Source organism: Paenibacillus cymbidii (assembly GCF_004764705.1).
Lineage (GTDB): Bacteria > Bacillota > Bacilli > Paenibacillales > NBRC-103111 > Paenibacillus_AN > Paenibacillus_AN cymbidii.
Genome location: NZ_SHLX01000006.1, coordinates 115343 through 173013, shown reverse-complemented (window position 1 = coordinate 173013; position 57671 = coordinate 115343). Strand labels below are relative to the sequence as shown.

General features: G+C 60.0%; 44 protein-coding genes (2 of these 44 running past the window's edge). 25 read left to right on the top strand and 19 right to left on the bottom strand.

Annotated elements, in window-relative coordinates; all coding sequences use genetic code 11:
• The 4 genes from EXY20_RS10570 to EXY20_RS10555 form a co-directional block, all read left to right on the top strand.
• Nucleotides 1-345 carry the end of a LacI family DNA-binding transcriptional regulator gene (locus tag EXY20_RS10570; protein ID WP_135550601.1) on the top strand. The gene continues 714 nt to the left of window position 1, outside the view, so the window shows 345 of its 1059 coding nt (coding positions 715-1059); its start codon lies beyond the left edge, outside the window; it ends in the stop codon at nt 343-345.
• Between the two features lie 24 nt (nt 346-369).
• Nucleotides 370-1545 (top strand): iron-containing alcohol dehydrogenase, encoded by a 1176-nt coding sequence (locus EXY20_RS10565; RefSeq protein ID WP_135550599.1) that lies wholly within the window; start codon nt 370-372, stop codon nt 1543-1545.
• Nucleotides 1546-1577: 32 nt separating this feature from the next.
• On the top strand, nt 1578-3029 hold the full coding sequence (locus EXY20_RS10560; protein ID WP_135550849.1) for an aldehyde dehydrogenase family protein: 1452 nt from the start codon (nt 1578-1580) through the stop codon (nt 3027-3029).
• A gap of 262 nt (nt 3030-3291) precedes the next feature.
• Nucleotides 3292-4104: a phosphotransferase family protein gene (locus tag EXY20_RS10555; protein WP_167859151.1), complete on the top strand. Its 813-nt coding sequence runs from the start codon at nt 3292-3294 to the stop codon at nt 4102-4104.
• Here EXY20_RS10555 and EXY20_RS10550 read toward each other — a convergent pair whose 3' ends face one another.
• The 3 genes from EXY20_RS10550 to EXY20_RS10540 are packed head-to-tail and all read right to left on the bottom strand — an operon-like array spanning nt 4105 to nt 8006.
• Nucleotides 4105-5028, bottom strand: a complete 924-nt coding sequence (locus tag EXY20_RS10550) for a polyprenyl synthetase family protein (RefSeq protein ID WP_135550595.1) — start codon at nt 5026-5028, stop codon at nt 4105-4107.
• A 21-nt stretch (nt 5029-5049) separates the two neighbouring features.
• A complete protein-coding gene (locus EXY20_RS10545) occupies nt 5050-5691 on the bottom strand; it encodes a response regulator transcription factor (RefSeq protein ID WP_135550593.1) in 642 nt (213 codons plus the stop codon).
• Nucleotides 5688-8006 (bottom strand): ATP-binding protein, encoded by a 2319-nt coding sequence (locus tag EXY20_RS10540; protein WP_135550591.1) that lies wholly within the window; start codon nt 8004-8006, stop codon nt 5688-5690. The genes EXY20_RS10545 and EXY20_RS10540 overlap by 4 nt, the downstream gene beginning before the upstream one ends.
• Nucleotides 8007-8084: 78 nt before the next feature.
• Here EXY20_RS10540 and EXY20_RS38845 point away from each other — a divergent pair, with 78 nt between their 5' ends.
• Entirely contained in the window at nt 8085-8261 is a 177-nt protein-coding gene (locus EXY20_RS38845; RefSeq protein WP_167859150.1) for a hypothetical protein, read from the top strand.
• Between the two features lie 136 nt (nt 8262-8397).
• Here the strand turns inward: EXY20_RS38845 and EXY20_RS10535 are convergent, their stop codons facing one another.
• From EXY20_RS10535 to EXY20_RS10485, 11 genes are all read right to left on the bottom strand, one after another.
• On the bottom strand, nt 8398-9366 hold the full coding sequence (locus tag EXY20_RS10535) for an aldo/keto reductase (RefSeq protein ID WP_135550589.1): 969 nt from the start codon (nt 9364-9366) through the stop codon (nt 8398-8400).
• Nucleotides 9367-9394: 28 nt separating this feature from the next.
• Nucleotides 9395-10216, bottom strand: coding sequence for a phytanoyl-CoA dioxygenase family protein (locus EXY20_RS10530; RefSeq protein WP_135550587.1), 822 nt, complete (start codon nt 10214-10216; stop codon nt 9395-9397).
• 542 nt (nt 10217-10758) lie between these two features.
• Nucleotides 10759-11538, bottom strand: a complete 780-nt coding sequence (locus EXY20_RS10525) for an SDR family NAD(P)-dependent oxidoreductase (RefSeq protein ID WP_167859149.1) — start codon at nt 11536-11538, stop codon at nt 10759-10761.
• Nucleotides 11539-11541: 3 nt separating this feature from the next.
• Nucleotides 11542-12573: a succinylglutamate desuccinylase/aspartoacylase family protein gene (locus tag EXY20_RS10520; protein WP_135550585.1), complete on the bottom strand. Its 1032-nt coding sequence runs from the start codon at nt 12571-12573 to the stop codon at nt 11542-11544.
• Between the two features lie 37 nt (nt 12574-12610).
• Nucleotides 12611-13342 (bottom strand): MBL fold metallo-hydrolase, encoded by a 732-nt coding sequence (locus EXY20_RS10515; protein ID WP_167859148.1) that lies wholly within the window; start codon nt 13340-13342, stop codon nt 12611-12613.
• Complete coding sequence (locus EXY20_RS10510) at nt 13339-14343, bottom strand: Gfo/Idh/MocA family protein (protein ID WP_135550581.1); 1005 nt, start codon at nt 14341-14343, stop codon at nt 13339-13341. The genes EXY20_RS10515 and EXY20_RS10510 overlap by 4 nt, the downstream gene beginning before the upstream one ends.
• A 67-nt stretch (nt 14344-14410) precedes the next feature.
• Entirely contained in the window at nt 14411-15496 is a 1086-nt protein-coding gene (locus EXY20_RS10505) for a pyridoxal-phosphate dependent enzyme (RefSeq protein WP_135550579.1), read from the bottom strand.
• A gap of 3 nt (nt 15497-15499) precedes the next feature.
• Nucleotides 15500-16408: a dihydrodipicolinate synthase family protein gene (locus tag EXY20_RS10500; RefSeq protein WP_135550577.1), complete on the bottom strand. Its 909-nt coding sequence runs from the start codon at nt 16406-16408 to the stop codon at nt 15500-15502.
• Nucleotides 16409-17057: 649 nt separating this feature from the next.
• Nucleotides 17058-17759: a FadR/GntR family transcriptional regulator gene (locus tag EXY20_RS10495; RefSeq protein WP_135550574.1), complete on the bottom strand. Its 702-nt coding sequence runs from the start codon at nt 17757-17759 to the stop codon at nt 17058-17060.
• Between the two features lie 1142 nt (nt 17760-18901).
• Nucleotides 18902-19663: a FadR/GntR family transcriptional regulator gene (locus EXY20_RS10490; protein ID WP_135550571.1), complete on the bottom strand. Its 762-nt coding sequence runs from the start codon at nt 19661-19663 to the stop codon at nt 18902-18904.
• 93 nt (nt 19664-19756) lie between these two features.
• Nucleotides 19757-20503, bottom strand: coding sequence for an SGNH/GDSL hydrolase family protein (locus EXY20_RS10485; RefSeq protein ID WP_135550568.1), 747 nt, complete (start codon nt 20501-20503; stop codon nt 19757-19759).
• A 166-nt stretch (nt 20504-20669) separates the two neighbouring features.
• On the opposite strand from EXY20_RS10485, the gene EXY20_RS10480 reads away from it, so the two are divergent.
• The 13 genes from EXY20_RS10480 to EXY20_RS10420 all read left to right on the top strand — a co-directional run bounded on the left by EXY20_RS10480 (nt 20670) and on the right by EXY20_RS10420 (nt 35484).
• Entirely contained in the window at nt 20670-21779 is a 1110-nt protein-coding gene (locus tag EXY20_RS10480) for an alanine racemase (protein WP_167859147.1), read from the top strand.
• A 59-nt stretch (nt 21780-21838) separates the two neighbouring features.
• Nucleotides 21839-22231 (top strand): RidA family protein, encoded by a 393-nt coding sequence (locus EXY20_RS10475; protein WP_135550564.1) that lies wholly within the window; start codon nt 21839-21841, stop codon nt 22229-22231.
• Between the two features lie 31 nt (nt 22232-22262).
• Nucleotides 22263-23585: a M20/M25/M40 family metallo-hydrolase gene (locus EXY20_RS10470; RefSeq protein WP_167859146.1), complete on the top strand. Its 1323-nt coding sequence runs from the start codon at nt 22263-22265 to the stop codon at nt 23583-23585.
• 83 nt (nt 23586-23668) lie between these two features.
• A complete protein-coding gene (locus tag EXY20_RS10465; protein ID WP_235885551.1) occupies nt 23669-25171 on the top strand; it encodes a M81 family metallopeptidase in 1503 nt (500 codons plus the stop codon).
• Nucleotides 25168-26475, top strand: coding sequence for an aspartate aminotransferase family protein (locus EXY20_RS10460; protein WP_135550560.1), 1308 nt, complete (start codon nt 25168-25170; stop codon nt 26473-26475). Before EXY20_RS10465 ends, EXY20_RS10460 begins: the two co-directional genes overlap by 4 nt.
• A 63-nt stretch (nt 26476-26538) precedes the next feature.
• Nucleotides 26539-27297, top strand: coding sequence for an SDR family NAD(P)-dependent oxidoreductase (locus tag EXY20_RS10455; protein WP_135550558.1), 759 nt, complete (start codon nt 26539-26541; stop codon nt 27295-27297).
• 17 nt (nt 27298-27314) lie between these two features.
• Complete coding sequence (locus EXY20_RS10450) at nt 27315-28127, top strand: IclR family transcriptional regulator (protein ID WP_135550556.1); 813 nt, start codon at nt 27315-27317, stop codon at nt 28125-28127.
• 119 nt (nt 28128-28246) lie between these two features.
• Nucleotides 28247-29707 carry a hypothetical protein gene (locus tag EXY20_RS10445; RefSeq protein ID WP_135550554.1) on the top strand — a complete coding sequence of 487 codons (1461 nt, stop codon included), beginning with the start codon at nt 28247-28249 and terminating at the stop codon, nt 29705-29707.
• A gap of 601 nt (nt 29708-30308) precedes the next feature.
• Nucleotides 30309-31193 carry an NEAT domain-containing protein gene (locus tag EXY20_RS10440; RefSeq protein ID WP_167859145.1) on the top strand — a complete coding sequence of 295 codons (885 nt, stop codon included), beginning with the start codon at nt 30309-30311 and terminating at the stop codon, nt 31191-31193.
• A gap of 22 nt (nt 31194-31215) precedes the next feature.
• A complete protein-coding gene (locus EXY20_RS10435) occupies nt 31216-32712 on the top strand; it encodes an NEAT domain-containing protein (protein WP_167859144.1) in 1497 nt (498 codons plus the stop codon).
• A 93-nt stretch (nt 32713-32805) separates the two neighbouring features.
• Nucleotides 32806-33735, top strand: coding sequence for a heme ABC transporter substrate-binding protein IsdE (isdE, locus tag EXY20_RS10430; RefSeq protein ID WP_407944907.1), 930 nt, complete (start codon nt 32806-32808; stop codon nt 33733-33735).
• Complete coding sequence (locus tag EXY20_RS10425; protein WP_135550548.1) at nt 33732-34715, top strand: FecCD family ABC transporter permease; 984 nt, start codon at nt 33732-33734, stop codon at nt 34713-34715. The genes isdE and EXY20_RS10425 overlap by 4 nt, the downstream gene beginning before the upstream one ends.
• Nucleotides 34705-35484, top strand: a complete 780-nt coding sequence (locus EXY20_RS10420) for an ABC transporter ATP-binding protein (protein ID WP_135550546.1) — start codon at nt 34705-34707, stop codon at nt 35482-35484. Before EXY20_RS10425 ends, EXY20_RS10420 begins: the two co-directional genes overlap by 11 nt.
• A gap of 91 nt (nt 35485-35575) precedes the next feature.
• Here EXY20_RS10420 and EXY20_RS10415 read toward each other — a convergent pair whose 3' ends face one another.
• Nucleotides 35576-37801 (bottom strand): helix-turn-helix transcriptional regulator, encoded by a 2226-nt coding sequence (locus tag EXY20_RS10415; RefSeq protein ID WP_135550544.1) that lies wholly within the window; start codon nt 37799-37801, stop codon nt 35576-35578.
• 269 nt (nt 37802-38070) lie between these two features.
• On the opposite strand from EXY20_RS10415, the gene EXY20_RS10410 reads away from it, so the two are divergent.
• The 7 genes from EXY20_RS10410 (at nt 38071) to EXY20_RS10385 (ending at nt 51293) form a co-directional block, all read left to right on the top strand.
• Nucleotides 38071-39366, top strand: a complete 1296-nt coding sequence (locus EXY20_RS10410; protein ID WP_135550542.1) for a Gfo/Idh/MocA family protein — start codon at nt 38071-38073, stop codon at nt 39364-39366.
• Nucleotides 39363-42446 (top strand): heparinase II/III domain-containing protein, encoded by a 3084-nt coding sequence (locus EXY20_RS10405; protein ID WP_135550540.1) that lies wholly within the window; start codon nt 39363-39365, stop codon nt 42444-42446. Before EXY20_RS10410 ends, EXY20_RS10405 begins: the two co-directional genes overlap by 4 nt.
• A 175-nt stretch (nt 42447-42621) precedes the next feature.
• Nucleotides 42622-44616: a right-handed parallel beta-helix repeat-containing protein gene (locus EXY20_RS10400; RefSeq protein WP_167859143.1), complete on the top strand. Its 1995-nt coding sequence runs from the start codon at nt 42622-42624 to the stop codon at nt 44614-44616.
• A gap of 63 nt (nt 44617-44679) precedes the next feature.
• Nucleotides 44680-45846, top strand: a complete 1167-nt coding sequence (locus EXY20_RS10395; protein WP_135550536.1) for a Vgb family protein — start codon at nt 44680-44682, stop codon at nt 45844-45846.
• A complete protein-coding gene (locus EXY20_RS38840) occupies nt 45843-48005 on the top strand; it encodes an SGNH/GDSL hydrolase family protein (protein ID WP_167859142.1) in 2163 nt (720 codons plus the stop codon). Before EXY20_RS10395 ends, EXY20_RS38840 begins: the two co-directional genes overlap by 4 nt.
• Nucleotides 48006-48106: 101 nt before the next feature.
• On the top strand, nt 48107-49483 hold the full coding sequence (locus EXY20_RS10390; protein WP_167859141.1) for an ABC transporter substrate-binding protein: 1377 nt from the start codon (nt 48107-48109) through the stop codon (nt 49481-49483).
• 160 nt (nt 49484-49643) lie between these two features.
• Entirely contained in the window at nt 49644-51293 is a 1650-nt protein-coding gene (locus EXY20_RS10385) for an extracellular solute-binding protein (RefSeq protein WP_135550532.1), read from the top strand.
• A gap of 75 nt (nt 51294-51368) precedes the next feature.
• On the opposite strand, the gene EXY20_RS10380 is transcribed toward EXY20_RS10385, so the two are convergent.
• The 4 genes from EXY20_RS10380 to EXY20_RS10365 form a co-directional block, all read right to left on the bottom strand.
• Nucleotides 51369-52346, bottom strand: coding sequence for a carbohydrate ABC transporter permease (locus EXY20_RS10380; protein ID WP_135550530.1), 978 nt, complete (start codon nt 52344-52346; stop codon nt 51369-51371).
• 260 nt (nt 52347-52606) lie between these two features.
• Nucleotides 52607-53470: a carbohydrate ABC transporter permease gene (locus tag EXY20_RS10375; RefSeq protein WP_135550528.1), complete on the bottom strand. Its 864-nt coding sequence runs from the start codon at nt 53468-53470 to the stop codon at nt 52607-52609.
• Entirely contained in the window at nt 53467-55707 is a 2241-nt protein-coding gene (locus EXY20_RS10370; protein ID WP_135550526.1) for a DUF5696 domain-containing protein, read from the bottom strand. The genes EXY20_RS10375 and EXY20_RS10370 overlap by 4 nt, the downstream gene beginning before the upstream one ends.
• Nucleotides 55704-57671, bottom strand: the 3' portion of a protein-coding gene (locus tag EXY20_RS10365) for a YIP1 family protein (protein ID WP_235885643.1). Its footprint extends 156 nt past the window's final position; only the last 1968 of its 2124 coding nucleotides appear in the window; the start codon falls outside the window, past its right edge — the gene reads right to left on this strand; its stop codon occupies nt 55704-55706. The genes EXY20_RS10370 and EXY20_RS10365 overlap by 4 nt, the downstream gene beginning before the upstream one ends.

Sequence of the window (57671 nt, the reverse complement as noted above, 5' to 3'; positions counted from 1 at the left end):
GACCGGCCGACCGCCGTGTTCGCCACGACCGACCAGATGGCGATCGCCGTGCTGGACGCCGCTTCGCGCGCCGGGCTGCGCATTCCGGAAGACTTGTCGGTCATCGGCTACGACAACATCGACTGGGCGGACAATCCGTACATCGGTCTGACGACCATTTCCGCGCAGAAGACGGCCATGGCCCAGCTTGCGCTGCAGCAGCTGCTGCGTGTAATCGAAGCGAAGGACGAAGCCGGCGACGAAAAAAAGAACGTGGTGCTGGAACCGCAACTGGTCATCCGCAAAACGACAGGAGCGTGTCCGGACAGCGTCAAGCCGGGCATTCCCGAACCGAAGATCCCATGATGAAACGACAGAGGAGCGATCACGATGTTCATTCCCGGTCAAGTCAGCGAAATTCGTCTGCCCAAGGTGCTGCGGTTCGGCACGCAAACGCTGCAGACGCTTATTCCGGAGTTGAAGCTTTACCCCGTCAAACGTATCGGCCTGATCAGCGATAAGGGGCTGGAGCGCGCCGGCGTCGTCGAGCAAATTGCCGCGATGCTGCGGGAGGCGGAGTTCGAGGTGACGACGTTCACCGACATCGCCGGCGAACCGACGTTCCCGCTTCTGGCGCGGACGATTCGCTTCATGCAGGAAGCGAAAGCCGAGCTGATCGTCGGTTTGGGCGGCGGCACCGCGATGGATACGGCCAAGGCGACGGCCGCGCTGATGGACAAAGAGGACCCGCAGCCGTACATGGCCGGCACGGCGGTTATTCCGAACCGCACGATTCCGTGCGTCGTGCTGCCGACGACGTCGGGCACCGGCTCCGAGGTGACGTACAACGCGATCTTCGGCGACGAAGCGACCGAAGTGAAGCGCGGCATCGTCAGCCACGCGCTGCTGCCGGACGTGGCGATCGTCGACCCGCTGCTGACGCTGTCGTGCCCGCCGAAAGTGACGGCCGCATCCGGCGTCGACGCCTTTACGCATGCGATCGAATCGTACATCGCCGTCCGCGCGACGCCTCTGACGCGAATGTACGCCGAGCAGGCGATGAAGCTGTTCGCGCCGAACATCGCGAAGGCGGTCCACTTCGGCAGCAACATCGAAGGCCGCGTCGGCATGAGTATGGTCAGCCTGCTTGCCGGCATCGCGCTAGGCAACGCCGGCGTCGGCGCGGTGCATGCGCTGGCGTACCCGCTCGGCGGCAAGTATCACATCGAGCACGGTGTCGCGAATGCGCTGCTGATGCCGTATGTGTTCGACGTGACGGCGGCGACTTGTACGGAAGCGTTCGCGGATGTTGCCGGCTTCCTGCAGCTAGGCGATTATGCGCACCGGCCGCACGAGGCGCCGCAGGCGGTCGTTCAGTATTTGTACGGCCTGCTTCGCACGCTCGACCTGCCGTCGACGCTGCGCGAGCTGGGCGTTGACGAAGCGGCGCTGCCGCTGATGGCGCAGCAAGCGTCGAAGATCGACCGGCTGCTGAACAACACGCCGTATCGGTTGAACGAGCAGAAGATTTTGGGCATTTACCGCAAAGCTTACACGGGGTTCTAAACAGCGCGAGAGAAGGAGAGATTCCGATGACGATGGCAAAAACGACCGACACGGCGCTTCAGAGCGTGCCAACGCAGCTGTTTATCGGCGGCAATTGGGTGGAGGGGGCGCAGCATTATGAGCTGAAAAGCCCGTACGACGGCCATCTTGTTGCGCTTATCCCGCTCGCTCAGCCGGACGATGTCGAAGCGGCGCTGCAGGCGGCTCAGCAAGCGGCGCCGGCGATGCGCCGGCTGACGGCGTACGAGCGCTCGCGCATTCTGGAGCGAGTGTCACAGCTGATCGAGGAGAACATCGAGCTGTGCGCACTGATCGCCGCGCACGAAAACGCAAAGCCGCTGAAGGCGGCGCGGGCGGAGCTGGCGCGCACGGCGGAGACGTACAAGTTCGCGGCCGAAGAAGCGAAACGGCTGCACGGCGAGACAGTACCGCTCGACGCCGCGAAAAGCGGCAAAGGCCGCTTCGGCTTCACGAAGCGCGAACCGCTCGGCGTCGTGGCGGCGATCACGCCGTTCAACTTCCCGTTCAATCTGGTCGCACACAAGCTTGGACCGGCGTTCGCCGCCGGCAACACGGTGGTGCTCAAGCCGGCTTATCAGACGCCGCTCAGCGCGCTGCTGATTGCGAAGTTTTTTGCCGAGGCGGGGCTGCCGGCCGGCGCGCTCAATGTCGTCACCGGACGCGGCGGTGCGATCGGCGATCGGCTCGTCACCGACAGCCGGGTTAAGATGGTCACATTCACCGGAAGCGTGCCGGTCGGCCTCGGCATCAAGGAGAAGGCGGGCCTGAAGCGGGTGACGCTCGAGCTTGGTTCAAACGCCGGCGTGATCGTCGACAGTACGGACGATTTGAACGCCGCGGCGGCGCGATGTGTCGAGGGGGCGTTCAATTTTGCCGGCCAGGTGTGCATTTCGGTGCAGCGCATCTACGTGTTGCGCGAGCTATTCGAGCCGTTCCTTGCCGCGATGAAGGCCAAGGCGGAGGCGTTGGTGCTCGGCGATCCGCAGGACGCCGCAACCGATGTGTCGGCGCTGATCCAGCCGGCGGAGACGGCGCGCATCGCCGGTTGGGTGGCCGACGCGGAGCGGATGGGGGCCCGCATCGTCTGCGGCGGCAAGCAGCGCGGCTCCGTGTTCGAGCCGACGATTCTGACCGGCGCCGGCGACAAGCTGGCCGTTTCGTGCCAGGAGGCGTTCGGCCCGATCGTGGTCGTCGAGCCTTACGACACATGGGACGAGGCGATATCGCGCGTCAACGACTCGGAATACGGCCTGCAGGCCGGCGTGTACACGACATCGATCGCGCGCGCGTTCGACGCGGCGGAGCGGCTGGAGGTCGGCGGCGTCATCATCGGCGATATCCCGTCGTTCCGCGTCGACAACATGCCGTACGGCGGCGTCAAGAACAGCGGCGTCGGCAAAGAAGGCATCCATTACTCCACGGAGGAAATGACCGAATTGAAGTTTGTCTCATTTTTGTTGTAAAAGGAATGCAAAACGCAGGCTGCCGCGGGAAGCGGGCCTGCGTTTTTGCAAAATAGCCTATAAAAATGGCCTATTGGCCTCTTTTTCCGCGCATCGACCAAAATAGCCAGCGAAAACACGGGCTATTTCCTCACGGTCAGCCATTTCAGGCCCAATAGGCCATCAAACATGGCTTATTTCGCGGCGGTGCGGTGTTGCGTCGATGCGGCGGTTCGCAAGGTATCAAGGTATAATGGAGAAAAAGGAGGTTCGTAACCATCGCATGAAACAAATCGCTGCCGGAGCTACGGCCGACATTTTCGAATATGACGTAGCTAACGTTCTGAAGCTGTACCGACACGGGTTCGCCGAGGAGGCGATCCGTTACGAATATGAGCTGACCCGGGCGATTGGCGCGCTCGGCATCCCGGCGCCGGCCGCGTTCGGCATGGTCGGGCACGAACGGCGCACGGGGTTCATCCTTCAGCGCATCGAAGGGACCACGCTGCTGCAGCGATTGCTCCTCGCCCCGCAGGAACTTCCGCAGATCGCGAAGCAGCTGGCAGAAGTTCACGCCCATTTGCACGGGACGACAGTCGATGAACCTACCGCCTCCCGTCTGCCTATCCGCCAGCAGCAAGAGGCGCTCGCTTCCGGCATCCGGCAAGCCGCTTCGCTGACGGAAGCCGAACGGCTCCACGTGGCCGGCCATCTCGCCGGATTGCCGGCGGGGCAGGCCATATGTCATGGCGATTTCCATCCGGACAACGTGATGATCGGCGACCGGGTATGGATCATCGACTGGATGAACGGCAGCCTCGGCCATCCCGCCGGCGATGCCGCGCGGTCGTTGCTGCTGCTTCGCTTCGGCACGTTGCCGGCTGATATTTCCGCCGCGCAGAAGGAAGCGCTTTCGCGGTTGCGGAATCAGCTGGCCGACAGCTACAGCGAGCATTATCGCGCTATCACGAATACACCGGCGGAAGCGATCGAGGCCTGGATGCTGCCTGTGGCGGCGGCCCGCCTGCCGGAGTGCGGCTCCGCCGAAGAAGAAGCGCAGCTGCTTGCTTACATTCGCGAACTCCTGCCGGCGTAGTCAACTGCCGCTCAGGAACGAAGCGAACGTCAACTCCCGGAACGTTTCTTTCCACGGCGAGACGGCCGGCAGCTGTTCGTACAGCCGCTCGGCCTTCTGCAGGCAGACCGACTGCACGACGCGGCAGTATTCCAGACAGCCGGAGTCGTGGATCATCCGGATGATCGCTTTTTTTTGCAGCAGAATGGCGTCCTTCGGGATGGTGCCTTCATAATACTCCTGAAACGGACGAAAGGCCGGATCGTCGATGGAGAGCAAGTATAGGGCCGGGAGCGTGCGTTTCTTGCCGAGCAGGTCGTTCTTCTCGTCCACGCGCACGATATCGCGCATGTCGTTCTGGATTTGGTGGACGAGGCCGATGCAGTCGGCCAGCTCGTGCAGGATGACGATGGCGTCGTCCGATACCTGCGTATCGGCATAACCCATGAAACAGGCAAAACGGAACAAGGAACCCGATTTTTCCTGGGTCATGCGCAAATAATCGTCCACGGTGGCGATCGTATCGGTAACATCGGCCTGCTGGCCGTTGATCGAACGGGCGACGATGCGGCTCGCTTGAACGAGCGCCCGGCCCTGCACCTGCAGTTCCCCGAGCTCGGCAACGACGCCCATCAATAAGGCGAGCAGCGCATTAAGCGCCACAGGTGCCGGGCACCGCATCCACGGCTTGTCGCTTTGATCCTGGTCCTGCAGATCGTCCATCAGATCGAGCGCCAGCAGCACCGTCTCCGTCACCGCAGCCATCCGTTCGATCTGAGGCGAATTTCCGCCCAGCATATAATGCGCGCTGACGGTAATTCGCGCCCACGAGGAACGCTCGCGCTCTTTCTCGGCGACGAACGATTGCAGCAGCCGGGCGAACGCCTCGTCGTATGCGGCATCCTCGATCATGCGAGTCATCAGAAGCTTCGTCTCCGGATGCAATGACCTCGCCTCCTTGGGACATCAGGAATAATAAGGACTCTTGATAAATTTCTCCATTGCTTCCAGACGCGATTTGGCCCCCAGTTTTTCATAAATTTTGCGGAAATAGTTGTCGACCGTCCGTTTGCTCGTATGGATGCGATCGGCGATTTGCTCGTGGGTCGAGCCTTTGACAAGCATGTTCATCATGAGCAGCTCCTCGTCATCCAATGCCAGCTCGTTGCCTGCCCCCCGCGCCAGTTCGCCGCTAAACTGGATTTGCCGGTAGAGGGGGATCGGGAGCATCGTGTAGCCGTCAAGGATGCAATGCACCATGTTTTTGATCGTTTGTTCGCTGGCCTCTTTCGACAACACGCCGCTGATGCCGAGCTGGACTGCCTTGTTATGAATGCCCCTCAGCTCGACCCCGGTAAAAATGACGATATGAATGTCGGGGTATTGCTGCTTCAGGCGGGCGGCAACGTCAAGACCGGATTCGCCGGGCATATGGTAATCGAGAAAAATAAGTCCGGGCCGATGCAGCGCCACTTGTTCCATGCATTCGCCGGCATTGCGCACGACGCCGACCACCTCGATCCCTTCGACGGTAGCCAGCAAATCTCTTGTTGCGTCGGCTACCAGCGGATGATCGTCCACCACCAGCGCTTTCATCGTTTTGGTCATGCTGAGGCCGCCTCCTTGGCAGGGATCGTTACGATCACTTTCGTCCCGCTCCCGGTTTGTGTGATGAACTCCAATTGCCCGCCGATCTGGATGATCCGGCTTTTGATTTGTTTGATTCCGGCGCCCGACGAACCGATTTGTAAATTCGGCACGCTGCTGTATTCGAAACCGACGCCGTTGTCTTCGTAAAGCAGTTGGAACTTGCCCGGGGTTTCCGCGATCCGGAACGTGACTTTAGTCGCATGCGAATGCTTCTTCGCATTGGCCAGCAATTCCTGCACGATGCGGAACACGTGCCGGTTGGTTTGCAAATCCCGCGTCTCCTTCGTCAAGGCGTCCTTGGTCAGGAACTCGAGCTGAAACGGCGCCGTATACGCCTCTTTCTCCATATACGTTTCCAGCGTCTGGACCAGTCCGACTTCCTTGAGCAAATGCGGATTGAGCTCAAAGCAGCTTTCGCGCAAACCGGCATTAATCATCTCCACAAAATGAATCATCGAGCCTAACTCCGGATCTTCCTTCGGCAGAGCAGCCCTTTCTCCGAGCTTGGCCAGCCGCCGTTTCAGGAAAAACAGATCCTGCATCGTCGTGTCGTGCAGATCGGTTGCGATGCGGATGCGTTCTTCCTCCTGCAGCTCGTACATCACTTTGCGGAACCACTGGATATCCTGCGCCGCCTCTTCGTCGGGCAGTTGGGCGGCCAGCTGCTGCAGCCGGGCGGTCAGCTTGCCGATCAAATGGACGTTCTCCAGACTTACTTCCAGGTAGGAAGTAATCAGCCGCAGCCACTGCAGCTCCTCCTTGCCGAGCCGGAGGTTCGACTTTTTCCGGGTGATGACAAGGTAACTTGTGTACAGCTCGTGGCTGTTCATTTCAATAAACGTGTACACCGGATGAGGGGCGATAGCCGGCTCGCCTGCCAGCCGCTCGATTTCGGCGGCATCGATGTCTCCTTCGGGAATCACTTCGATTTCGGTTTTGTACCGCAGGACGATAGCGGCTCCCATGACTTGCAGCGTCTCGACGATATCGGCGAGAAAGATCGCTTTCAGGTCGCGGAAGCTGGAGATCGTGCCGAGGTTTTTGGCGATTTTTTTGAGCGCCGATTGCAGGACGAACTTGCGCGGGAACAGGATTGGTTCGAGCCGGGTAATCAAATATTCGGCCGCGTACAGCACCGTTGTCAGCAGGAGCAGCGATCCGATGAAAACGAACAGGATCATCTTCTCGTCGATCGAATGGCGGAACAGGAACACGTAGAAGCCTGTAAACAAGCTGACCGGAACGACCGCAAGCAGGCCCGCGAACAGCAGCCTCCGCAGCACAAGGCCAAAATTGTACAGCCTGTCCACGGCGATCAGGTAAGCGAACGATATCGGAAACAGCAGGATGATCCAACTGGTGTAGACGGCGTTAAGCACGCGTTGTCCGGTCAGGATTTGGGGCAGGAACGACAGGCAGATGACCGGCAGAAACGAAATCGCCCAAGATAAAATCACACTTCTGACGATGGTGGCGACGTAGGATTGTTGCTTGCGGATTTTGCCGTAGAGCATGGCGAGCACGCCCAGATTGTACAGGAACCCAATGATGAACAGGATCAAGGTAACCGCTTCGTTATACTGAAAGATCGGATAGGCGTAAGGCGGATACAGCATGAAGCAGCGAACGACGAAGCTGATGCCGAACACGGCGTACATGTAGGGCAAAATGCGCGTCGGCAGCTTCATGTTGCCCTTCTCCCGGAAAAAGACGACGAGGAAATGGTAGAATACGATCGGCAAAAACGTCATCAGGTTCGTAATCAGCAGCTTGCCGATGACATCTCCCCGTACGGACGCGCCCCGGCTCATATAGATGAGGGCAATGGTGAGGAAAACGACGGCCAGCATCCGCGCCGACGGGTAGCGGCGCATGTGCACCACAATCGCGATCGCCACGGCGAAGCAAACGATCGCTTCCGTCAACGGAACGAAATATTCGGTCACCGTATGGTTGTTTTTGACGGCGATCGTAAATTCCTGTCCTCCTCTGTCGATCGTCAGCGAACGAGCCTGCTCGACCGTTCGCCAGCGGTAAACGTAAGGCGATTCGTCGGGCAGCTCGCCGTCCACCGCCCGGACAATATCGCCGACCTTCAGGCCGAGTTCGACGCCGACACCGCCCGGATCCAGTTCCTTGATCACCCATGTTTTCCCGTCGTCCGTCTTCAGGTAAATCCCGTGGTACGGAGTATGGAACATCAAGTAGGAGCACCACAAATTCAGGACGACGAGAATCGACACGAGCAGTCCGATTGTAATCTTTTTCTTCATATAATACCACCCAAACGATCATTTTTTTGTTACAATAGTCATGTCGAAAGGCATATGTCAAAGGGGAGGTGATCGATAATGCCTATCATCGAGCTTCATCCAAACCTGCAGCAAGTCGTTCATAAGTTGCAACGCGTTGAAAATGCCGGGACAGAATGCTTGTCCCGCGAAGAGTCCGCAGCACTGGCCGACACATTCGACCGTTCGGCTCCGGGCCGTCAGAAATTACTGGAAACTCAGGCAGAGTGGGGTTAATGGTGCTAGTATTATTTTACCAAACGGCAAAAGGATTGCATAGTTTAGCCCCCGCTAAACCAGCAATCCTTTTTGATATGTCGACGACACTTATCGAGTGGCGTCGTTAATTGTCGAACGACCGGACCGGCGCCGGTTATTCGCCCGTTTCCAAATAGCGGACGACCGCCGGCTCCAGCCGAAGGTCTCCCGCCCGCATGCTTTCCTCCAACTGCTGCGGCGTGCGGCTGCCGATGATCGGGAAAACCGGGAACGGCTGCGACAGCAAGTAGCCGAGCGCCACTTCCGTCTGTGCGACGGACAGCCGTTTCGCGACTGTCGCCGTCCGCTCCAGCCGGGCAAAATTGTCTTCGTTGTAGTACAGGCTACCGACGGACGTTTTGGCGGGGACGACGTCCCGCCCGTAACGCCCGCTGAAGAAGCCGTTCGCCTGCGATGAATAAGGGATGGCGGCCATCCCGGTCCGCCGGTGATGAAGCACGTCCTCGTCCCGCATGACGAGCATGGTCGGGTCGCTTCGGTTGTCTTCGTTCGGCCGCGCGAGGCTCCACATCTTCTGGCTGGCGGCGAACGGCATCAGGCCGCGGCTTGCCGCATAATGTTTCGCTTCCTCCATGCGCGGCAGCGTCCAGTTCGAGCAGCCGATCGCGCGGATCGTGCCTTTCCGGATCTGTTCGTGCAGCGTGTCCATAATCGTTTCCACCGGCTGATTCGGGTCGTCGCGGTGCAGCCAGTACAGGTCGATGTAGTCGGTTTGCAAATGAGAGAGGCTTTGCTCCAGATCGTGCACGATGTCGCGGCGCGTGACCCGCGGGATGTGCATGGACGCGAGATCGGGATGCGCGCCTTTCGTGGCGACGATCGTTCGATCGCGGTTGCCGCGCGTACGCAGCCAGCGTCCGATCACTTTTTCGCTCAGGCTCTTCGTCCCTGGCACCCAGTCGCCGTACACGTTGGCCGTATTGAGAAAATTGCCGTCGCCGTCCGAGAACAGATCCATCAGCCGGAACGCGTCCGTTTCCGCGATATTGCTGCCGAAGCCGCCGGCGCCCAAACAGATGACCGAAGGCCGCAGCGGGGTGCCGGGGATTAACGAAGTTTGCAAGGTGGATACGCCTCCTTCCGGCTCCCGGTCAGCGGGAGGCCGCGACGTACGACTTCAGCGGCAGCTCCTGCTGCAGGTTCGTCACGACAAAATAGTTGAACGGATCGTCGTTCAGTTGGCCAAGCATTTGCCGGCGAAGCGGGCTTGCTCCTTCGAGCTGATGGGGCGCTACCGTGTGGTAGTCGAGCGGACGCATCCATACGTAGCTGTAGCCCATAAACAGCTGCCGTCGCGACATGTTCGACAGATTGGGGGCGGCGGCGTGCCATACATTTTGCGCGAACAGGAAGGCGTCTCCCGGGTTGCCGCACATTTGCACTTCGCCGACCAGGTTTTCGGTGCTGCCTACCTGACGCTGCGGGGTATACGGGGCGTTGCCGCTGCCGGGCACCAGTTTCGTGTTGCCGCGATCGGGTCCTGACATGTCGCTCAGGAAATAGCATATTTTCAAATAAAACAGCGGGGTGACGCCGCCAACGGACGGGAAGCCGGGAACGGGACCGTCCTGGTGCCAGCCGACCGAGTTTTTGGTGGATGGCGGCTCTGCGGCGTTCGGATTCGGATGCCGGACCGTCAGGTGGGACAAGCTCAGCTGAATGTTGTATCCCAGCGTGTTGGCCAGGATGGGGAGGACGGCTTCGTCGTCCATCAGGTCGGCGATGTCGGGATGGCGGGAAACCGCGTTGCGGATATCGTACCGCAAGCTGGCCGGCTCCTCGGCGACGACCTGGTCGATCGCGCGATTGAGGAGCGCGACTCTTTCCGCAGACAGCAATCCTTCGATTTTGACGTACCCCGTCTCTTGAAACGTGTTGATGATAGCCTTGTAATCCCGTGTCGGACTGCCCATGCTTCCCTCTCCTTTGTGCCTTGAAGTGGTTGTCGCGATCGCCGCAGCGCCTGCTCCGGTCGGATCGGGCTTGCTGCTTTGATGGTAGCACCTTTCGCCGGAAGGGACGAAGGACAGATTTACGTTTCTCATGGGACGATATTAACGGATTGGCACGAGGGGGGAGAAGCACGGGTGTTGGAGCGTCAGGCGGCGCGCTTTGGCGGGGCGGTTGCACGGCGAGGAAGTTGCGCGAGGGTCGGTGCCGTGCGGAGAGAGGTAGCGGGAAGGCGCGGCTTTGCAAATAGGCCATGAAAAATGGCTTATTCGCGGCTTTTTCCTTTGTTCATCGAAAATAGTCAGTGAAAACACTGGTTATTTCTCTTGAATGGCCTCCAAACGGCGGTTTTCAGCCAAATAGCCAGTGAAATCACTGGCTATTTTCTGGCTGCAGGCCATTTTTGGCAAAATAGGCCATGAAAAATGGCTTATTTTCGGAATAGCTTTTTTCGAGGTGACCGGGGTGGTGGTTAACCGGATACGCCCACGATCGTCTGCCGCTTCTACCAGTTCGTCCAGCCGCCGTCCACCATCAGGTTGTGGCCGGTAATGTAGCGCGACGCTTCGGAAGCCATGAACACGATCGGGCCTTTCATGTCGATCTCGTCGGCCATGCGGCCGAGAGGCGTGTGTTTGTTGTAGTTGGACAGGAAAGGCTCCGGCTGGTCGGTGTAGAAGCCGCCCGGGCTGATGCAATTGACGCGGATGCCTTGCGGCCCGTAGAAGTTGGCCAAATATTTGGTCAACCCGACCATGCCCCATTTTTCAAAGGTATAATGCAGCGGGCTCGTCATATCGGTTCCCTCGTAAACGTGGAAGGAAGGACCGACGGCGCCCTGGATCGACGCGATGTTGATGATGTTGCCGCCGCCTTGCTCGCGCATGTGCGGCACGACTTCCTTGCACATCAGGAACAGGCCGGTCGAGTTGACGCGGGCGATGCGCTCCCAGTTTTCGGCCGTTTCCTCCTCGAGCTTCTTGCCGCCGCGCGCCACGGCGTTGTTGACCAGGATGTCGAGCTTGCCGTAGCGTTCGACGACCGCCTGCACGACCGCCCGAATCGACGCTTCGTCGGACAAATCGAGCTCCATCGCATCGGCAGCCAGCCCGCGCTCGCGGAATTCGGCGACCGCGGCGCCGATCTTGTCGATGCTGCGCGCGGCGATGACGACGGTGGCGCCGGCTTCCAGCAGCCCTTCGCTGATCGGCTTGCCGAACAAGCCGTAGCCGCCGGTGACGAGCGCGATTTGGCCATCCAGCCGGAACAGTTGATTCGTTTGCATAAGTTACGCCTCCGCTCGTGTCAGCATATAGAGAAAATGGTTTTTGCCGACGCGCGGCGTTCCCGTCAGCATGATGACGACGCCGTCGCCGCATGCGGTGACCGCTTGCTTCTCGGTGCCGTCCCAATCGTAGATGGCGCCGATTCGTTCGCCTTCCGCCACGGTGTCCAGCAGCTTCGCTTCCGGGATGAAGAAGCCTTCCACCTCCGATTCGACGGAAAAATCGAAATTGCCGTCGCCGGCGATGCGCCATTTGACCGGTCGCGGCGGTTGGGAGAGCGCTTCGCGCAAATCGTCCGGAACGGCGCCAGCCGCATCTCCTTCCGGCAAAATGCCTAGATGCCGCATCAGCCGGTAAGCCCCCTCGCGGTAATGCAATTCTTCCTCTTCACGGATGCGCAGCCCGCCGAAGCCTTCCGTGTACAGCCAGGGCACGCCGAGCTCCGTCGCCGATGTCACCGTGCGCCCGGGATTGACTTCCGGATGGGCCCACAGCACTTCCATCCCGAACGCTTCGGCCGCCGCCCGGCTGCGCCGACCGACTTCCGAGCCGTCGTTGTGGTAGTAGCCGACGAGCTCGGGAACGGCGTAGTTCGTACCGCCGCTGTGCAGGTCGAGCAGAAAATCGGCATGGCGGATGAACCGCTCGCGCAGATGATAAGCAAGCCGCTGCGTGATCGTGCCGTCCGGATCGCCGGGGAAAACGCGGGCGAGGTTGCAGCCGTCTTCCGGCGTCGAACGCGTGATGCCGTCATAAGCCAGCATGTTGACGACGGGGACGACAACGACTGTGCCGCGAATATGCGCGGGCTGCAAGTCGCGGATCAGCCGGATCGCCGTATGCACGCCTTCGTACTCGTCGCCGTGCACGGCCGCGATGACGAGCAGGGTCGGTCCCGGGGCAGCGCTGCGGACTACATGCGCGGGCAATGTCGTGCGCAAGCCGTTGCCGTCGCCGAATGTCAGCGTGACGCTCGTTTTGGAGTCTGGCGGCAGCGCGCCAAGCTCGAATGCCGTAATATCCATCGATGCCATAACGGCATCACCTCCGCTTTTATGAAGTAGCCTGACGCTACACGATGCTGTGCGGACCGCCGGGCCGCCCGAACGCGGCCAGCGCCTGCGCGATTGCGATTCCGCCGCCGCGCAATACCGGATGCAGATGGCCGGGCAGCAGGACGTCGACGTCGTATTCCGCCAGCAGTCGTATGGAGCGCTCCAGCGCCGCCATCGAAAAATCCGGCGACCGCAGCGCCGCGATATACCCGCCGGCGAACACGGTATCGCCGCAGAAGAGCGCCTTCAGCTCGGGGCAATAGAAGCTCAGCATGTCCGCGCTATGCCCGGGGGTGGCGATCGCTTCCAGCGACAGATCGCCGATCCGCAAGCTTTCGCCGGGGGCAATCGGGAGCACCGGGCAAGCATCCAGCCGGCAATCCGGCGGATAAACGCCGGCGATCCGCGCCCCCGCCAGCCCGTTCGCTTCTTCGTCGCCGGCTTCCACAATGGCGGCCGTCAGCGACGAGGAGACGACGACGGCGCCGGTTGCGGCGCGCAGGCGCAAAGCGCCGCCGGCATGGTCCTGGTGCGCGTGCGTCAGCAGCACCGTCCGCACGCCGGCGGGGGAGAAGCCGGCTCGTTCCAGCTCGGCGAGCAGCGCAGGGACGCCGTAGCCGGTGCCGCAGTCGATGATGGCTTGCGCGTCCCCGCCGTCAAGCAAATACACGTTGCAGTCGAGCTCGTGGCTCGCATTCATGCCGAGCAGACCGCTGCCCAGCAGGTGGATGCGGTCGCGCAGCTTCATGGCGTCTCCGGCGCAAGCCGCACCGGCAGTCCTTCCGCGCACGAGCGCATGACGGCGTCGGCGATAAGGACGACGCGCAGCGCATCTTCCGCGGGCAAGATCGGCGACGTCCGAAGGCCTTCCTGCACGCATTCGATGAAGTGCTTCAATTCGGAATAAAGCGGTCCTTCCAGCTTGCCGTATATGTCGCGCAATCCGTACAGGTAAGGCACTTCGTCGCGGGTTTCGGTGCATACGCGCAGCGATCCGTCGGGATGGCCGAACGAAATCACACCGCCGTCGCCGACGACATGAGTCAGTTGGTCCTGGTGGGCCGGCCAGCCGTTTGGCGTCATCCAGTTGCTGTCGATCACCGCAGTTGCGCCATTTGCAAATGTCAGCATCGTCCAGACGAGATCTTCGCCTTCGGCGGAAGACGACGATTTGGCGTAAACCTCCACCGGCATTTCGCCCATGTACCAGAGCACCTGGTCGATGTCGTGGATGCCGAGCGTATAAATCGCGGGAGTCCGCTTGTAAATGTGAAAATATTGCCGCCCGTCGCTGCGCCGCGCATAGATGGAGCGGACGCGGCCGATCGTGCCGTTCGCGATCGCCGTTTTCATCTGCAGATAGCGCGGGTCGAAGCGGGTAACGTGGCCGACCATCAGCAGGGTGCCGCGTTCGGCCGCCGCGTCGACCATGCGCCGCGCTTCCGCGGGCACCGTCGCCAGCGGTTTCTCGACGAATACGGCGCATCCGGCGGCGATCCCGGCCATCACCGTTTCGGTGTGGAGCGTTTCCGGGGTCAACACGACAAGCGCGTCGAGCGTTTCATTTTGCAGCATGAGACCGGGATCCGTATAAGCTTGACAGCCGAAATCGGCGGCGACTTGCCGCGCCGTCTCTTCGCGAATATCGCAGACGGCCGCGACGCGCGCGCCGGGGATTTGCCGGTAGCATTGCAGATGCAATTGAGCGAATCGTCCGAGACCGACGATGCCCAGTCGAACTTCCTTCATGCGGGTGGCCTCCTTTTTGCGTTGGAAAAGCAGTCGGGCCGCCGGGCAGCCTTCGTTCCCGCAGCGGCTACATGCCGTCGGCTTCGATAAAAGGCACCTGTGCGCTTTCGGTCATCGTGCGGATTCGTTGCACATCCTTGAAACCGGCGCCGGAGATGACAATGACGACGTTGTCCTCTTTGCCGATCATGCCGTCGCGCGCGGCTTTGGCCGCCCCGGCCAGGCCGATGGCGCCGGCCGGTTCGCAGAAGATGCCCTCGTCGGCGGCCAGCCGCTCCTGCCAGTGCCAGGTGTCCTCGTCCTGCAGAGCATCTGCAAAGCCCCGGCTTTCCTTAAGCGCGGCAAAAACGAGATCCGCATCGGGCGGACTGGGCACCTGGATGCCGGAAATCAGCGACGTGGAGCCGCCCGGCAGCGGTTTGCCGAGCCCTTGCTTCCAGGCGTTCGCGAGATTGGCGCAGCCGGCCGACTGGCAGGCTGCCATGCGCGGCAGCCGGGCGAGCGAGCCTTCGGCATGCAGTTCGGCGAAGCCTTTATGAATGCCGGCGAACAAGCCGCCGCCGCCGACCGGAACGAACACCGCGTCCGGCGCTCCGAGCTGCTCGTGGATTTCGCAGGAAATCGTTTTGACCGCTTCCATGGCAAGCGGAGCATAGGCAAAAGCGGTGACCGCCGGCTCCCAGTTGTTCGCTTTAGCCTTGGCCAACACGGTTTCAAACACTTGCGTGCCGATGTGCGGGTCGAACCCCATCCCTTTCACGCGGTACACCTCAGCCCGGTGAACGAGAATTTGTTCCAGCTTGGACGGTACGATATTTTCCTGCACATAAACATGGTACGGAATGCCGGCCCGGGCCGCATAGGCGGCAATCGAGGCGCCGGCGTTGCCGGACGTGGTGCCGATGCAGGCGGTTTTGCCGTGCTCGCGCGCGAGCGACAGCATCATGGCGGCGATGCGGTCTTTGTAGGAGCCTGTCGGGCTCAGCGATTCCAGCTTAAAATAAAGATTCGGGATGCCGATCGTTTCCCCGATGCGGCAGCTGCGCACGAGCGGCGTGTGCCCTTCGCCGAGCGTGATGCGATGCTGCTCGGCGATGCGGGGCAGCCGCTCCGCGTACGACCAGATGCCCGTTCCGCGAGTTTGGGCGCTCATCGGTCAAATCTCCGCCACATAGCGCTCGATCGTGGCCGCGATGCGTTCCACCGTCGCCATATGCTGCGGGCCGAGCGGCTCGATCGGCAGGCGCGGCGCGCCGATATCGACGCCGCGCAAGGCGATGATATGCTTGAGGGCCGCATAAATCGGCACGGAAAGCATATCGGCAATGATTTCGTTGACGCGGAACTGCCACCGCGCCGCTTCGTCGATGTCGCCTGCGGTGTAGCACCGCTCGATCTTCACGAACAGTTCGGGCATCGCGCCGTAGGTGCCGCCGATGCCGCCGCATGCACCCATGACGCGTCCGGCGACATATTGTTCGTCCGGCCCGTTGAACACGACGAAGTTGTCGCCGCCGAAGCGTTTGAATTGCTGCAGCTCGTAGGAGCTGGATGTGGTGATTTTGAGGCCGACGACTTGGTCGTGGGCGACCATTTCCTTAAACAGCGACGTTGACAGGTTGAAGCCTGTCGTACCCGGAATGTGGTAAATGATGAAAGGCAGCTTGGTTGCTTCGATCATGGCTAGCCAGTGATTTTTGACCCCTTGGTCGGACGGCCGGTAATAGAACGGCGGGATCGAGGAAATCGCGTCGACGCCGAGCTGTTCGGCATGTTTGGCCAGTTCCACGCTCTCCCGCGTCGTGATGGCGCCGATGTGGGCGATGATTTGCAGCTCGTCGGCGCATTCCTTGACGACGGTTTCGAGCACAAGCTTGCGTTCTTCTTTCGTTTGCAGCATGCCTTCGCCGGTGCTGCCGCCGACGTACAGGCCGCGAATGCCGGTGGTCTTCAAGTATCGCACCAGATTGGCGATCGCTTCGGGGGAAACTTCCCCTTCCTTGTCGTAGCAAGCAGGCATTGCCACATAAACACCGTAAAATTTGTCCGTGTTGAACGTTGTCATCGTTTTTGCCTCCGTATCGAGTTAAAAGTAATATGGTAATACCACTGTGAAGAGTGGGAATGCTGAATAGAGCAGCGTAAGGTGGCGAAGGGTGTGTGAGACGTGAGAGCCGCAAGTTCCGCAAGTTTCGCAAGTTCCGCAAGAGCTAACCCCGATTAGAGTTTGTTGGAGAAGCCTTGCCTTTTGCTCTGCCCTTTGCAGCTCGCTTACCTTGGTCCCCCCGCCGGATCTCCAGACTTCGCTATCCCGCCAAACTGACCGCAAACCATCCCTCGTTAAACTAGTCAAGCAAGTAGCCATTATATACGGCGTAACAGCAGGATCCAGCGCGCCACATCGCAAAATAGCCCGCAAAAAATGGCTTATTTGCTCCATTCAGACCGCTTTCTCGGAAATAGCCAGTGATATCATTGGCTATTTCATTCGAACAGCCCCAAAATCGAGCTTTTCTGCCGGATAGCCAGCGAAAACACTGGCTATTTTGCAGGTGCAGGGTATTTTTAGCCAAATAGCCCATAAAAAATGGCTTATTTCGAAAGGCATCTATTCAGTGGCAGGCCAGCGACCGCCATGCTGCAGGATATGGTACAATCGCGGGCGGCTGCAGCCTCAGCTGCGCCAGTGAGCAGCTGATGGCCGGCAAGGCGACTCAACTGTCCGCGTCTGTGCCCAGCCCATCGGCCACAACGATCAGATGGCGGTGCATCGCCGCTTTGGCGCCTTCGGTGTCCTTGCGGGCGATAGCGGCAGTAATTTGCTCGTGCTCCTTCAGCGTGTTGAGCGAATTTTCCTTGTTCGCAAGCCGGGTGCGCCGCGTTTCTCGCAGAAACGCCGTTACTACTTCGCTAAGCTCATGAAACGTCGTGTTGCCGGTAAGCTCGAACAGCGAGCGGTGAAAGCCAAGGTCGCTTTCGACCACGGAATGCCCGTTCTCAATTGCGTCCGCCAACCGGCGGTTCCAGACGGCGAGCGACTCCACCGTATGCTCGTCGAAGCGGGCGATCGCCAGCTCGATGGCTGCCTTCTCCAGCATGATGCGGGTTTCCAGCAGTTCCTTCATGCGTTTGACGTCTTTCGTCCAGCCGAAGGAAACGTGATCGACAAGCCGGCCGATCGTCGCCTGCGTCACATAAATGCCGTCTCCCGGCTTCAGCTTCAGCACACCGACGGTTTCGAGCGATTTGACCGCTTCCCTGACGACCGTCCGGCTGACGCCGAGCACGGCCATCATTTCCTTCTCGTTCATGAATCGGTCCCCCGCCTGCAATCCTCTCTCGGCAATCAGATGACGAATGCGATCCATGGCGATATCTTTCATGCTCATGCGAGTGACGGGTTGGAGCGGGTTCATACAATCACCTCGATCTCACTCATAATATGGTCTTACCAAAATCCTAAACGAAAAAAGAAGCGCGGTCAACGGTTTTTTTGCATGCCGTTGTGGTTTCCTTTGTTTATGTATATTCATCGGCGCGTGGAGCAAGTCCGCTCTTGCCTGCCCCGACGATGTCAGGCAAAGGGCCTTGTCTACTTAGAAAAACCTATCGATTCCTCGGCGATGGTAATCAGACTACACTTGTGGCTACGAGGGGAGGCTATAGGTTTTCTGCTCTGGATTCGGCTGAGGTGGATGATTGGTTGGTCTGCTCTGGATTCAGTCGAGGTGGATAATTAGTTGAACTGCTTTGGACTTGGCTGAGGTGGGTGATTGTTGGTCTGTTCTGGACTCGGTTGAGGAGGGTGACTGGTTGTCTCTTCTGGATTCGACTCGGGGCGGGGGAGTGGATGATGCGCGAAATGTTGTATAAAGTGCAACTTCTGAATGCTCTAACCTGCTTGCGGAGCAATATTGTTGCATGTTGTGCAGGATTTTTTGATAAAAGAGGCCTTTTCGCGGAAATACCGCATTAAATGCTGCACAAATTACAACAATTGACTTATTGAGGTAGCGAACTGGCAGCAATTGTTGCAGAAAATGCAGCATTACCGCTGCATTCGGCGGAGGGGACCGCGATGTTCAGTAGAATCATTCCGCAGTAAGGCTGAAAATCATGAAAATCAGCCTTATTTCGCTCGCAGCTCGCCGAGACGTACCGCTGCAGCGCAGGAAACCTGCGCTAAACGCGCCGCGAGCGCCCCGCGCGGCCGCTGCAGCGCAGGAAACCTGCGCTAAACGCGCTGCAAGCGCCTCGCGCAGCCGCTGCAGCGCAGGAAACCTGCGCTAAACGCGCTGCAAGCGCCTCGCGCAGCCGCTGCAGCGCAGGAAACCTGCGCTAAACGCGCCGCTGGCGCCTCGCGCAGCCGCTGCAGCGCAGGAAACCTGCGCTAACCGCGCCGTGAGCGCCCCGCGCGGCCACTGCAGCGCAGGAAACCTGCGCTAACCGCGCCGTGAGCGCCCCGTGCAGCTGCTGCAGCGCAGGAAACCTGCGCTAATCGCGCCGCAAGCGCCTCGCGCAGCCGCTGCAGCGCAGGAAACCTGCGCTAACCGCGCCGCTACGCCCCCGCTTCGCCGGCCTCGCCGGAGGCGGCTTCCTCCGGCGCCGGTTCCGCCGGTGCATCTGCCGCCGGCTTGGCGCTTTTTGCGCCGGCGAGCAGATGCTCCTGCAGCAGGTCTAGCGTTTGGCCGCGCTTGCCGGCCTTGAGCAGCTCAACCAGCTTGCGGTGCTCGCGCAGCGTCTTCTTCTTGTTGTCCGGCGCCAGCTCTTCCGGCGAGTCGTTCGACCCCAGCAGGGCGAAGTAGCCGTCGATGACATCCGTCAGCTGGACCAGATAAGGATTGTCCGAAAGCGCAATCAGCTTGCGGTGGAACTCGAGGTCGAGCCGGCCGAATTCGCCGCTCGTTTCCGCTCCGCCGGCTTCTTCGACGATACGCAGCAGCGGCTCGAGCTCCTTGCTCTTGACCTTGCCGACGATGCGCACGATCGCCGCCTGCTCCAGCGCGGCGCGGAATTCGAGCAAGTGCCGGCGCCGCTCCTTGTCGTTGCCGGAGATGAACATCATCTCCTGGAACAGCCGCGACAAGCTCTGCTCCTTGACGAACACGCCGCGCCCCTGGCGTTTGTCGACAAGGCCAAGCGTCTCCAGGTGGCTCAGCGATTCGCGCACGACCGGCCGGCTGACGGCCAGCGTTTCCGCCAGCTTGCGTTCCGGAGGCAGCCGGTCGCCCGGCTGCAGCCCGCTCTGGACAATATACTCCTTGATCCTGTCGCTGACCATCCTGCTGAGCGCCTTGAAATCTTCCGCCTGTGGCTGCATGCTTCATCCCTCCAAAAGGTGGCGTTTATCCGACCCGATGCGGCTAGGCTCGCCGCCGACAGCTCGTCCTTCCCGGCCGGGCGCTTTCGCCGGCTACTCCGGCAAGCCGAGCGTTGCGGCAATACGCCGCAGAATCATGTCGTGACCTTGCTGCTTGAAATGAATCGAATCAAAAAACCAGTCTTGCAAATCTTCTCCCGAAGCGTGCAACGCTTCGATATCCGCCGCCGCATCGGCAAGCGGAAGATCGTGCGCTTCCGCAAGGCGGTGCAACGCCGCCGTAAACTCGGCGAACGTATGCGCCAGCTTGGAGCCGTCCCACGGCTGCGGCCAGCCGTACGTTTGTACGCCGGCGACGGACAGCGGACCGCTTGTCCACAGGACCGTCTGGCCGCCGTCTTCCTTCACCCGGGCGACGATCGCATTCATCGCGGCTTCGTAGTCGGCCAGCGGGAGGCCGTTTTTCCAATCGTTGATGCCAAAATTGAGGATCACGTAATCCGGCCGGTGCGGCGCGACTTTCTCCGCATAAGCTTCGAGCCCGCGGGGAGCGGTCCAGCCGCCGACCCCTTCGTTAAACACGGCCGCTTGCGCATTGCGGGCCGCCACAACATCGCGCAGCATCGATGCCCACGAGCCGGTAATGAGGGAAGAGTCGTAGCCGCGGTCGCGCGCCTCGTACCAGCCTTCGGCAACGGAGCCGTAAGTCCAGCTGTCTCCGTAGGCGACGATCGTCAGTTTGTCTTGCCGCTCCATGCTTTGTTTAAACGTTTCGATGAACCCGATTCCCGGCATGTCCGTTTTCCTCGCTTCATTTTCCAGGTTTGTCTTTTTGAGCATAACCGAATGTCCCGTTCCGGCGCAAGGACCAAACAGGCGGGAGTCCAGACGTGGCGCGCCCGGGCGGAAAATATGTCTTAGACAGACGCCCCGGGTCTATGATATAGTGGGGGTAGTTATGAAACATAAGTTTTATTTGATGAAACCTTAATGGATGAGGTGGCAAATGATTAACCAATCGGAGCTCATTCAAACGCTGGATACGCCGGCCGTCGTCATCGATCTGGACGCGCTTGACGGCAATCTGCGGCGGACGGCGGAGCGCGCGGCAAGGAGCGGCGTGAAGCTGCGCCCGCACACGAAAACGCACAAAAGCGTCTGGGTCGCAAAAAAACAGCTGGAATACGGAGCCTGCGGCATCACGGTGGCGAAGCTCGGCGAAGCGGAAGTGATGGCGGCGGCGGGGATCGACGACATTTTGCTGGCGTACCCGATCGTCGGCAAACGCAAGCTGGAGCGTCTCGGCAAGCTGCTCGGCATCGCCCGCATCACGGTCAGCACCGACAATTATGAGGTGGCGCAAGGCATTTCCGAGCTGGGCGTATCGCTTGGCAAACGCATTCCGCTTTACGTCGACGTCAATACCGGCCTTGGCCGGCTCGGCAAGGAGCCGGGAGCGCCGACAGCCGATCTGGTCGAGCGGATCGCGTCGCTGCCGGGCGTCGAAGTGACCGGCCTGATGACGCATTCGGGCCATGCTTACGGCAAGGGCAGCGAAGAGGAAATTTTGGCCGTTGCGATTCATGAGGCGCAGAGCCTGCTGACGACCAAAGAACTGCTCCGCCAGCGCGGCATCGACGTCCGCGAAGTGAGCGTCGGTTCGACGCCGACGTCCAAGTTCGCCCTGCAGCTGCCGCCGGGCGTCACCGAAATGCGGCCGGGCGCCTACGTTTACGGCGACGTTTCGCAGCTCGTGACCCATACGATGGAGGAGTCGCAATGCGCGATGCGCGTGTTCGCCACGGTGGTCGGTTTGCCGCGTCCCGGCACGGTCGTTATCGACGCCGGTTCGAAGACGCTGACGACGGACGTGAACGGCGCGCGCAAAGGCTACGGCTTGCTGCCGGCTCATCCGGACGTCATCGTCGAGCGGCTGAGCGAAGAGCACGGCAACCTGACGGTGCCGGAAGGCACCCGATTCCACATCGGCGACGTCGTCGAAATTATCCCGAACCATTGCTGCACCGTCACGAATTTGCACGACCGGCTGATCGGCGTGCGCGACGGCCGCGTCGAACGCTACATTCAAGTGGACGGCCGCGGCAAAATCAACTGAACGGCGGCCAGCCCGTGTCCGAGCTTTATTTTACATCCGATGAAAAGAGGGATTTACCCATGTCAGAAGCTATCCGCGTCGGCCAAGCGCCGCAATTTCCGCTCCCGTTCTCGCACGCGATCCGCGCCGGGGAATTCGTTTACGTTTCCGGCCAGGTGGGCGTCGATCCCGTTACCCGCGAGCTGGTCGGCGATTCGGTCGAAGCGCAAACCGAACAATGCATTCGCAACATCGAAATCATTCTCGCCGAATGCGGGCTGACGTTCGACCACGTGATCAAGACGAACGCCTTCCTGTCAAATGGGGCGGACCTGCCGGCTTATAACGAAACCTACGCACGAGTGGTCAAAAATCCATATCCGGCGCGCACGACCGTCGTCTGCGGCATCGGCACGTACAAAATCGAAATCGACGTCGTCGCTTATGCGCCGTCGAAGCGCGGCGAAGCGTAACGCCGGCGCCTTTTCGAAAAGGAGCACGACCATGAATATCGAGGAGCAAGCGGCGATTTCGCAGCGGATCGGGCAATGGGTGGAGACGCACCGGGACGAAGCGATCGAACTGCTGAAGCGGCTCGTGCAAACGACGAGCGTCAACAACCCGCCGACCGGCGACGAGGCGGCGTGCCAGCAGGTGATCGCCGACTGGCTGACGGACGCGGGGGCAACAGCCGAAACGTACGCGCTGGCGGACGTTCCCGGCTTGCAAGAGCACCCGGCGTACATGAGCGGCCGCGACTACAACAACCGCCCGAACGTGATCGGCACGTTCGCGGGCAGCGGCGGCGGGCGTTCGCTGCTGTTTTCCAGCCATATCGATACGGTTTATGAAGGCACCGAAACGTGGACGCACGGGCCGTTCGCCGCGGAAGTCGTCGATGGCCGGCTGTACGGCCGCGGCTCGTACGACATGAAAGGCGGTCTTGCGGCGTCGATGATCGCCGCCAAGGCGCTGCGCGAGCTCGGCATCCGGCTGCGCGGCGACATCCGGATCGAAAGCGTCGTCGACGAAGAGCACGGCGGCGCGAACGGCACGCTGGCCGGCCGGCTGCGCGGCGACAACGCGGACATGGCGGTCATTCCCGAGCCGAGCAACCTGCGCATGTACCCGGCGCATCTTGGCGGAGGCATCTGGCGCGCATCGTTCACCGGCCGCAGCGGCATCGCCTGGGGCGGCGAGAAGCTGGTCAGCGCGCTGGAGGCGACGGTCGACTTCGCCCGGCTCGTCCGCGAGTTCGGCGAATTCCGCAAGCGCCGCGACACGCCGCCCGCCTGGTGGCAGAACGGAAGCAAGCCGGCCGAGGTGGCGATCATGAGCATTTCGTCGGGCGATCATGCCCGCGAGCTGCAGGAGAAGGTGCCGGCGACGGGCGAGCTGAGCTTCTGGATCGAAGGCTACCCGGGCCAAACCGGCGACGAACTGCTCGCGGACTTGATGGCGTATTATGAAACGCGGCTCGACAATTATCCGGCGCTGCGATCGTGCCGGCCGACGATCGTGCCGCTGATCCGTTACTTGAGCGCAAGCGAAATGCCGGCGGATGAGAGGACGGCCGAATTTTTGAGCATCGCCCGCGCGGCGGGCTCACGCGCTATCGGCAGCGAGCCGCTGCCGGACGTGGGCGCGCCGTTTGCCTGCGACGGCTTCATGTTTCACTTGTACAGCGCGACTCCGGCGCTCATTCTTGGCCCCGAAGGCGCGAATGCGCATGCCCCGGACGAATATATCGACCTCGACAGTTATTTGAAGCTCATTCGCTGGTACGCGGAAATGGCGGTCGACTGGTGCGGCTTGCAGAGCGACTGACGCCGGAAGCGACGGGAGGGCGGCGGTTCGATGCCGCCAGCCGGTCGCACAAGGCGCGATTCAGACAGGAGGAGTAACGGCTCATGGCACAACAATCTTTGCGCATTGCGGTGGCCGGCATTTTGCACGAAACGAATTCTTTTGCGCCGGATCTGACCACAATGGCCAATTTTGCCGGCGAGCGGGTGTCGAACAACGAAGAGTTCGCGGCCCGGTACGCCGGCACGCGCACGTCGATGGGCGGCGTGCTCGACGCTGCAGCGGAGCGCGGCCTGACGCTTGTATCCGGCATTTATACCGCGGCGACGCCGAGCGGCATGGTCGAACAGGCAACGATCGAAACGCTGTTCGAGCAAGTAACCGCTTCCGTCGACGAAACGGTCGACGGGCTGGTCATCATCATGCACGGCGCGATGGTGGCGCAAGGCTATCCCGACGTCGAAGGCGCCTTCCTGCGCCGGCTGCGCGACCGCTTCGGCGACAAGCTGCCGATCGCGATGACGCTCGATCTGCACGGCAACGTCAGCCGCGAGATGGTGGAGCTCGCCGATATTATCGTCGGCTACGATACGTATCCGCACGTCGACATGTACGAACGCGCCGTGGAAGCGGTCGGGTTGCTCGAACGCACGATCCGCGGCGAAATCAGGCCGACGCGCGCTCTGGCCCAGCCGGGTTTGATCGTCATCCCGCAATCGATGCTGACGACGGAAGCCGGCATTATGAAAGAACTGCTGGACGAAGCCTTTGCGATCGAGGCGGACGAACGCGTGCTCAACGTGACGGTCATTGGCGGTTTCCCGTACAGCGACGTGGAAGACGCGGGCATTTCGTTCGTCGTAACGACGAACGACGATCCGCAGCTGGCGCGGGACTACGCGGACCGGCTGGCGGCCCGGGCGTGGGACAACCGCGAGCGGTTCCTGCTGCAGTTCCAGCCGCCGGAAGCGGCGGTTGCCGAGGCGTTGGCGCAGCCGGAAGGCCCGGTCATCCTCGTCGAAGGCGCCGACAATGTCGGCGGCGGCGCTCCGGCGGATGCGACGCACGTGCTGCGCCATCTCGTGAACGCGCCGAAAAAAAGCCTCGTCGTCGTCTACGACCCGGCGGCAGCGGCGGAAGCGCACCGCCTCGGCATCGGCGGGTCGTTCAGCGGCGCCGTAGGCGGCCATAGCGGCGAACTGCACGGCGAACCGGTCGCCATCAGCGGCAAGGTACGGCTGCTGTTCGACGGCAAGTACCGCCATGTCGGGCCGTACATGACGGGCCAGCTCACCGACATGGGGCCGACCGCGGTAATCGAATGCGGCAATCTGACGGTGCAGCTGACGTCCAAACGTCAGGCGCCGTGGGATCTCGGCCATATTCGTTATGCGGGGCTGTGGCCGACCGATTTTCACATTATTGTGGTCAAAGCGGCCGTTGCCTGGCGCACCGCCTTCGGCTCGTTTGCCAAACATATCATTCAAGTCGATTCGCCGGGCTGCACGACGTCGAATCTGGAGCATCTGACTTACCGCGAGCTGCGCCGGCCGATTTATCCGCTGGATGGCGATCGTTCTTACTATAAAGGAGGTATTTCCTCATGAGCACTTATACAACTACACAATCGGCAGCGAAATATGCCGAGTCGCAAACGGTATTGGCCGGCGGGGTAGCCAGCTCGCTGCGCGCGGCGATGAAGCCGGTGCCGCTGTTCGCCGAATCCGCTTCCGGCTCGCGCATTCGCGACGTCGACGGCAACGAATATATCGACTACCTGCTAGCTTACGGGCCGCTTATTCTCGGCCACGCCAATCCAAGCTTCAACGCCAAGCTGGCGGAAGCATTGCAACGCGGCGCGACATACGGCCTGCAGCACGAAGGCGAAATCGCGCTGGCCCGCCGGCTGACCGAGCTGCTTCCGGTTGCGGAGAAGGTGGCGCTCAGCGGCTCGGGCACCGAAGCCGTCATGCTGGCGCTGCGCGTGGCGCGCGCCCACACCGGCAAGAAAAAAATCGTCCGCTTCCACGGCCATTACCATGGCTGGTCGGACACGATTTTCACCTCGTTCCCGAGCGCCGACATGCGCCAGTCTTCCGCGGCGGGCGCGGGAGCCGGCAAAGTGCCTCCGGGCACCGGCGGCCAAAGCGAAATCGCGCTGGAGGAAGTGATCCTGCTGCCGTGGAACGATGCGGACGCGCTGGAAGCGGCGCTGCGCGCCGACAACGACATCGCGGTCGTCATCTCCGAAGCGGTCATGTGCAACTCCGGCTGCATCGCGCCGAAGCCGGGCTACCTGGAGCGCATGCGCGAGCTGACGCGCGAGCTCGGCATCGTGATGGTGCTGGACGAAGTCATCACCGGCTTCCGCGTCAATATCGGCGGCGCCCACGCGCGCTTCGGCATCAAGCCGGACCTCGTGACGATCGGCAAAGCGCTCGGCAACGGCATCGGCGTCAGCGCCGTTTGCGGCTCGAAGGAACTGATGGCTCACATCGACAACGGCACGGTCAGCCATCTCGGCACGCTCAACGGCAATTGCGTCGGCACGGCGGCGGCGCTTGCGACGCTTGCCGAGCTGAGCAAGGACGGCGTGTACGAGAAGCTGGAGCGCACCGGCAACGCGGTGCAAAGCGGCATCCGTTCGCTGCTGGCGAAGCACGGCATCAAGGGCATCGTCAACGGCGTCGGCCCGGTGTTCCATATGATGTTTACGAATGAAGAGAAAGTGGAAAACTTCGCGTCGTTCAACAAACGCGACGCCGGCACATACAGCCGCTTCGCCGAGCTGATGCTGGCCGAAGGCGTGCTGGTCCGGCCGAGCGGCCTGTGGTACGTGTCGACGGTGCACACCGACGCGGACGTGGAAGCAACGCTGCAAGCGATCGACCGCGCGCTGGCGAAACTGTAATCGCGAGCGGCGGACTGCCGCTTGGGTCGGTCTATTTTAGAGGGAAAAGGAAGGGTTGCGACTATGAGACTGAAAGGTAAAGTAGCGCTCATCACGGGCGGATCGACCGGCATCGGCAAATCGATTGCCCTGCGCTTCGCACAGGAAGGCGCCCGCGTGGCGATCACCGGCCGCGACCGCGGCATGCTGCAGGAGACCGTCGAAGAGATTGTTGCGGCAGGCGGCGAAGCGATCTGTACGGACGGCGACGTCCAGCATAAGGCGGACGTGCGGCGCATGGTCGACGACGTGTTGGCCAAGTGGGGCACGATCGACGTGCTTGTCAACAATGCGGGGATTTGCAAGCCGGCCGCTTTTCTCGACATTGAGGAAGAGGAATGGGACCGCCACATGGCGATCAACCTCAAGGGCACGTTTCTGTCCGGGCAGGCGGTCGCCCGCGAGATGGTGCGCAAAGGGGTCAAAGGCTCGATCATCAACATGTCGAGCGTCAACGGGCTTGCGGCGGAAGGCGACCAGGCGCATTACAACGCGACCAAGGGCGGCGTCAACCTGCTGACGATGTCGATGGCGATCGAACTGGCGCCGATCGGCATTCGCGTCAATGCGTTGTGCCCGGGTTTTATCGAGACGCGGCTGACGAAGCCGCTGATTGACAATCCGGCGGCGATCGGTCCATACTTAAAGACAATACCGATGGGACGGGTCGGATTGCCGGACGAAATCGCCGACAGCGCGCTGTTCCTGGCATCGGGCGACTCCCGTTACATGACCGGCCATTGCCTGGTCGTCGACGGCGGCCAGTTGATCAAACTGTCCTAAAGAAAGGACCGTGAAGCATGGGCAAAGAACCCGCGGAGAAACAGGAACGTTATACGATTCAGTCGATCGACAAGGCGCTCGACATGATCGAGCTGCTGGCCGAACGCGGCACGCTCAGCCTGATCGAGCTTACCGAGCTGCTCGAGCAGCCGAAGTCGTCGACGTACCGTATCGTGCTGACGCTGGAGAGCCGCGGGTTCATCAGCCGCAGCGAAGAGGACGGCAAATACTGCCTCGGCTACAAGCAGCTGATGATTGCAAAATATTTGCTCGAACGCAACAGTTTCCGCACGTCCGCCCTGCAGGAGATGAAGCGCCTGTCCGAAAAGTACGGCGATTCGGTCAACCTTGGCGTGCTGACGGAAGGCGACATCATGTACGTGGAAATTATCGAAGGCTCCTACGCGCTGCGGATGACGGATACGGTCGGCTCGCGTTCGCCGTTCCATGCGACGGCGATCGGCAAAGCGATTGCCGCCCATCTTTCCGAGGAGCAGGTGCGCGGCATGGTAGCCGAATACGGCCTTAAGCCGTATACGAAGTACACGATCGATACCGCAGAGAAATTCATGGCGGAGATGAAGCGCATCCGCGAGCGCGGGTACGCGATCGACGACCAGGAGAACACGCTCGGGGCCAGGTGCGTTGCCGCTCCGATCTTCAACATGCAGGGCAAGGTGGAGGGAGCGATGAGCATGTCCGGCGCGATGCACCGGTTCGAGCAGGACGCGATGATCGGCATCGTCGCCGACGTCAAGGCCGCTTGCGCGGCCGCTTCCCGCAAGATGGGCTATCACCCCGAAATCGTCGCCATGCAGCAAACCAAATAGTTCGCCGCCATCATTCGTGGTTGGTTGCCCCGCTTGCCGATTGCCATCGCCGTCGTCTGGAGGGGCTTTTTTCATGACCTATTTTGACAGGTGTTCATTCCAAAGGAGGCTTCGCGATCATGATCCAGGTCGAGTCCATCGGAACGAGAAGAGAGCTGTTTGTCGACGACGCGCTGATTCATTCCACCACCGCCAGACTGGCGCTGCAGAAGCCGGAGCGCAGGGAAGTGTGCTTCCGTTTCGAGGCGCCGTTCGAAGGCTCGGGCAACGGTTATCCCGTGCTGATCAAGGACGGGGAGCTTTATCGCCTGTTTTACAAGGCGGCTTATTTGACGAGCGAGGACGGCAAGGAGATTTATATTTCCCCGGAGGACCGGGAGCGGAATCCGGTGTACGGCTGCGTCATCGAAAGCAAAGACGGCGTTCGCTGGTACCGGCCGAGCGTTGGCGAGGTCGCTTGCGGCGGCAGCAAGGACAACAATATTGTGCTTCACATACCGGATCTCGACGCGTTCATCCCGTTTCTGGACGCGAACCCCGCTTGTCCGCCGGAAGCGCGGTACAAGGCGCTCGTCGCCACGTGGAAAAAGCTGTACGCTTACCAGTCGCCGGACGGCTATCGCTGGACGTCGATGGGCGAGAGGCCGCTGCCGATCGAGGGTACGTTCGATTCCTCCAATCTGGCGTTCTGGGATGAGACGCGGAACCGCTATTGGGCCTACGTGCGCAATTTCCACAATGTGCCCGGCGAAGACTACAACGTGGGCGTCCGCGATATCAGTTGGAGCGAGTCGGCGGATTTTCACAGCTGGAGCAAGTCGGAGCTGCTCGATTTCGGCAGTAGCCCGGACATTCCGCTCTACGTGAGCGCCATCGCGCCGTATTATCGCGCGCCGCACCTGTTCGTTGGCTTCCCCGCCCGTTACGTCGAACATCGGCGCTGGTCGCCTTCGTTCGACCAGTTGCCCGATCCCGAGCACCGTCGCAACCGGATGGCGCACCATCCCCGCTACGGACTGGCGCTGACGGACTGCGCGTTCATGTCCAGCCGCGACGGCAAGGCGTGGCGCCGCACGGACGAAGCGTTCGTTCGCCCGGGGATGAACCGCGCGACGAATTGGGCGTACGGCGACAGCTTCCTGTCCATCGGCATGGCGGAAACGAAGTCGGAGTGGGCCGGAGCGGCGAACGACATTTCGCTTTATGCGATCGTGAACTATTGGAAAGGGCCGATGGAGCTGCACCGGTACACGATCCGGCAGGACGGTTTCATGGCGTTGTCGGCGGATGCCAAAGGGCATGAGACGCTGACGAGGCTGTTTACGTTCGAAGGCTCGCGGCTGACCCTGAACGTGTCTACCGCGGCTGTCGGCGGCATGAAAGTGGAACTGCAGGACGTTGGCGGCATTCCGATTCAAGGGTTTACGCTTGCGGATTGCGACGACATCTTCGGCGATCGGGTGGATTATGTCGTGTCGTGGAACGGGGCAAGCGACGTATCGGCGCTGGCGGGCAAAGCGGTGCGCATGCGGTTGTATATGTGCGACGCGGATTTGTTTTCGTTCCGGTTCGAGGCGTGAAGGGCACCCGTTAACCGTGGAAAGTGGTCGGAACAGATAAGGGGGAAAAGCCGGCTTAACCCGTCGTCGTCGGCCGAGGTGGGGCTGATAAGAGGGAAAAGCCGGCTTAAACCGCCGAAGTAGCCCGGGACGGGCCAATAAGCCAGTCTTGCAGGAAGAGGTGCGGTTTTCCTTTTGGCAGGTTAAAGGAAGAGGAGAGACAGTGTCGGAGGGGATTCGTTCACGAAATTGTCGGGATTGACAAAATGTTGTCATATTTTGACGAATTTCGTTGATAATGATTCTTATTCTTATTGAAGATAGCCATGAGGGGTGATATAATCAGGATGTTTGTTTACAGGCAACGTAGGTAGATGCAAGTGCAGGATGTAATGGTGTATGTGCAGGATGTAATGGTGCAAGTTGATTGAAGCATCGTGTATGGGGCCATGTCATCGTGTATGGGGCCATGTGTTGGATGCAGAGCTCAAAGTGTCAAGTTCATACGTAAGGTGCCGGAAGCAAGGTGCCGAGCCCAAGTACTGAGATGCCGGAAGCAGCTGGCATTGGCGTCGGGATATTCCGGGCGTTCCGGAGCCTGCGGGAGGGGATGCGGATCAAGATGGCTAACATGCGGACAATCGCCGCGTTGCTGCTGGGCATCGCGCTCATGGCGCTGGGCGTCCCGGCCGCATGGGCGGAAGGCCGGCTGGCCGACGGTACATACGATGTGGTCTATACCGTCAAAAAGCCCGACGATGAATCGGTTTCGATTGCCAACGATTATTTTGAGAAGCCGGCGAAGGTGACGATCGTCAGCGGGCGCACAACGGTGCAACTGCAAATGAATCACAGCAACTGGATCGGGTATTTTAAAGTGCCCGGCAGCGGCGGCAGTTTCGTTGATGCGGAGGTAGTCGGCAGCAATGCGGACGACAATACGCGGATCGTACGATTCGATGTTGCCGATCTGCAAACGCCGACGGTCGTCCAGATGAAGGTGACGATCAAGGAACTCGGCTACAACCACGAATACGCCACCCGTTTCGTGTTCAAGACCGACGGGCTGCCGCTCGCTGCGGCGGCTTCGGCCGCTCCGGCTGCGGACAAGCCCGCCGGGGCGGCAACCGCATCGCCGAACGCGACGGCGCTGGCGACGAGCCCGTCGGCAGCAGCAACGGCGCCGCCCGCCGCAACGCCGGCCCAAACGGCAGCGGCGTCGCCAAGCGCTGCCGCCGCCGCAGTGTCGCCGGCGGCTTCCGGCGCCATCTCGTCTGCGCCGTCGGCAACGCCGCCCCGCGCCGACGCCTCGCAGGCGCCGGCTGCGTCCGCCGCGGCCGGGCATGCCGGCGGCAACATCGCGCCGCCAACGCCGGCGACGAATCCCGACGAAGGCGAAGGCGCCGGACAACGCACCGGCGCGATCATTGCTGCCGCGATTGCGGTCGTGCTGCTTGCGGGCGGTTATGCCGCCTACCGCTTGCGTAAACGCGGCAAGCGCCAATAACAGAATGGGAGATGTGATCCATTTGAAACGACTGAGGAAACACACGGCGGCGCTGCTCGTCGCCTGCCTGCTGCTGCTGAACGCGGCGGCTGCGGTATCGGCTCAATCGGCCGATGAAGCCTCTCGCCAATATGACGTCTCGTTCTCCGTCCTGAAGGACGGCACCGACACGGTGTCGGCGATGGACGAATACACGCAGAAGCCGGCCCGAATCGCCGTCGAAAACGGACAAGTATATATTTATCTGACGCTGCTAAAGAGCAGCTGGGTGACCGGCTTCGAAGTGGAGCAGAACGGCGAACTCGCCGCTCCGGAAGAAGTAAGCGCCGATGCGGCGGCCGATACGAAGACGGTGCGATTCCCGGCCGGCGATTTGACGGCAAAAACGAATGCGCACATTACCGTAGAAGTGCCGGCCATGAACTATAAAGGCGATTACAAGGTGCAGCTGAAGTTCGACACGACCGGCATGCCGGGCGCGTCCTCTTCGCACGGCGGCGCGCCGACGGGCACGGTAAGCGAAGGAACCTATACGACCGGCGAGCAGCCGGGAGCGGGACATGTGCAAGCGGGACCGTACCCGATCGCGTTTACGATTCTCAAGGACGGCACGGAAGAAGTGTCCAGCATGGCGAACTACACGGACAAAACGGCGCAGCTCACCGTACAGGACGGCGTGTACCACATCGCGTTTACGCTGAAGAGCGGCAGCCTTATTCCGAACGTGCAATACGAGCATGACGGCGCTTATGTTGACGCAGCTGTCGTCAGCACGGACGCTGCCGCCGATTCCCGGGTGCTTGACATCGTCGTCGGCGACCTTGCCGGCAAAACGAATGTGGCGCTGGAAGTAAACGCCGGCCCCCGCGGCACGATGAAGCATACGGTGCAGTTCAAGTTCGATCTTGCTTCCGTCGGCGGCGGCAGCCACGGCGCAGGCAACGGTCAAGGCCAAGGCAACGGCGCTTCGAACGGCGGCATGCCGACCGACATCGCCAGCCACTGGGCTTATGCTTCGATCGCGCAAGCGGTCGGCCGCGGCATCGTCGCCGGCTATGAAGACAACACCTTCCGCCCGGACGGCAACATTACCCGCGCCGAATTTGCGGTCATGCTGGCCAAGGCGCTGAAGCTGCAAGGCGAAGCGAAGGCACCTTCCGCGTTCGCCGATGCCGGCAGCATTCCGGATTGGGCGGCCGCTTCGGTAGCTCTGGCAGGCGAAGCCGGATTGGTCAGCGGCTACGAGGATAACACGTTCCGCGCCGGCGGACTGATCAACCGCGCCGAACTGGCGGTCATCATCGCCCGTGCGGCCGGTCTCTCCGCCGAAGAGCAAGCCGATTCGACGTTCGCCGACGCGTCGTCCATCCCGGCTTGGGCGAAAGGCGTCGTATCGGCAGCGGTGCAAGCGGGCTTCATCGCCGGCCGCGACGGCAACCTGTTCGCGCCGGCCGAGCATGCGACTCGCGCCGAAGCGATCACGCTGCTGCTTAAAGTCATCAACCAGCCGAAAAAATAATTCGGCTGTCGTTAGTGCCGGATGAACGATTTCACCGAGGATGCCGGGCGTAGACCGGCGTCCTCGGTGATTTTCGCGAAGGAGGGGATCATCTTGCGCATGAAAGCGTCACATGCCATCTTGCGCATATCGGCCGGTATGGCGCTGCTGTTCGCCCTTGCCGCCTGCTCGGCGTCGCCCGGCTGGCAGCAATCGGCCGCTTCGCCGTCGCCGTCCGCATCGCCGGCAGGGTCGCCGACTTCGACCGCGCCAGCGCAGCGGATCGTTTCGACGACGGTGGCGATTACCGAAATGATGGATGCGCTCGGCGTCGACCTCGTCGGCGTGCCCACCAGCGGCAAAACATTGCCCGCGCGCTACAAGGGACTGACCGATACCGGCAATCCTATGGACCCGGATATGGAAGTGGTGCGGCTGCTGAAGCCGACCGAAGTGTTGTCGGTGTCGACGCTGGAGTACGACCTGAAGCCGAAGTTCGCAAACGCCGGCGTGCAGGCGTCGTTTCTCGATTTGACGAGCCTCGCGGCCATGAGCGATACGATTCGCGCCCTCGGGCAGAAGTACGGCAAACAGCAGCAGGCCGAAACCGTTGTGCAGACATATACGAAGCAAGTGGATGCCGCCATCGAACGGGTCAAAGGGAAACCGGCGCCGAAGGTGCTCATTCTGCTTGGCATCCCGGGCAGCTATCTGGTCGCGACGGAGCATTCCTACATCGGCGATCTGGTGAAGCGTGCGGGCGGCGTCAACGTCGTGCAAGGGGAGAGCGCGGAATTCGTCGCATCGAACACCGAGCATTTGCAGCAGGCGAACCCGGACGTTATTTTGCGGGCGGCACACGGGCTGCCGGACGAAGTGGTCAAAATGTTCGACAAAGAATTCCAGAAGAACGATATTTGGAAACATTTTAACGCGGTCGCAAACAAACGGGTGTACGATCTCGACGAAACGCTGTTCGGCACGACGGGCAATCTGGCGGTCGGACAGGCAATGGAGAAGCTCGCGGGGATGCTGTACCCATGAGGACGCCGCTGCTCCGTTTCACGCTGCTAGTTCTGCTGCTGCTTGCGGCGCTCGCCCTCGCGGCTACGACCGGCAGCATTCGCATCGGCTTGCCCGAGTTGACGCACGGCTTGTTGTTCGGCGGGAGCGACAAGGCCGACATTATCAAAGATTTGCGTTTGCCGCGCATCTTCGTGTCCGTCATGACAGGGGCGGCGCTGGCGGTGTCGGGAGCGCTGCTGCAAGCCGTCGTGCGCAACCCGCTGGCGGATGCCGGCGTGATCGGCATCTCTGCCGGGGCGAGCGTGTTTGCGCTGCTGATGATCGGGTTGTTTCCGCTGCTGTATTACTGGCTGCCCCTGTTCGCCTTCGTTGGGGGAGCGCTCGCCTGGCTGCTCGTGTATGCGCTGTCGTGGCGGTCGGGGCTGAGCCCGATTCGGCTCGTCCTGGTCGGCATCGCCGTCAACGCGTCGCTGACCGGGATCGGCCAACTGCTTCACGCCATGGGCCATTCGTCGATGACGAGCGTCAACCCGGTGACGGCGACGACCTTTTCCCAAATGACGTGGGACGACGTAAAAGTGATCGTGCTGTACGGCGCAATCGGCCTTGCGCTTGCGTTCGCGACGTCGGTCTGGTGCAACATGCTGGCGCTGCAGGACCGCACGGCGCGCAGTCTCGGGCTGAACGTGCCGCGCGCCCGGCTGCTTGTGTCGGCCGTGGCCGTGCTGCTCGCGGCGGCGGCCGCTTCGGTCGGCGGACTGCTGGCGTTCGTCGGGCTGCTGGTGCCGCCGGTCGCCCGAGTTGCGGTCGGCTCCGACTACAAACGGCTGCTGCCGTTCGCGGCGCTGGCGGGGGCGCTGCTCGTGCTGCTGGCCGATACGCTCGGCCGCACGCTGCTGGCGCCGATCGAAATTCCCGCCTCCGTCATCATGACCGTCATCGGCGGTCCCGTTCTCATATTCCTGCTGCGAAAGAGTGAGCGTGTGCATGGACATTAACCGGGTCATCTTCTCCCACGACAACAAAGCGGACGTTCTGCGCGGGGTGTCCGGCCATATCGCCGAAGGCGCCGTCACGACGATTATCGGCCCGAACGGCAGCGGCAAGTCGACGCTGCTCGGCGTCATGTCCGGCCATCTCGCGCCCCGCGAAGGAGAGGTTCAACTGCGCGGGCAGGCCGTGCACCGCTACAAGCCGAAGGAGCTGGCGAAGTTGCTCGCCGTCGTGCACCAGAGCAACGAAGCGCCGGCCGACCTGACCGTGGAGCAATTGGTCGGCTATGGGCGGCTGCCGCATCGCAGCCTGTTCGCCGCAAGCCGCGACGAAGACGAGGAGGCGGTAGCGTGGGCGCTCTCCTGCACCGAGCTGGAAGCGAAGCGCGGCCATACGCTCGGCCGGCTGTCGGGCGGCGAACGGCAGCGGGTGTGGCTGGCTCTGGCGTTGGCGCAACGAACGCCGCTGCTGCTGCTCGACGAGCCGACGACGTATCTCGACGTCTATTACCAGCTCGAGCTGCTGGAGCTGATTCGCCGGCTGAACGCCGAGCACGGGCTGACAATTGCGATGGTGCTGCACGACATGAACCAGGCGCTGCGCTACAGCGATAGCATCATCGCGATGAAGGACGGCTGCGTGGTGCGGAGCGGAGCCCCGGGCGAAGTGGTGACGGAGGAGACGATGAGGGAGGTTTACGGCGTGCGGGTCAAGGTCGGAGCGGATGCGGAAGCGGGGCCGTACATGGTGCCGCTCGGGATTGCGAAGCGGTGAGGCGGAATGTGATAGAAGGGGAGAGCAGGAGGCGGCCGCGAGGCAGTCTCCTGTTTTCGTTATGCCGATTTGAATGTGGTGCAGGGCCGGGTCAATTCGCGACATGACGGTCGCGCCGGTATTCGCCCGGGGTGAGCCCGGTAAGGCGCCGGAACATGCGGGTGAACGAGTTCGCATTCGGATAGCCTACCTTGAGCGCGATGTCCTGGATCAGTTCTTCCGTCTCGACGAGCAGCGACTTCGCTTTCTCAATCCGGTACTCGAACAAATAGTCGCTGAGCGTGCGGCCGGTTTTTTCCTTAAAATAGTTGCGCAAGTAGCTGGTCGAAATATGCAGCCGGTCGGCGATCAGCTCGTGATAAATATCTTCGCCGTAATGCTTCTCGATAAAACGGACGACGAAGTCGACGATCGGATCGCGCGCCTCTCGCTTCTCCCGCATCATGGAGGCCGCTTTCGTCGTCAGCTCCATCAGGAAGGCGGCATAATCGTCTACCGTATAGAAGCTGTCGAGCGCATGGAACAAGGAGCCGTCGGTATAGAGCGGTCCGATATCGATCTTGTGCTCCATCAGCGCCATGAACAATTTGGAGACGAGATCGCCGGCGAACTGCCGGTAATGCCACAAGGCGGCGTCTTCTTTGGCCAGCTTGTCGAACAGCGCGTCCAGCGTGCCGACGAGCTGCTCTTCGTTGCCGGCGACAAGACCGGCGGTGAAGCCGCGCTCCAAGTCCGGCGTCCAGACGGCAATCGGTGCCGCCGTTCCCGGCTCGTCAATGATTTGGGTTTCGGCCAGCAGCTTGCGTTTGCGCAGCATGTCGTTCGCCGCCTCATAGGCTTGCGTAAGCTCGAACGGCTCCCACAGTCTGGAGTGGAAAGAAATCGCAAGTCTGTAAAAGTCTTGGTCGAGATCGAACACTTTCTTCATATAGTCGAGCTTCTCGCGGATCCTTCCCGAGATATCCCCGTCCGAAAACACGATCGACAGGATGCGGTCCTTTTCAATCTGCATCGTAATGGATCCGGCAAACGCTTCGGTCATGTTCAAATTAATGAATTCTAGAAAAAAAGACGCCTTGGGTACCGGTTGCCCTGCAGACTCCAGCCCCTGATTCTGATGGATATGGAACAGCGCAAGGTGGAAAGGCTGCTCGATGTCGATCAGGCCTTGCACTTCTTTATCCGACGCTTGGATGCTTTTGACTTTGTCGAGATAGCCGTATTTCTGCAGCAGCGTATTTTTGCGGTTCAGCGAGTCGATGATGCGGCGGAGACCGTCGCTGATAGCATTGAATTCCTGAATGGAGCTTCCATGATGAATCGTCGGATTCATTTGGCGCAAGCCCTCCAGAATGCGCTGGATCGGGTTCTTGAACCGGACGCTCAGCATGACGGCAATGGCAACGCTTAGCGCTACCGATAGAGCCAGCATCAGCAGCATCAGCATGTTCATCCGGGCCATCTGCGCTGCAATTTGCCCGTTCGAAACGACGCTCACGTACGTCAGCTTGGAAGTGGCGCCCAGCTGATAGAAGTAGTAGTTCCCGCCAAGCAATGCATAAGAGCTGCCGGCTTCGGCAAATACGGGCTTGTCGTTCGAGGTTCCGGAGCTGTATACGAGCTGGTTCGATTCGTCCAGCAAGTAGAAAGCATCGTTCATGGACTGGTTCAACGCAGCGAACATCGAATCGGCCTTCACGAATGCGGCGATATAGAAAGGACGGCCGATCTGGTTTTTGACGACGATAGGGAAGTAGCGGCCTTCATTCTGCACGCCGACATCGTACCGCTTCTGCTGGAAGGCGGCGACAGGAAACACCCGGAAATGGTAATCGCGACCGAACTGCTCCGACCAGAACACGTCCGGGTACTGGTCGCTCTTGTAATAGAGGCCGAACATTTCCTGGGCCGATTTGAAGCCGTTGCGATCGATAACGAATTGTTGATCCTTGAAGTAAACGAACATATTCTCGATGTCGAGATTGTAGTTGGCGATAATGGCATTGAACTCGTCGGCAAGGCTGGAAATATAGGGGAATTCGTTCCGGAAGTCTTCCCGCTTCAGCGACTTGACCTTGCCGTCGAATACGAACCGGGTGAGCACGTCTTCAAGCTGTCCCAGCTGCTTCTCATACGTGCTGACCAGCGTGTTCAACCGTTGGGTGTTCGACTGGATCAGCTGATCCCGCATCTTGTGTTGAAAGTAGGAATAAGAGATGGCATGGAAGGCGAAAGAAATGAGAATGACGAGCGAGAACCCGAGCAGCAGTTTAACGAACAGCGATTTGTTGTTGAAACGCAGGCGGTGATTTTTCATCCCTCATCTCCCTTTCCCCCGACAGTCTCCACATCTTTCATTATATAGGCGACGGTTCGAAGGCGTCTATCGATTTCAGAATGCAACATTCACTCTTCTATTCCGAATTGTTTATATATTCGCCGCCTCGCAGGATACCGGTGAAATGGCATAGTTCTGATGCTCTGTCCGCTTGCCCGCAAGACAGTATGCCGGTATGGTGGGAGCAGAAAACGAAGCTTCCATGCGGAGCTTGTCGAATCATTTCGAATCATTGGGAGGAAACTGCCATGTCCAACAATCTTGCTCGCCCGGTTACCGTCGTTCTGGTGGCGGCGGGGCACCGGTCGCTTATTTATGCGGAGTATGCCAAGCGGCATCCTGACGAAATGCGGGTCACCGGCATCGTCGAGCCCGATCCGGAGCTCCGCCGGCGCGCTGCGGACCAGTTCTCGCTTCCGGAGCATTCCGTTTACGAGAGCGTGGAGGAGTTGACGCAGCGAAGCGGCCTTATTGCCGATGCGGCCATCAACGGGACGATGGATAAGCTGCACGTGCCGACCACGCTGCCGCTGCTTGCGGCCGGCTACGACGTGCTGCTCGAGAAGCCGATCGGGATTTCAATCGAGGAGATTCATGATCTGCAAGCCGCTGCGCACAAGTACAGCCGCAAGGTTATGATCTGCCATGTGCTGCGCTATGCGCCATTCTACATGGAAATTCACAAGCGGGTCATGGCCGGAACGATCGGCGAGCTGCTCAGCATCCAAACGATCGAAAACGTCAGCTACCATCATATGGCGATGGGCTTCCTGCGCGGCAAATGGAACAACAAGGAAGTATGCGGTTCTTCGATGCTGCTGGCCAAGTGCTGCCACGATCTCGATCTGCTCGTTTGGCTCAAGAACGGCGTTTCGCCGATCGCTGTGAGCAGTTTCGGCGGCTTGCAGTATTTCCGCGAGGAATTTGCCCCGGCCGGCTCCGGCGAACGTTGCTACGATTGTGACATAGAATCGGCTTGCGACTATTCGGCCAAGAAGCATCATGTGGAAATGGGCGCCTGGAAAACGTATCTTGATCCGAGCTATCGGCTTGGTTACGTTCCGACCGACGAGGAACTGGCCGAGTTGCTGCGCACAAGCAGTCCCTATGGCAGATGCGTATGGAAAAGCGACAATAACGTGGTCGATCACCAAACGGTTATTGTCGAATTCGCCGACGGCACCACCGCCTCCCACAACATGACGGGCGGCGTATCCAAGCCGTGCCGGCGAATTCACCTGCTCGGCACGAAGGGAGAAATCGAAGGGGAGCTGGAGGATAACAGCTTCGTTATTCGTCATCCCGATCCGCGGCGCGGGCATGAATTCCGGGAGGAGCGGGTCGAGCTGGGCAATGTGAACACGGATTCGCACGGCGGCGGCGATTTGCGGCTTGTGGGCGATTTTGTCCGCATCCTGAAAGGGGAGCAGCCGTCGGCATCCTATACGTCGCTTGACACGTCGGTACTCAGCCATGAGATCGGCTTCGCCGCGGACCGGTCGATGGAGCGGCGGGAAACCGTCCTCCTGCAGGAGCGCCCATGAGCCGTCCGTTATCCGCCAAACCCGTCTATTTGACGCATGACGATATTCGGAAGGCGCGAGCGAACATCGCCGCCTATGAGTGGGCCGCAGCCAGCTTCGCGGACATGAAGCGATACGCCGACGACTGGTTTGTTTATTCGGACGATCTGCTGCGGGATGCCGTCATGGGGATGAAGGAGGAAGCTTTCGCGTACGCCCTGAACGGCTGTCCGGCTTGCGGCAAGCCGTTCCCTGTATGGGATCTTCAGGCGATGAAGGAAGTGGCGTCCGATCTTCGCGACTGGCCGCGGCGGACGATAACATGTCCTCATTGCGCCGTCGTCCTGCCGAACGAACAGTACCCGGACGAGGGCCGCGGTATCGGAATCGGCGGCAAAGGCTACTATCCGCTGGGCTTGTGGAATTTTACCCTGTGCACCTGGTTGTTCGGGGGCGTAGCCGGCGAGGAAGGGCTAATAACGAAGCTTCTCTACTTGTATCTGATCACGGAGGAGGAGCGCTATGCGGAGCGGGCGATCGTGCTGCTCGATATAGTATCGGCTTTGATGCCGGATACGCGGGGGCCCCGGGATTTTGCCGCTTTCGGCAGCGATAGCGAGTACGGACGCATTCATCTGCTGACCAGCATTGTGCATCGGGTCAAAAAGTATTGGGCGATCGACTACAGCTGGCTTTACGATCGGCAGGAGCTCGACAGGCCTTCGCCTGCGCTTGCCCGATTGGGCCGGCAGGCAACCATACGCGCGAATATCGAGGAGATGCTGGATCATTACATGCTGGAAGAACCCGGCGGGGTCCCGTACGATCTGCGCGGAGGAAACCTGACGAATTTGCAAAATCACGAAACGGACGGCATCAAGGCGATGCTGGCGGTCGGCCTGGCGCTGGGCAAACCGTCCTATTGCGACTGGGGCGTCCGCGCCATGGAAGCGTTGTTCTTCAATACGTTGGGTGGAGACGGCATGTATTACGAGGGTTCGTACGGATACAGCCTGGGAGCGTCGACCATCTTTCTCGATATCGCCCTTATGGGCATGCAGGCGTCGACCGACGAGCAACTGCAGTCGTTTCACCCGTTCGGCTGCGAACGATTGTACCGGTTTGCGGTCGAGCTGCCCGGCGACATGCTGTGCCAGGGCCACATGCCTTGTTACGGCGACTGGAAGACGGACAAACGGACGGGAACCGAAGCGGATGCCAAAGTGCTGTCTTACGCATATCGCGGCGCTGCCGCCTTTGCCCGGCATTCGCCGGATGCAGGTTTGCGCAAGAGGGCGGGGGAACAATTGCGCCGCCTGTATCCGCACGTGCTGCCGCAGCTGGGGAAGCTGGGATTGGATCTGTTTGGCGAGCACCCCGAACCCGCGGATGCCGGGCGTCACGCTTTCGCCTTGCCTGAGCGCGGCACGCTGCTGGGCCAGGCCGGGCTTGCGATTCTGCGCGATGCGAATGAAACGACCGTTCTGCTGCGGTATGGACCGGGCAGCGTGCACGGTCATGACGATGCGCTTGCGCTGCAGTTGTACGCTTGCGGTCAAGAGGTGACCGCCGACATCGGCTATTTGTACTACGGCTCGAACGGTCATCTCGGGTGGGCCAGCAAAGCGATCGCCCACAATACGGTGGTCGTCGATCGGGACTCCAGGCTGCCCGGCCGTTCGATCTACAAGCCTTTTGCCGGCGGGGAGCTGCTGTTGTTCCATGAATCGGCAAACGCGTCGGCGCTGGAGGCATCGGCCCCCGACCTGTACGGCGTCGAAACCTATCGGCGGTTGCTGGCGCTCGTTCCGCTCGCGGGGGGAAGCTCTTACGTCGTCGACGTGTTCGCCGTCGATGGAGCGGAAACGGCCGATTACGCGTTTCATGCGTTCCATGAGCCGAGCGAGTTGGCGTTGTCCGGGGCACTTGCCGTAGAAACGGCGGGCTGGACGTTGGAAGGCCACGATGAAGCGTGCGCCGGTTCTCCCCGGCCGTATTACGATCATCCGACACAGAGCTTCGGGGAACGACTGACGGCCGGCGAAACGTTCGACCGTTGCCTGGAAGACGAGCACCCGCGAGGATGGACGCCAATACCGAACAACGGATACGGGTATGTGTTCGATCTGAAGCGCTATGAACCCGACGACGGCGGTTTCGTCGCTGTATGGAGGAGTGAGAGCGGCCGCGTCTTGCGTTTGTTCGGCTTGACGGAGGAGAAGGATCGGCTGTTCACGGGCAAAGGACCCAGTCTTCAAGGAGAACAGCGGCATCCGATGCTGATCTGGCGAAGCGGCGCCCGGAAGCGGTTTTCCGCGATTATGCAGGCGTTGCCGGCCGCATCCGAAACCGGATACGATGGCGTGCTTGTCAAGGAAGTTCGGCAGGTTGATACGGGATCCGGCGCAATGACGGGGATGAAAGTCGTCTTGTCCGACGGATCGGCGGATTATTGGGTGTATGGCGTCGACGCGGGAACCGCCGTTGTCCAGACGACGCACGGGCCGTGGCGGGTTGCGGGACGCTGCGCCTGGATCCGGCTGTCGGCGAACGGCGAACTGCTGCGTAACGAACTGATCGACGGCGCCTCGACGAGCTTCGGCAGCTGCGTGCTGCAGGCGCCCGTTGAACATTCCGTTCCGATCGCGGCGGTGGATGCGGCGGAAGGGACGATCGCACTGGCGGAGCCGATGGCAAGCGGGCAGGACGCCCGGGGATGGGTTCGCATCCGGTCCGCGCGCACCGGCCGAACGGCCGTTTATCGCCTTCGCTCGCTGACGAAGGATCGGATGACGATTCTGCTGTCCGATTCGCCCATACTGTCGAAGGGAGTGGTGCAACGGGTATCGGTCGGGGAGCAGGACGGTTTGACCCGCCTGGACAGCCGCTATCCGCTGCCGCTCGGCTCCGATCTGGTGCATCCGGGTGCCGCTTCGCCCTTTGAGGGCAGGACGATACGCGGTGCCTGGGGCGGCACGGCGGTCATTCGCGGCGTCCCGGCCATGAAGAGGCTGGTTGTCGAGATCTCAGTCCCGTTTCGGCAAGAGGAGCCGTTCGATATTCTCGGCATCGAGGCGGGCGATGCCGTGCTGCAAGCATGAACATTAGGTATGCAAACCTCTCGCTTATCTGCATTTTCGGTTCGGCAGACAAGGAGATGAGCATTGGGATAGTTCCGATTGAATGGAATATATACTTGCGCAAGCGGTCATTCTACGATCGTCTTGTCAGGTTGTTGGCGAACAATCTGGCGAACAATCCGCGGAGGTGAAAGTGTTGAGCAATCAGAAGGAGTCACGGCAAGAGGAAGGGAAAACGACAGGAGCCGCCCAAGTGAGCCGGCGCGCGGCTATTGCGGCACTTGGGATTGCAGGAGTGGCGATGGCGGCCGGGAAATGGGCGGGACACGCATACGGAGCTCCCGGCCATTCGCCGGGCCATTCGTCGAGTGTAACGGGGGCTACATATGGAGCAAGCAATGCGCAAGGCGGCTGGCAGCCGGCGGTCGGCCAACTGCAGCAGCAGGTGGATCAAGTAGAGCAGCAAGTGGAGCAATTGGGACAGCAGCTGGAGGCAGTGGAGCAGACGGCGCTGCATCATTGCGATACGGTTTCGCTCGCCGATCTGCGGGCGATGGCGAATCCGCAGGAGCATCACCTGTATTTCGTACATGATTACGGCATGGAAGGGCCGTTTCTGTACGACCCGTCCGATACGGCTTCGCCGGACAACGCCGGCACGATCGTCGTTTGCGAAGCATCGGGCGCCCGCTTCAAGCGGGTGTACAAGGATCAACTGGACGTCAAATGGTTCGGGGCGGTCGGCGACGGCTCGAGCCACAAGCTGTCCGAGAAATACGCCACGCTTGCGGATGCCCGGAAGTTTTATCCTCATGCCCAGTCGCTGGATGACGAAATGGACTGGGTCGGCATCCAGGCGGCGATCCAGTGTGTGAAGAATGGCGCGAATGCGCGCACCACCGTCGTCAATATGCCGCGGGGAAAGTATTTGATCAATCGGAACATCAGGCCGGAGGTAGACCGGCTGACGCTTCAAGGAACGGCGGATACCGTGCTGGCCACCCGCTTCGACAGCCAGGTGATCATCGTGAGCGTGATTGACAGTGTCACCAGAAAATATGTGCCGGTCAAAAATTTGATTTTGCGCGATTTTACCGCCGAATGCATGGACGGGTTCGGTCCGAGCCAGGGAGGGCCCGTTACGTTAAACTGCGCCGTAGACTGCCTCCTCGACAATGTGACCGTCCGGATGAATCCGGAGCCGCTGATCGCAAGAGGTATTATTTCGAACGGCATCGCCTTGTCGAACGGTTCGTCCGGCGTGGTGCGGAACTGTCTGGTCGACGGCTCCGCCAAACCGGGCATCTACCTTTCCGGAAACATCGATTCGATGCGGGTCGAAGGCTGTGAAGCGAGGAACGTTAAAGGTCCTCTCGGCACCCAGCCCGGATTTCTGATCGCCGGTCCTAAGAATGTGGTGCTGGTCGGCTGCCAGGGTCATCATAACCAGGGCGCCGGGTTGGTGATCAATACGCAGGATGGAGCCAACGCGCTGGAGTCGCAGGATGTCGAAATCATCGGCTGCCAATTTTACAACAACGGTCTGCACGGCATTTCATTAGGTTCGTTGTCCGACAGCCTCGGCTTGACGAACCGTCACATCAAAATTATCGGCTGTTCCACTAATTATAATACCTCGGACGGCATCAATATGACGTCCGGCATTCAAGTCGTCATTGCCGATCATACGGCCCATCACAACGGGAGCACGGGCATATATTTGAACGGGACCGGGAACTCGTCGCGGTACTTCATTTCGCATATCAAAATTTTCAATCCGCACCTTTACGACAATGGCGCGTCGCTTGGCATCTACGGCGCAGGCATCATGATTCGAAGCGCGACCTACGTCACGGTCAAGGGCGGCGAGATTTACAACACCGACGCGGCGAACAAAAAGCAATTTGCCGGCATCCGCACGCTCGATCGGACCGGCTTCCCGACCAAACAACTGGTCATTCACGACGTGCGCATCCATGACCATACGAGCGAATATCTTGTGGAAACCGGAGCGGTGCAGTCCGGCGGTTATTTCTCCATCCAGGCTGCAGGCGATCCTCTTCCCGATCTTACTGTAACACCGAATAAGCCGGAATTTCCCGCGCCGCTCGGCTCGCTCTATACGGATGTGAATACCGGAATCCTGTATACGAAGACAACTGGCGGGTGGAAAGCGTTGGCATTTGCTTGACGGAATAAGGCGCACCTTGGATGAAAGCGGCTGCGGACACGGAAGGAGCTGCGATAAACCGACATGACGACGAAGAAGGACGGGATGGTCGTGCTGCAATCGAGAGCTTATAAAATCGTGGATCAATCGTTCACGGACTGGGAAAGCGAGGTGGAAGGGAAGTGGACGTATGCGGATATCATCCGGCGGAAGGACTACGTGCACGGCTGGATCTCGATTACGAGTCTGCTGAACGACGAAGCCGGCGGACGCATCTATGCGGGCATCGGCAGCTTCGATACGAATCTGCTCTATGCGTTCGACAGGGGAACCCGGACGTTCGAGAATTTGCATTACCGCAAGGTCGCGGACCGGTACGACGCCAAATTCCATTGCTCGCTCGAGATGGACGGGAACGGGGACGTTTATGGCGCGGTTGCGCAATTTCACGATCTCGATCTCCAATTCGTTGCCAAAGGCGGCCGGGTCGTCAAATATGATCCTGCGGATGGAAGCTACCAGTTCCTCGGTACTCCCGTACCGGGCTCCTACATTCAGTCGCTGGCGCTGGATCGCCGCCGCCGTCGGCTGTACGGCTTTACCTTGTCGCCGGAATATTTGTTCGAGCTTGACCTGACCACCGGGCAGTCCAGGGTTGTCATGACGGTGGGCAACAGCTTCGAGCTGTGCCAGCCTCACAACCCGGTGCTGGACGATGACGGCTATGTGTGGGGAACATACGGCATTACGAGGGCCTTTCTGTACGACACCGGCGAGGACTCGATCCGATTGTTCAAATACGATCCGGACAGCGGAGAGGTCGAGTTCTTCCGCTACGGCTTGCCGAGAATCGGCCACGGCGACAAAGGAAAGGTCGACCGGGCGATCAATATCGGCGACGGCTACTTGTACTTCGGCGGCGTATCGGGCTCTTTCTCGCGCTTGAATCCGCGTACCGGCGAGATCAAAAGCTACGGCAAACCGTGTCCGAACCGAAGGCTGGCGGGCCTGTGCGCAGGGAAGGACGGCTGCCTCTACGGCGTCGGCGGAGATCAGTATTACGTGACGGTGTTTCGGTTCCATCCGGGGACGGAACGGCTGGAGACGCTCGGCCGCATCTATGACGAGACGATTCAGGATGCGCCGGCGCGGATTCACGCGATAACGATGACCGACGATGGCGTATTGTATTGCGGGGAGAACGACAACAACCATCGCTCCAGCTATTTGTGGGAAGTGAGGTTCACTTGAGCGGACATCTGCCATCGGAGGGCGGAGCCGCTGCGTCTCGCCCGCTGAGAATCGCGTTTGTCGGCGACAGCGTCACGTGGGTGGACGGCATGCTGCTTGACGGTTTCGTCGGCAAGGCGGATGAATATGTCCGCAGCACATTTGCCGAAACCGTCACTTGCGAAAGCATGCGACGTTTCGGGCGCGGCACGGTCGTGGAAAGCCGGAAGCTGTTCGGCGGCAAGGCGCTTAAGCTGCAGGGCGCCGGAAGCGGCGCCGCTTTCGAGCTGACGGGCGACGAGCTCACCCTCGTGCTGGCGAAGGAACGCTCCAATCGTTCGGCCGCTTGCGTCGACCTCTATGCGGACGGCGTTCTCATTGACACGTTTTCCTGCTGGAATGAGGAGCCTTGCGGGACGGATACCGTACGCTTCGCCGGTGACGGGCAAACCGCGGCGTTCGATCTCGGCCGGGCATTCACCTATGAGCACCAGGTAGATCTGGACGGGCGGCGGCTCCAGGGGGAACTGCTGACAGCCGGATACGGGGCGGGCTTCCCGCAGCGGCAGGAGTATGCCGTCATCCGCAAATATGGAACGGCGGCTGCTGGTTCAAGGCCCAAGGTCCATCACTTCCTCTGGTTCCCCGCTCCGCCTGAGCCCGGCGCCGTCATTGAGGCGACGTTCCGGTACGGAGAGACGATTGCATACGCAAAGGGGACGGTCGGCGAAATCGCGGAGGCGATCGATTCGCCGCTGGAAAGCCGGTACGGAGCGGAGCAAACGGGCGAATCCGCGGCCGCCGTCGGGCCGATCAGCTTCGGGCTCGATTTCCGCGAAACGGATGAGCGCGCCGCCGTCACCTGGCGGTTTCCCCATGCGGCCAAACGGTCGTTCGAGCTGCTGGTCCGCAGCTTCGATCCCAGGGGGGATGCGGTCGGCGAGCCGACAGCCATTGTCAACTTCGCCACGAATCGCTTTCACGCCGTGATGAATGCCGGGATCGGCGGCAAGTCGGCGAGCTGGTTCAACGGGGACGATCCGCTCCGCAGCATTGCGTCCGTGCTGGCATGGAAGCCGGACCTTCTGTTCGTCGGTCTCGGCACGAACGACGATTGGGAAGAGGGGAACACGTTTGCCGCATGGAGACGAATCGAAGGACTTGCGGAAGCGGAGGTCCGCAATGGAACGCTGCTGAACTGGAGGAGCTGCAAGCAAACCGGGCCGGGCGTCTACAGCGTCGAGACGGCGGAGCTGATCATCTTCGCCATCGCCGAGCGATCGGTCACCATCGATGGGACGAACACGGTTTTCGACGGCATACGGGCAGGCGATATCGTCGTCATCGGCCATTACAGCGGCGACAACCGGAACGTGCAGTGCCGCATCTTGCGCACATGGGATCAGGCGACGAGGACAGGAACATTCGCCGAGCCGCTTGAGCCGAACCCGGTCACGCCTGTGCTGGGGGACTATGTGGGGCAGGCGGTGCGCATCAAGCGGCTTGAGGGCTTTACGGAGCAAATGTCGCGTTTGCTCCGCACGGTGCGGCAGCAAGCGCCGCACTGCAGGCTGGCGCTTCTTGAAACCGGTCTCAGCAACTACGGAACTCGGCTGCTGATGGGCTATCCGGAGCAAATTCGTCATCTTGCAGCGATATACGGCGCGGAGCATGTGCCGATTTATCGGCCGCTGATGGAGTGGCAATACAGCCAAACGCCGGATATTCCCGTTGTTGCGGTTGCAGAGGATGCTCATGCAGGCAAAGGAGCAATAGCCGGTTATCGTTTGCTTGACGCGAACGGCCGGGATATTAACGAAGGCAGGGGGATGCAGCTGCGTCGCTGGTCGGTTCGCGTGAATGGGGAGGAGCGATACGGGCGAGGCTGCGCCATCGAAGGCGGGTTTACACTCGCGTTCAGGCCGGGAACAGAAGGAGACGGCCTGCAGCTGACCGAATGGGCAGGACGGCGATGTCCCGAGGCAGCCTATCGGTTCTTGCCCGCACGGCTTGTCTTCAACGATCATCTGCCTGCGCCGGACGCAACGATCGAAGTGACGGCGGCATCGGCGAAATGGAGCAGCGACGATACTCATCTGGATCAGCCAGACGGTATCGCGGTGTACGCCGGGCAGGTCAATCGCGCGATGGCGCGGATGAGAACGGACCTGCGATTGTGAAGGAGGTGGTGCGGGGGAAAATCATGGAGCTAGAGGTTTATGACAAATGGTTTGCTTCTATGAAAGTGTGTCAGGTTAATCATCGATTGAGGAGGGGTAATGTGAACAACAAAGGATGGAACAGAACGTTTGCCGGCGCGCTGAGCGGTCTGATGGCTTTTTCGCTGGCCGCCTGCAGCGGCGGAAGCGATTCCGGCGCCGGGAGCGCCTCGCCGAGCACCTCGCCGAGCGCTTCCGCAAGCGTTTCGGCACCTTCGCCGGCTCCTTCGGCGAAACCAAAGGAGCCGTTCACGATGACGATCTATGTGGCGGCGATGAAGCAGGAAGAGTTCGATAGCCGCTACAAAGGCATTTTGGCAAAGCAATTCCCGCACATCACCTTCAAGTTCGAGACGGACACGCCAGGCAATAAAATTGAGGAGAAGGTCGTACGCGGAGAAATTCCCGACCTGATGAAAACGGATCTTCCGCTGTTTCGGTTTCGCTACCTCGATCTGGGACTCGGCGAAGATTTGACCCCGTATATTGCCAAATACAAGTACGATATGTCCCGCTTTAATCAGAGCTTCGTCAAGGAGCTGGGCGATCTGACGAAGGACGGCAAAATTTACGGCCTGCCGGCCCCTCCCTATATTCCGTCCGTCTTGTATTACAACAAATCGTTGTTTGATAAGTTCGGCGTCCCGTATCCGAAGGACGGCATGACATTCGACGAGGTTTACGAGCTGGCCAAGAAGCTGACGCGAACGGAAGGCGGGACGACTTATCGCGGGTTTAGCGCCAATCTGCACTCCGTCCTGAGGGAAAATCCCTTTTCGCTGCCGATTCTCGATCCCGCGAAGGATGCGCTGGCCGATCCGGCCAAATGGCAGCAGCTGTTCAGCAATCTGAAGCGCTTCTACGAAATCCCGGGCAACGACTTCAACAAAACGTTTGCCGATGAAGCCAATGTGTTTAACAACGGAACCTCGGCCATGGAGATCGACCAGCTGAGCACGCTGCTCAAGCTCCCTGACACCTTCGAGTGGGATGTCGTTTCGATTCCGACGCTGGCCGGCGCGCCGCAGCGTGTCATACAGCGCGGGCCCGGCTATTGGACGATGGCGAATACGAGCAAACATAAGGACGAAGTGTTCGAAGTCATGATGGCGCTCTCGTCAGACGAGGTGCAGATGAGCGAATCGCGTCTCGGCATGCCGACGACACTCGTCAACAAAGAGATACAAGCGGCGCTGGCGCAGGATTTTCCGCTGCTCAAAACGAAAAATATGAAAGCGGCCACGTATTACCCGCCGACGGACCCCGTGCCGAAACGCAACCAGAACGTGACGAACGTCGACCCGGCGCAGCAGTTAGTGCCGGTATATAAATATTTTATCGAATATGTGACCGGAAAAACCGATTTGAACGCGGCGCTTCGACTGATTGAAGAAGAGAATCTCAAGCTGATCGAAGCGGAGAAGGCGAAGAAGAAGTAATCGGTTTGCAAGATAAGGCTGTCGGACGGTTCGCCGTTACGGCAGCTTTCCGTTTTTGCGGCAAATCGTTGTTTCGGAATAGAAGAAAGAAGATGTCCGCTTGCCGTGACGGCCGGGAACCGATAAGCTGAAAGCAGCACGGATTTACGGGAGGGCGCACATGAAGCTATTCTCGCATAAACTGCCGCTCGCGCTGCTTGTCATCGTTCTGCCAATGGCAGGCTGCAGGCAAGCTGATCAGCAGAAAAATGTAAACCCCGCTACCGGCGATGGCGCCATTTCGAGCAACGCGCCGGCGCTCTACGATCCGCCGATCACGATGACGACGGTTATGTTCAGTTATCCGACAACCAAATATTTCGGCAGCGATACGTATGCCGATAACATCTGGATGCGCACAATAGCGGAAAAATACGGTATCCGGGTGAAGCCGCTATGGCAGGCTTCGTCGACCGAATACGTGAAGAAGACGAACCAGATGATCGCTTCGGGCGAAATGCCCGATTTTTTTGCCGCAACGCCGCAGCAGTTCAAGGACTTGCTGGAGGCGGGCAAGCTGGAGGATTTGACCGACGCCTATCGTCAGTATGCGTCGCCTTCGCTGCGCAAGACGATGCAGGATGCCGGCGGCACCGTCATGAAGTCGGCCACGATCGACGGCCGCCTCATGGCGATTCCGTGGACCGGGACCAATAAAGAGCTGGCCCAGATTTTATGGATTCGCAAGGATTGGAAGGAGCGGCTCCAACTGCCCGATCCCCATACAATCGACGACTTGTTCGCGATATCGGACGCATTCGTGAAGCGGGACCCGGACGGCAACGGGATAGCGGACACGTACGGCATGGCGATGGAGAAGGGGCTGAGCATGGCGCTCGGGATGATGGGCGGTTACGGCGCGTATTTGAATTTGTGGCTGCAAGACGGTCATGGCAAGCTCGTGTTCAGCGAGTTGTCGCCGCAGATGAAGCTGGCGCTGACGAAGCTGAACGAGATGTACAAGGCCGGACACTTCGATCCGGAATTCGTCGTGAAGGATCCGCTTCAAGCGATGGAGAAGGTCGGCTCCGGCAAAATCGGCATGCTGTTCGGAACAAGAGGCACTCCCAACAGCCAGCTTGTCGCGCTTACGCCCGAGCAGGAATGGCTGCCGTTCGAAGTGCCGACGGCAGACGGCACGCCGTACAAGGCGCATTTGCCGCTCAACATTTTCAACTATTATTGGGTCGTCAAGAAAGGCGCGCCGCACCCCGAGGCGATGCTGCACATGATGGATTTCTACCTGCAGACGTATTATTTCAACGACTCCGAAGATGTGTATTACCGGTATATCGTTCCGAACAAGGAAGACCAGACGGGGATCTGGACTTATTCGCCGGTGAAGCTGCTGCTGCCCGACAACAACATCGAAAATTATCGGAAAATGATGGAGGTGTTGAATGGAAAAATGACACGTGAGCAGCTAGCGCCGGAACGCAAAAAGGTGTATGACCGCATTATGCTCTACAAGAACGGGCAGAAGAACATGTGGAGCGAGATGGCGCAGAACGGGCCTGGCGGCTCCGCCTCCATCATTGATCGCATTATTAAAGAGAACCGTTTTGTCGAGGATCACTATTATGCGCCCCCGACGGAAACGATGGCGGAGCTCGGGGAAAGCCTGACGGCGCTTCGCAACGAAACGTTCAACAAGATCATCATCGGCACGCTGCCTCCGGACGCCTTCGATCAGTTCGTTGCGGACTGGTACCGCTTGGGCGGAAGAACGATTACGGACGAAGTGAACGAATGGTACGCCAAAAACCGGTAAGCGGCGAAACGAAAAGCCTCTCTCATTTCCAGGAATGAGAGAGGCTTTTTCGCGATAATGAAAGCGGGTGTACAGCTATTCAACCAATCCGGTACGCTCCACCCCTTCAACGAACCAGCGCTGCGCAAACAAGTACAGCACAAGCGGAGGCAGGATGATCAGGAAGGAGGTGGCCATTTTGAGCGGTTCGTCGTAGATCGACGGGCCGTACTCGGCGGTACGCTGCGCGATGACGAGCGAAATTTGCGAGACGCCCATGGACAGCGGTACCCGTTCGGAGCCGGCCAAATACATGCTGGGCAAGTAATAATCGTTCCAGCTCCATACGAACGCGAACAGGAAAACGACGAGCATGGCCGGCTTCGCAAGCGGCAGCATGACCCGGAAGAAGAAGCGGAACACGCTGGCCCCGTCCATGCGGGCGGCTTCTTCCAGCTCTTTCGGCTGTGTCAGGAAAAACTGACGATAGATGATCACGAACAGTGCCCCCTTCAATCCGTGTCCGAACAGTGCGGGGAGCAGGATCGGGTAATAGGTGTGCATGAGATCGAGCTCCTTCGCCATGATCAGGTTGGGCAGAATGACCACCTGCGTAGGGACGATGAAGGAAAGCAGCAGACAGAACGACCACAGCTTCTTGAAGGGAACGTCCAGCCTTGCAAACGCATATCCCGCCACGGCGCAGGATACGGTTTGGAAGGTTGCGGCAACAAGCGAGAGCATCAGACTGATCGTAAAGGAACGGACATAGTGGAGCTGCTGCCACGCGTCCTGAAGCTCACCCGCATACAGCGTTCTCGGGATCCAGTTTACTGTCGGATCAAGCAAATCGGCTGAATTTTTGAACATATTCGCGATCATGTAGAACATCGGTTGCAAATAAATGAACGCCATTTCAATCAGAATGACATAGAGGAACGCGCGAAACAGAAGCCCTTGATCGGCTTCCCGCCCGAGCAGCAGGGAACGGGCGCCCAGTAACATGCGGCGACCGACCGCAAGGTCGAAGGCCTTGCGCACCTTCGCTTTGATGGGATGTAAGGGATGCAGCATCTGACTTCCTCCTAATATAGGGAGTTTAGCTTGCTAAACTCTCACTGCAAACGAAAAGGTTTTGCGATACTCTCTTAACCGCTTCCAGCGAGCAAAAACTTGCTTCGAAAGCATACGCTTAGGTTTTGCGATACTCTCTTAACCGCTTCCAGCGAGCAAAAACTTGCTTCGAAAGCATACGCTTAGGTTTTGCGATACTCTCTTAACCGCTTCCAGCGAGTAAAAACTTGCTTCGAAAGCATACGCTTAGGTTTGCGATACTAACCGGTCCATCGGACCGCCCGCTTGAACAAACCGAACATGACGCCCAGAAACAGCAGCACGATGGCAAAATAAATCCATGCCAATGCGCTTGACTGTCCATAGTTGACGGTGTTCACCTGCAGCAGAATCGGATTGGTCGGGAATGTAAACAGGCTCACCGTCGTATAGATCAGATTGAGCAATATAAAGCTCAGCATGCCGGGCAACGTGATTTTCCAGAATGCTTCCCACGGACCCGCTCCATCGATGCGGGCGGCTTCGTACACGGATGTCCCGATCGTCTGCCTGCCCGCCAGAAAAATCATGATTTGCACCCCGGAATACCAGAGTACGAGTATGAACGAGTTCATGACGGCCGCCACAGGCGCGGTCCAACTGCCGGCCGAGGCAAGCGTCGAATCGAATCCGAACCTGGAGACGAAGCCGAGGCTGCCTTGCCCTTGCCCGATGAATTCGGAGATGACCTCCCCGGTCGTAAAGATGACCGGCAGGAAGAAGACGGCGCGAAACAGGGAGCGGCCGGCGAATCGCTGGTTTAGCAAAATCGCGGCGAGCAGCGAAAAAATGACGATCACGGGCAGCATGACGAGAGCCTGACGCAGGAACGGCAACAGCTGATCGTACAGCAGGGTCGCGTTTTCGAACAAAATGTACTTGTAGTGCTTCAGACCGGCGTAAGTGCTGCTGACTCCGCTGGCTTGGATTTTGACGTTATGGAAGCTCATGTAGAACGAATAGCCGATCGGAAACGCCATGAACGCAACAAATCCGAAGAGCCAGGGGCTAATGAACAGCAGACCTTCCAGCTTGCGGGAAGTACCGGCGGACAGACGCCGGCGCGATGCGCGGACTTCGCTCAACGGTTATCCCCTCCTCGTATGATCCGATAATCCATCGGCGGCACGACGGTTTCGCCGTATCGGTACGGCTCGGTTCCGTAGTTGACGACGATTCGTTTGCCGCCCGCGTAAACCGTTTCTTTCACCTCGGGCGCAAGCGCGCGGTGGCCAATGATCGGCTCCGATTGCACGTCTCCGAGCGCCTCGTTCATGAGCCGATATTCGGTTGCCGCTAGATCCAGCCAGTCCCGATAATTCGGATTGTAAGGGTGAATCCCCTCGGCAAAAAGAAGGTTGTCGGTATTGTCGGAGGCAAACACAAAGCTCGGGTTGGCACCGTACTCCAGATTGCGCAGCAGCTGTTTCCGGTATTCCTGCCGATCGTTTCCGAAGTCCGACGTATAGGCGATAAACCCGTGCAGCGCGATTTGCAGGAACGGGACGCCGCCGGTGTCCGAAAATGTGTCGTACGAATAATCGTCCGGCAGCCGGTCGATGGCTTGCAGGTAAGGCAAAGCATACAGATTGGACCTGGTGCCGCGAAGCTGCAGCGAAGCGGCCGCCAATTCGCGGAGCAGCTGCTCCTGCTGCAATTGGGTTTCCAGGCGCGAGCCCGGGTAATTGGTGTTGTAATTGCTGGACAGCGTCTCGCCGAGACTCCGCACCGCAAGTCCGTCGATGCCGAGCGAGCGGAAGAATGCGATATGCCGGTCGATCGTCTTCTGCAGGAACGGGAGACTGACCCAATCGTCCATAATCGTGCCGCCCGGATTTCGCATGCCGTCCCGCTTTCTGGAGAACCCGTCCGCTCCGGTTCGGTTCACCCCGTACGGGGCATCCAGGAAGACGGGTACATGAAGCGAATGCGCGAAGGAAACGAGCGATTTCATGCCTGCATTCCCGCCGATTCGCGAATCTACGGCATCGAATCGTCCAGCCGCGCTGTAGCCGCCGGGCTGCCAGCCCATATATCGCACGGTCATCTCGTGAACCCCGCGGTCGTATAGCTGCCGCACGATCGTTTTCGCGTCGTCCGCGGTCGTGCCGAGCAAGTAACGGCTGCCGAAATTACCGTCTTCCTGCTCGCCGCCGAGCAGACTGAGGGTAAGCGGCAGTTCGCCGCTTCGGCTGTTAATCGGCTTCAGGCGGTACCGCTCGACCAGATAGCTGCGGTACCGCTCCGCCATGCCGACGTAATCGCTTCTGCCGTCTGCAAGCGGCACGTAGCGAACGACACGGTCGCCGCCGAAGCGATTGTTTTTGTCGTATACTTCCGCGAACGTTTGCTTGGTACGGCTTGTAAGCAGCGAATAGGGCTTCCGGTACATCTGAACGGGAGCAATCCAGTTATACCCGCTGAACACGCCGGAGGGCGAAGCGACGATTTCCGTGTACGCCGCGCCGTCCTCGACGATGGACAAGAAGGATCGTCCGCCCGAGCGCATGCCGAAAACCGGCATGGACACCCGGTTGCGGGAAGGCTCGAATATCGGCGACCGGAACGCTTCGTCCATGCCGAAGATCGGCTCCTGATAGATCAGGCTGGCGTTCGCCTGGCGCTCCCGGAACGGGATCGTGGCGCCGGAGCCGTCGGGAATGAACAGAAACCCTTCCTGGCCTGCGGAATGTACGGCGCCGAACATCGGGTAAACGCGAATCGAAAGCAGGCGGAGCGCGCCTTCCCGGATGCCGGCGTCCACGATTCGAACGACGACAGAATCGTTCTCAAGTGTGACCTGGACAGGAATGGAGATCATCTTGCTCGGCAGATCGAAGGTCAGGGAAAATCCCCCCGGGAGCAGCTTGTAATCGCGAATCGTCCCTTGTTCCTCCAGGAAATTCGTGTCCTTCGGCTGGGCGAGCGACTTGGAGCCGCTTAAATCGATATAGCGCAGCATCAGCGGCGAACGCAGGTGCGTGCGCCATGTTCCTTCCTGCGTCTCGCTCGGCCAGTGCTCCGGGTCGGGGTAGGAACGGTACATGTTGCCGTTGCGCAAATCGTGTACCTGAAAGTGTCCGGTCGACGGATCGACCGACAGCTCGAGCGAGCCGGTTGAAGCGGCGCGGACGAACTGTCCGGGCTGCGGCAGCTCGCCCAATCCCTTGGCCACCTTAACCGCTCCAGGCGTCTTCAGGGAGGCCGGTACGGATTGTGCGGAAGGCTCGCCGAATTGAAGGTGCGCCCATGCATAGGCGGCAAGGCATGCCAGCAGCAGAGGAAAACCGAAACGCTTTCCGATGCGAAGCCAGGCTGTCATCGCGCATACACCTCCCTGGTGACGTCTGTGATGAAGATATACAGGTCGCTGCCGATGCCAAGGATGATAAAGACAAGCACGGCCAGTGTGGCGAACGCAGCGGCAGACAGGACAAGATTGACGATCGTTTCGCCGAACGTATAGTTATGGACGGACATGATCATCCAGAACAGGAGCAGGAAGATCCATATGCTCATCCCGTTCTGAAAGAAGGAATAAATCGATTGCTCTGCAAGCGTAAGGCCGTTGGAAGCGAGGGCAAGCGGCAGGCCGATCAGCACGATGGGAATAAGCGCATAGGCGCTGCCGATGAACACGTCCTTGAAGCGCCCCTCGCCCTGGTAGATGGTGCTGACGAAATAATGAGCCAGCACCCAGCCGAACCAAATCGCGCCGCTGCGGAGCAAATAGCTTATCACATCGAATGAACGGGTATTGACCGTATTGAAGCTGTAACCGGTAAACAGGTTCATGCACACCAGCGAAAGCGACACTGCGGCAAGCACGGTTAGCGCGCTTCGGTAGCTGCCCTTGCGTTCGTAACGGATGGCCGTGAAGCCATCGATCGGATGCCTCAACAGGTGCCAGACATGCTTGAATTGAACGATCGCGGGGATTCGCGAACGGCTTCTGCTTCGCCAGGCGGCCCGCCACCCGTTGCGCCGGCTCCACCAGCCGAGCAGCGCGATGCCGAGCGCGGCGGCAAGCAGTCCGGTGGCAAGGGCGGCAAAATGACGCTGGAACCAAAGCAGCCTTATCTGCCATAACGAGTCCGAGTAGCCAACCGGATCTTCTCCCTTGATGAACAGACGGGCGGCGCGAGCGTAGTCTTCCGTCTTGTAGGCGGCTTTGGCCTGCCCGAGAATGGCCGGCGTGAAGTAGGCGTTGTGCTGCAGAACCTCCTGCCAGGGGCGTTCGCTTTCCTCATATCTTCCCTGAAGCGTCAATTGATTGGCGCGATTGACCAAGGCGCCGAATTCGGACAGACGGAGGATATGGATCAGTCCGTCCTGTCCGTCCAGAATGTACAGGTCGCCTCGCGAGTTGGCGTCAATGGCGACGGGAGTCTTGAGCAGTCCGAGCTGCGTCGTCGACACCGGCGCCGGGCCGCCCCAGAAGAACAGCGGATTGCCGTTCGCATCGTATTGATAAACGTAATGGTAGATCGAGTCGATTGCGGTAATATTGCCGTTGACGTCCACGGTCAAATCGATCAGCGCCGGCAAAACCAATCGTCCTGACTCGTATTTCCGTTCCCATACCCGGATAGTACCGAAATTGCCCGTTCGCGAGTGCAGCATGTTCACGCCGCGGATGTTCAGCTTCTTGACAGTGTTCTTCACAGACGTCACGCCCCGCGTCGAGGTGTAGATGAAGCCGTCGCGATCCATGGCCAGGCTGCTGATCGCATCGGGCAGCTTGCTGGATTCGTTCGCGTACATTTGCCGGGGATAAAACGTCCGTTTCAGCGCATCGATCGGCGAGAGCGGCGTTTTGTTCGCCCCGTAGAAGCTCTGAAAACGACCCTCCGGGTTCAGCTGCAGCACCCCTTGATAGCTGCCGAGCATGGCGATGTACAGGAAGCCGCGAGTATCGACGACCAGACGAACAGGATCGAACGGGTACGAGGCCGGGATATACCGGGAATCCGGTCTGGTGTAAACTTTCGCGAGCGTTCCGTCCGGATGCAGTCGAACGATGCGCTTATTGCCGGTGTCAGCGATATAGATTTCCCCCGCTTTCGTGACGAACAGCCCTTCCGGCTTTTTCAGCGGACTCTCCGGGACGGTAAGGAATCGGACCTGGTTTCCATTCGCGTCCAGCTCGACGATTCGATTGTTCCCCGTATCGGCGATGTACAGATGATCGTCCGGACCGATAAACAGATCCTTCGGATTTTGCAGCGGGGAATTGCGGGACTGGCCGGCAGGCGATTCAATCGTCAAATGATCCCCGGCAATGCC

Coding starts and splice junctions, on each gene's coding strand:
- EXY20_RS10565 (WP_135550599.1), top strand. CDS start 370: ATGTTCATTCCCGGTCAAGTCAGCGAAATTCGTCTGCCCAAGGTGCTG.
- EXY20_RS10560 (WP_135550849.1), top strand. CDS start 1,578: ATGGCAAAAACGACCGACACGGCGCTTCAGAGCGTGCCAACGCAGCTG.
- EXY20_RS10555 (WP_167859151.1), top strand. CDS start 3,292: ATGAAACAAATCGCTGCCGGAGCTACGGCCGACATTTTCGAATATGAC.
- EXY20_RS10545 (WP_135550593.1), bottom strand. CDS start 5,691: ATGACCAAAACGATGAAAGCGCTGGTGGTGGACGATCATCCGCTGGTA.
- EXY20_RS10540 (WP_135550591.1), bottom strand. CDS start 8,006: ATGAAGAAAAAGATTACAATCGGACTGCTCGTGTCGATTCTCGTCGTC.
- EXY20_RS38845 (WP_167859150.1), top strand. CDS start 8,085: ATGCCTATCATCGAGCTTCATCCAAACCTGCAGCAAGTCGTTCATAAG.
- EXY20_RS10530 (WP_135550587.1), bottom strand. CDS start 10,216: ATGGGCAGTCCGACACGGGATTACAAGGCTATCATCAACACGTTTCAA.
- EXY20_RS10525 (WP_167859149.1), bottom strand. CDS start 11,538: ATGCAAACGAATCAACTGTTCCGGCTGGATGGCCAAATCGCGCTCGTC.
- EXY20_RS10520 (WP_135550585.1), bottom strand. CDS start 12,573: ATGGCATCGATGGATATTACGGCATTCGAGCTTGGCGCGCTGCCGCCA.
- EXY20_RS10515 (WP_167859148.1), bottom strand. CDS start 13,342: ATGAAGCTGCGCGACCGCATCCACCTGCTGGGCAGCGGTCTGCTCGGC.
- EXY20_RS10510 (WP_135550581.1), bottom strand. CDS start 14,343: ATGAAGGAAGTTCGACTGGGCATCGTCGGTCTCGGACGATTCGCTCAA.
- EXY20_RS10505 (WP_135550579.1), bottom strand. CDS start 15,496: ATGAGCGCCCAAACTCGCGGAACGGGCATCTGGTCGTACGCGGAGCGG.
- EXY20_RS10500 (WP_135550577.1), bottom strand. CDS start 16,408: ATGACAACGTTCAACACGGACAAATTTTACGGTGTTTATGTGGCAATG.
- EXY20_RS10495 (WP_135550574.1), bottom strand. CDS start 17,759: ATGAACCCGCTCCAACCCGTCACTCGCATGAGCATGAAAGATATCGCC.
- EXY20_RS10490 (WP_135550571.1), bottom strand. CDS start 19,663: ATGCAGCCACAGGCGGAAGATTTCAAGGCGCTCAGCAGGATGGTCAGC.
- EXY20_RS10485 (WP_135550568.1), bottom strand. CDS start 20,503: ATGCTCAAAAAGACAAACCTGGAAAATGAAGCGAGGAAAACGGACATG.
- EXY20_RS10480 (WP_167859147.1), top strand. CDS start 20,670: ATGATTAACCAATCGGAGCTCATTCAAACGCTGGATACGCCGGCCGTC.
- EXY20_RS10475 (WP_135550564.1), top strand. CDS start 21,839: ATGTCAGAAGCTATCCGCGTCGGCCAAGCGCCGCAATTTCCGCTCCCG.
- EXY20_RS10470 (WP_167859146.1), top strand. CDS start 22,263: ATGAATATCGAGGAGCAAGCGGCGATTTCGCAGCGGATCGGGCAATGG.
- EXY20_RS10465 (WP_235885551.1), top strand. CDS start 23,669: ATGGCACAACAATCTTTGCGCATTGCGGTGGCCGGCATTTTGCACGAA.
- EXY20_RS10460 (WP_135550560.1), top strand. CDS start 25,168: ATGAGCACTTATACAACTACACAATCGGCAGCGAAATATGCCGAGTCG.
- EXY20_RS10455 (WP_135550558.1), top strand. CDS start 26,539: ATGAGACTGAAAGGTAAAGTAGCGCTCATCACGGGCGGATCGACCGGC.
- EXY20_RS10450 (WP_135550556.1), top strand. CDS start 27,315: ATGGGCAAAGAACCCGCGGAGAAACAGGAACGTTATACGATTCAGTCG.
- EXY20_RS10445 (WP_135550554.1), top strand. CDS start 28,247: ATGATCCAGGTCGAGTCCATCGGAACGAGAAGAGAGCTGTTTGTCGAC.
- EXY20_RS10440 (WP_167859145.1), top strand. CDS start 30,309: ATGGCTAACATGCGGACAATCGCCGCGTTGCTGCTGGGCATCGCGCTC.
- EXY20_RS10425 (WP_135550548.1), top strand. CDS start 33,732: ATGAGGACGCCGCTGCTCCGTTTCACGCTGCTAGTTCTGCTGCTGCTT.
- EXY20_RS10420 (WP_135550546.1), top strand. CDS start 34,705: ATGGACATTAACCGGGTCATCTTCTCCCACGACAACAAAGCGGACGTT.
- EXY20_RS10415 (WP_135550544.1), bottom strand. CDS start 37,801: ATGAAAAATCACCGCCTGCGTTTCAACAACAAATCGCTGTTCGTTAAA.
- EXY20_RS10410 (WP_135550542.1), top strand. CDS start 38,071: ATGTCCAACAATCTTGCTCGCCCGGTTACCGTCGTTCTGGTGGCGGCG.
- EXY20_RS10405 (WP_135550540.1), top strand. CDS start 39,363: ATGAGCCGTCCGTTATCCGCCAAACCCGTCTATTTGACGCATGACGAT.
- EXY20_RS10395 (WP_135550536.1), top strand. CDS start 44,680: ATGACGACGAAGAAGGACGGGATGGTCGTGCTGCAATCGAGAGCTTAT.
- EXY20_RS10385 (WP_135550532.1), top strand. CDS start 49,644: ATGAAGCTATTCTCGCATAAACTGCCGCTCGCGCTGCTTGTCATCGTT.
- EXY20_RS10380 (WP_135550530.1), bottom strand. CDS start 52,346: ATGCTGCATCCCTTACATCCCATCAAAGCGAAGGTGCGCAAGGCCTTC.
- EXY20_RS10370 (WP_135550526.1), bottom strand. CDS start 55,707: ATGACAGCCTGGCTTCGCATCGGAAAGCGTTTCGGTTTTCCTCTGCTG.